At 56.1% G+C, this 56748-nt stretch carries 54 protein-coding genes and 2 pseudogenes (1 of these 56 only partly in view); 23 read left to right on the top strand and 33 right to left on the bottom strand.

What is annotated here, in order from left to right; genetic code table 11:
* Positions 1-261: 261 nt before the first annotated feature.
* From KVG95_RS28280 to KVG95_RS28290, 3 genes are all read right to left on the bottom strand, one after another.
* Positions 262-510 (bottom strand): hypothetical protein, encoded by a 249-nt coding sequence (locus KVG95_RS28280; RefSeq protein ID WP_217858829.1) that lies wholly within the window; start codon positions 508-510, stop codon positions 262-264.
* A gap of 180 nt (positions 511-690) precedes the next feature.
* Entirely contained in the window at positions 691-1530 is an 840-nt protein-coding gene (locus KVG95_RS28285; RefSeq protein WP_217858764.1) for an alpha/beta fold hydrolase, read from the bottom strand.
* 81 nt (positions 1531-1611) lie between these two features.
* Positions 1612-2043, bottom strand: coding sequence for a DNA methylase (locus KVG95_RS28290; RefSeq protein WP_217858765.1), 432 nt, complete (start codon positions 2041-2043; stop codon positions 1612-1614).
* A gap of 150 nt (positions 2044-2193) precedes the next feature.
* On the opposite strand from KVG95_RS28290, the gene KVG95_RS28295 reads away from it, so the two are divergent.
* The gene (locus KVG95_RS28295) at positions 2194-2373 is read left to right on the top strand and encodes a hypothetical protein (RefSeq protein WP_217858767.1); all 180 of its coding nucleotides are present in this window, start codon (positions 2194-2196) and stop codon (positions 2371-2373) included.
* A gap of 504 nt (positions 2374-2877) precedes the next feature.
* Here KVG95_RS28295 and KVG95_RS28300 read toward each other — a convergent pair.
* A complete protein-coding gene (locus KVG95_RS28300; protein WP_217858768.1) occupies positions 2878-3321 on the bottom strand; it encodes a hypothetical protein in 444 nt (147 codons plus the stop codon).
* Between the two features lie 290 nt (positions 3322-3611).
* Here KVG95_RS28300 and KVG95_RS28305 point away from each other — a divergent pair, with 290 nt between their 5' ends.
* Complete coding sequence (locus KVG95_RS28305) at positions 3612-4151, top strand: hypothetical protein (protein ID WP_217858770.1); 540 nt, start codon at positions 3612-3614, stop codon at positions 4149-4151.
* Positions 4152-4652: 501 nt separating this feature from the next.
* Here the strand turns inward: KVG95_RS28305 and KVG95_RS28310 are convergent.
* Positions 4653-4817: a general stress protein gene (locus KVG95_RS28310; RefSeq protein WP_217858772.1), complete on the bottom strand. Its 165-nt coding sequence runs from the start codon at positions 4815-4817 to the stop codon at positions 4653-4655.
* A 224-nt stretch (positions 4818-5041) separates the two neighbouring features.
* Positions 5042-5407, bottom strand: a complete 366-nt coding sequence (locus KVG95_RS28315) for a histone-like nucleoid-structuring protein, MvaT/MvaU family (protein ID WP_217858773.1) — start codon at positions 5405-5407, stop codon at positions 5042-5044.
* 466 nt (positions 5408-5873) lie between these two features.
* Between KVG95_RS28315 and KVG95_RS29970 the strand changes: the two are divergent.
* Positions 5874-6207, top strand: a pseudogene (locus tag KVG95_RS29970) (hypothetical protein).
* A gap of 103 nt (positions 6208-6310) precedes the next feature.
* Here KVG95_RS29970 and umuC read toward each other — a convergent pair.
* Positions 6311-7591 (bottom strand): translesion error-prone DNA polymerase V subunit UmuC, encoded by a 1281-nt coding sequence (umuC, locus tag KVG95_RS28320; protein WP_367616799.1) that lies wholly within the window; start codon positions 7589-7591, stop codon positions 6311-6313.
* Positions 7578-8012 carry a LexA family protein gene (locus KVG95_RS28325; RefSeq protein ID WP_217858776.1) on the bottom strand — a complete coding sequence of 145 codons (435 nt, stop codon included), beginning with the start codon at positions 8010-8012 and terminating at the stop codon, positions 7578-7580. Before KVG95_RS28325 ends, umuC begins: the two co-directional genes overlap by 14 nt.
* 319 nt (positions 8013-8331) lie before the next feature.
* Here KVG95_RS28325 and KVG95_RS28330 point away from each other — a divergent pair, with 319 nt between their 5' ends.
* Positions 8332-8631 carry a hypothetical protein gene (locus KVG95_RS28330; RefSeq protein WP_217858779.1) on the top strand — a complete coding sequence of 100 codons (300 nt, stop codon included), beginning with the start codon at positions 8332-8334 and terminating at the stop codon, positions 8629-8631.
* A gap of 128 nt (positions 8632-8759) precedes the next feature.
* Here KVG95_RS28330 and KVG95_RS30270 read toward each other — a convergent pair.
* From KVG95_RS30270 to KVG95_RS28355, 5 genes and pseudogenes are all read right to left on the bottom strand, one after another.
* A pseudogene (locus tag KVG95_RS30270) lies at positions 8760-8918 on the bottom strand (type II toxin-antitoxin system prevent-host-death family antitoxin); the annotation flags it as partial.
* A gap of 53 nt (positions 8919-8971) precedes the next feature.
* Positions 8972-9409, bottom strand: coding sequence for a hypothetical protein (locus KVG95_RS28340; RefSeq protein WP_217858782.1), 438 nt, complete (start codon positions 9407-9409; stop codon positions 8972-8974).
* Positions 9406-9810 carry a DUF6957 family protein gene (locus tag KVG95_RS28345; protein ID WP_217858783.1) on the bottom strand — a complete coding sequence of 135 codons (405 nt, stop codon included), beginning with the start codon at positions 9808-9810 and terminating at the stop codon, positions 9406-9408. Before KVG95_RS28345 ends, KVG95_RS28340 begins: the two co-directional genes overlap by 4 nt.
* A 110-nt stretch (positions 9811-9920) precedes the next feature.
* Positions 9921-10649, bottom strand: a complete 729-nt coding sequence (locus tag KVG95_RS28350; RefSeq protein WP_217858784.1) for a metallophosphoesterase family protein — start codon at positions 10647-10649, stop codon at positions 9921-9923.
* 48 nt (positions 10650-10697) lie between these two features.
* Positions 10698-11186, bottom strand: coding sequence for a hypothetical protein (locus KVG95_RS28355; RefSeq protein WP_217858792.1), 489 nt, complete (start codon positions 11184-11186; stop codon positions 10698-10700).
* A gap of 296 nt (positions 11187-11482) precedes the next feature.
* On the opposite strand from KVG95_RS28355, the gene KVG95_RS28360 reads away from it, so the two are divergent.
* From KVG95_RS28360 to KVG95_RS28370, 3 genes are all read left to right on the top strand, one after another.
* Positions 11483-11941, top strand: coding sequence for a helix-turn-helix domain-containing protein (locus KVG95_RS28360; RefSeq protein ID WP_217858798.1), 459 nt, complete (start codon positions 11483-11485; stop codon positions 11939-11941).
* Between the two features lie 341 nt (positions 11942-12282).
* A complete protein-coding gene (locus tag KVG95_RS28365) occupies positions 12283-13542 on the top strand; it encodes a phosphoribosyltransferase-like protein (protein WP_217858799.1) in 1260 nt (419 codons plus the stop codon).
* A gap of 163 nt (positions 13543-13705) precedes the next feature.
* Complete coding sequence (locus tag KVG95_RS28370; protein WP_217858800.1) at positions 13706-14872, top strand: reverse transcriptase family protein; 1167 nt, start codon at positions 13706-13708, stop codon at positions 14870-14872.
* Between the two features lie 600 nt (positions 14873-15472).
* Here the strand turns inward: KVG95_RS28370 and KVG95_RS28375 are convergent.
* The 7 genes from KVG95_RS28375 to KVG95_RS28405 all read right to left on the bottom strand — a co-directional run bounded on the left by KVG95_RS28375 (position 15473) and on the right by KVG95_RS28405 (position 24307).
* Complete coding sequence (locus KVG95_RS28375) at positions 15473-16336, bottom strand: hypothetical protein (RefSeq protein WP_217858801.1); 864 nt, start codon at positions 16334-16336, stop codon at positions 15473-15475.
* 15 nt (positions 16337-16351) lie between these two features.
* Complete coding sequence (locus tag KVG95_RS28380; protein ID WP_217858802.1) at positions 16352-17245, bottom strand: LOTUS domain-containing protein; 894 nt, start codon at positions 17243-17245, stop codon at positions 16352-16354.
* Positions 17246-17760: 515 nt separating this feature from the next.
* Positions 17761-20109 (bottom strand): hypothetical protein, encoded by a 2349-nt coding sequence (locus KVG95_RS28385; protein WP_217858803.1) that lies wholly within the window; start codon positions 20107-20109, stop codon positions 17761-17763.
* Positions 20110-20648: 539 nt separating this feature from the next.
* The gene (locus KVG95_RS28390; RefSeq protein WP_217858804.1) at positions 20649-22466 is read right to left on the bottom strand and encodes an ATP-binding protein; all 1818 of its coding nucleotides are present in this window, start codon (positions 22464-22466) and stop codon (positions 20649-20651) included.
* Positions 22466-22900, bottom strand: coding sequence for an ABC-three component system middle component 2 (locus tag KVG95_RS28395; protein WP_217858805.1), 435 nt, complete (start codon positions 22898-22900; stop codon positions 22466-22468). Before KVG95_RS28395 ends, KVG95_RS28390 begins: the two co-directional genes overlap by 1 nt.
* A complete protein-coding gene (locus KVG95_RS28400; protein WP_217858806.1) occupies positions 22901-23971 on the bottom strand; it encodes an ABC-three component system protein in 1071 nt (356 codons plus the stop codon).
* A 54-nt stretch (positions 23972-24025) separates the two neighbouring features.
* Complete coding sequence (locus tag KVG95_RS28405) at positions 24026-24307, bottom strand: hypothetical protein (RefSeq protein ID WP_054613947.1); 282 nt, start codon at positions 24305-24307, stop codon at positions 24026-24028.
* A 611-nt stretch (positions 24308-24918) separates the two neighbouring features.
* Here KVG95_RS28405 and KVG95_RS28410 point away from each other — a divergent pair.
* From KVG95_RS28410 to KVG95_RS28420, 3 genes are read left to right on the top strand one after another with little or no spacing between them, the layout of a single operon-like run.
* Positions 24919-25530, top strand: coding sequence for a response regulator (locus KVG95_RS28410; protein ID WP_367616800.1), 612 nt, complete (start codon positions 24919-24921; stop codon positions 25528-25530).
* 8 nt (positions 25531-25538) lie between these two features.
* The gene (locus tag KVG95_RS28415; RefSeq protein WP_217858808.1) at positions 25539-29183 is read left to right on the top strand and encodes a transporter substrate-binding domain-containing protein; all 3645 of its coding nucleotides are present in this window, start codon (positions 25539-25541) and stop codon (positions 29181-29183) included.
* Between the two features lie 49 nt (positions 29184-29232).
* On the top strand, positions 29233-32178 hold the full coding sequence (locus tag KVG95_RS28420) for an HD domain-containing phosphohydrolase (protein ID WP_217858809.1): 2946 nt from the start codon (positions 29233-29235) through the stop codon (positions 32176-32178).
* Here KVG95_RS28420 and KVG95_RS28425 read toward each other — a convergent pair whose 3' ends face one another.
* The gene (locus KVG95_RS28425) at positions 32179-32661 is read right to left on the bottom strand and encodes a GAF domain-containing protein (RefSeq protein ID WP_007940023.1); all 483 of its coding nucleotides are present in this window, start codon (positions 32659-32661) and stop codon (positions 32179-32181) included.
* Positions 32658-33548, bottom strand: coding sequence for an ATP-binding protein (locus KVG95_RS28430; RefSeq protein ID WP_052963990.1), 891 nt, complete (start codon positions 33546-33548; stop codon positions 32658-32660). The genes KVG95_RS28425 and KVG95_RS28430 overlap by 4 nt, the downstream gene beginning before the upstream one ends.
* Positions 33549-33702: 154 nt before the next feature.
* Between KVG95_RS28430 and KVG95_RS28435 the strand changes: the two genes are divergently transcribed.
* The gene (locus tag KVG95_RS28435) at positions 33703-36024 is read left to right on the top strand and encodes a hybrid sensor histidine kinase/response regulator (protein WP_217858810.1); all 2322 of its coding nucleotides are present in this window, start codon (positions 33703-33705) and stop codon (positions 36022-36024) included.
* Here the strand turns inward: KVG95_RS28435 and KVG95_RS28440 are convergent.
* The 3 genes from KVG95_RS28440 to msrB form a co-directional block, all read right to left on the bottom strand.
* The gene (locus KVG95_RS28440; RefSeq protein WP_038982224.1) at positions 36008-36469 is read right to left on the bottom strand and encodes a MarR family winged helix-turn-helix transcriptional regulator; all 462 of its coding nucleotides are present in this window, start codon (positions 36467-36469) and stop codon (positions 36008-36010) included. The genes KVG95_RS28435 and KVG95_RS28440 overlap by 17 nt on opposite strands.
* Positions 36466-36951: a glutathione peroxidase gene (locus tag KVG95_RS28445; RefSeq protein WP_217858811.1), complete on the bottom strand. Its 486-nt coding sequence runs from the start codon at positions 36949-36951 to the stop codon at positions 36466-36468. Before KVG95_RS28445 ends, KVG95_RS28440 begins: the two co-directional genes overlap by 4 nt.
* 166 nt (positions 36952-37117) lie before the next feature.
* On the bottom strand, positions 37118-37513 hold the full coding sequence (msrB, locus tag KVG95_RS28450; RefSeq protein WP_217858812.1) for a peptide-methionine (R)-S-oxide reductase MsrB: 396 nt from the start codon (positions 37511-37513) through the stop codon (positions 37118-37120).
* A 225-nt stretch (positions 37514-37738) separates the two neighbouring features.
* Between msrB and KVG95_RS28455 the strand changes: the two genes are divergently transcribed.
* Positions 37739-38950 (top strand): pyridoxal phosphate-dependent aminotransferase, encoded by a 1212-nt coding sequence (locus KVG95_RS28455; RefSeq protein ID WP_217858830.1) that lies wholly within the window; start codon positions 37739-37741, stop codon positions 38948-38950.
* 317 nt (positions 38951-39267) lie between these two features.
* Positions 39268-40155 (top strand): protease HtpX, encoded by an 888-nt coding sequence (htpX, locus tag KVG95_RS28460; protein ID WP_008075669.1) that lies wholly within the window; start codon positions 39268-39270, stop codon positions 40153-40155.
* A gap of 191 nt (positions 40156-40346) precedes the next feature.
* On the opposite strand, the gene KVG95_RS28465 is transcribed toward htpX, so the two are convergent.
* Positions 40347-41003 (bottom strand): thiopurine S-methyltransferase, encoded by a 657-nt coding sequence (locus KVG95_RS28465; RefSeq protein ID WP_217858813.1) that lies wholly within the window; start codon positions 41001-41003, stop codon positions 40347-40349.
* Positions 41004-41106: 103 nt separating this feature from the next.
* Here KVG95_RS28465 and KVG95_RS28470 point away from each other — a divergent pair, with 103 nt between their 5' ends.
* Positions 41107-41874, top strand: a complete 768-nt coding sequence (locus KVG95_RS28470; RefSeq protein ID WP_217858814.1) for a DODA-type extradiol aromatic ring-opening family dioxygenase — start codon at positions 41107-41109, stop codon at positions 41872-41874.
* Between the two features lie 215 nt (positions 41875-42089).
* Here the strand turns inward: KVG95_RS28470 and KVG95_RS28475 are convergent, their stop codons facing one another.
* Positions 42090-43763, bottom strand: coding sequence for a DEAD/DEAH box helicase (locus KVG95_RS28475; protein ID WP_052964005.1), 1674 nt, complete (start codon positions 43761-43763; stop codon positions 42090-42092).
* Between the two features lie 422 nt (positions 43764-44185).
* Between KVG95_RS28475 and KVG95_RS28480 the strand changes: the two genes are divergently transcribed.
* On the top strand, positions 44186-44977 hold the full coding sequence (locus KVG95_RS28480; protein ID WP_217858815.1) for a crotonase/enoyl-CoA hydratase family protein: 792 nt from the start codon (positions 44186-44188) through the stop codon (positions 44975-44977).
* A gap of 110 nt (positions 44978-45087) precedes the next feature.
* Here KVG95_RS28480 and KVG95_RS28485 read toward each other — a convergent pair whose 3' ends face one another.
* Positions 45088-45843, bottom strand: a complete 756-nt coding sequence (locus KVG95_RS28485; protein ID WP_050681929.1) for a spermidine synthase — start codon at positions 45841-45843, stop codon at positions 45088-45090.
* 151 nt (positions 45844-45994) lie between these two features.
* Here KVG95_RS28485 and KVG95_RS28490 point away from each other — a divergent pair, with 151 nt between their 5' ends.
* Positions 45995-47341, top strand: a complete 1347-nt coding sequence (locus KVG95_RS28490) for a class II 3-deoxy-7-phosphoheptulonate synthase (RefSeq protein ID WP_008009408.1) — start codon at positions 45995-45997, stop codon at positions 47339-47341.
* Between the two features lie 107 nt (positions 47342-47448).
* Here KVG95_RS28490 and KVG95_RS28495 read toward each other — a convergent pair whose 3' ends face one another.
* Entirely contained in the window at positions 47449-48678 is a 1230-nt protein-coding gene (locus KVG95_RS28495) for a winged helix-turn-helix domain-containing protein (protein ID WP_217858816.1), read from the bottom strand.
* A gap of 64 nt (positions 48679-48742) precedes the next feature.
* Positions 48743-48958: a DUF1127 domain-containing protein gene (locus KVG95_RS28500; protein ID WP_032835366.1), complete on the bottom strand. Its 216-nt coding sequence runs from the start codon at positions 48956-48958 to the stop codon at positions 48743-48745.
* A 96-nt stretch (positions 48959-49054) separates the two neighbouring features.
* Here KVG95_RS28500 and KVG95_RS28505 point away from each other — a divergent pair, with 96 nt between their 5' ends.
* A complete protein-coding gene (locus tag KVG95_RS28505; RefSeq protein WP_217858817.1) occupies positions 49055-49909 on the top strand; it encodes a LysR substrate-binding domain-containing protein in 855 nt (284 codons plus the stop codon).
* On the opposite strand, the gene KVG95_RS28510 is transcribed toward KVG95_RS28505, so the two are convergent.
* Positions 49899-50648, bottom strand: coding sequence for a sulfite exporter TauE/SafE family protein (locus KVG95_RS28510; RefSeq protein WP_217858818.1), 750 nt, complete (start codon positions 50646-50648; stop codon positions 49899-49901). The two genes, KVG95_RS28505 and KVG95_RS28510, sit on opposite strands and share 11 nt — an antisense overlap.
* Before the next feature lie 109 nt (positions 50649-50757).
* Here KVG95_RS28510 and KVG95_RS28515 point away from each other — a divergent pair, with 109 nt between their 5' ends.
* From KVG95_RS28515 to KVG95_RS28530, 4 genes are all read left to right on the top strand, one after another.
* Positions 50758-51714: a LysR family transcriptional regulator gene (locus KVG95_RS28515; RefSeq protein ID WP_123723193.1), complete on the top strand. Its 957-nt coding sequence runs from the start codon at positions 50758-50760 to the stop codon at positions 51712-51714.
* Between the two features lie 69 nt (positions 51715-51783).
* Positions 51784-52245 (top strand): MarR family winged helix-turn-helix transcriptional regulator, encoded by a 462-nt coding sequence (locus KVG95_RS28520; RefSeq protein ID WP_217858831.1) that lies wholly within the window; start codon positions 51784-51786, stop codon positions 52243-52245.
* A gap of 350 nt (positions 52246-52595) precedes the next feature.
* The gene (locus KVG95_RS28525) at positions 52596-53015 is read left to right on the top strand and encodes an organic hydroperoxide resistance protein (protein WP_052964019.1); all 420 of its coding nucleotides are present in this window, start codon (positions 52596-52598) and stop codon (positions 53013-53015) included.
* Positions 53016-53047: 32 nt separating this feature from the next.
* Positions 53048-54064: an alpha/beta hydrolase gene (locus KVG95_RS28530; protein WP_217858819.1), complete on the top strand. Its 1017-nt coding sequence runs from the start codon at positions 53048-53050 to the stop codon at positions 54062-54064.
* Positions 54065-54267: 203 nt separating this feature from the next.
* Here the strand turns inward: KVG95_RS28530 and KVG95_RS28535 are convergent, their stop codons facing one another.
* On the bottom strand, positions 54268-54837 hold the full coding sequence (locus tag KVG95_RS28535) for an elongation factor P (protein ID WP_007943632.1): 570 nt from the start codon (positions 54835-54837) through the stop codon (positions 54268-54270).
* Between the two features lie 48 nt (positions 54838-54885).
* Positions 54886-56028 carry an elongation factor P maturation arginine rhamnosyltransferase EarP gene (earP, locus tag KVG95_RS28540; protein ID WP_217858820.1) on the bottom strand — a complete coding sequence of 381 codons (1143 nt, stop codon included), beginning with the start codon at positions 56026-56028 and terminating at the stop codon, positions 54886-54888.
* Between the two features lie 124 nt (positions 56029-56152).
* Here earP and KVG95_RS28545 point away from each other — a divergent pair, with 124 nt between their 5' ends.
* Positions 56153-56551: a hypothetical protein gene (locus KVG95_RS28545; protein ID WP_007899919.1), complete on the top strand. Its 399-nt coding sequence runs from the start codon at positions 56153-56155 to the stop codon at positions 56549-56551.
* A gap of 14 nt (positions 56552-56565) precedes the next feature.
* Positions 56566-56748: the start of a GreA/GreB family elongation factor gene (locus tag KVG95_RS28550; protein ID WP_217858821.1), read on the top strand. 300 nt of this gene lie beyond the right edge of the window; 183 of the gene's 483 nt are visible here — the first part of the coding sequence; the start codon lies at positions 56566-56568; the stop codon falls past the right edge of the window.

Consider the following 56748-nt stretch of genomic DNA (forward strand, 5'->3'; position numbering starts at 1 on the left):
AGCTGCTGCCGCATAGGTGGCAACCGGTTTAGTTACGCAAGACGGGATGCCCGGACGCATACCTTCTAAAAGCCTTTGTAGTGGATCGAATTGCTACATTGCCTCACAACCGAAACTATCGCTTCTGCCAGCCGGGATCACGCCCGAAAGAGCGACGGTTGTCGACGCTCTAGCTTCGCAGCAAGAGGTTTGACCTTGGCTTAATCGAAGGCAACACAGTCTGAGAAAGCTAGGGCGTAAAGCCCTAGCAGACAGCAGATCTCACTTTTTCTTTTTCGCCGACTTCTCTGCCTTCTCTAATTTCTTCGCCTTTTCTGGCTTGCTATCAGCTTTTTTTGCAGATTTCTTAGGCTCGGCATCTTTTTTCTTGTCTTTCTTTTCGGAAGATTTCGAAAGAGCCGAGGCCGCAGCTGATTTCTTTGCCGGTGATGACTTTTTGTCTTTCAATTCCTTGCTGGCTTTCGAAGCATCACCTTTGCTTTTCTTATCGTCTTTGGCCACGTTAACCACCTCTCGGAGCATGCCGGTATTGGCACATTGGCTGTGGGATTGTCCACAAGCTAACAATTAGGCGAGCGTGTCCGAAAGCCGTTCATTTTTTTGAAATGCTTTGCCCTGCCACGCCTACGTTTTCAACGGCCTTATAGCGCGCTTGCACGACAGGACAAACTCATTAGCAGGCAACAGCGATCAACTCTTTTTGGGTTGCAGGAGGTGTGGCACGAACATGCCGTTGGCGATCATCGGCGCCTTCTCTTCATCACCGTGCTGATGGCAGAGGAATTCGCGTATCAATTTGGCAGTTTGCTTGGCGCTAGTCACCACGAAAAAATGCCCCTCGCCCTGTAGAACATGCAATTCGGCACGGCGAATGTTGCGGCGCAGGATATGCGCGTTGTACAGCCGCACCAGGGTGTCGCGGTCGCCTGTGAGGATCAACGTGCGGTGGCGCAGATGGAAGAGCCGCAGCAGGCTTGTCCAGCCGACCAAGGCTGCGAGCTGGTGGTAATAGGTTCGCGGATTAACGGTGAGCATGCCTTTCACCACACCGAAACGCAGCAGTGACTGTATCGAATTACGCGAGCCTTCTTTCTTGCGCAGTTTGGTGCTTTTGCTTCTGTCAAAAAAATCCACGATGTCGGCGGGTTTCACCAGCACCACCGGGCCGGCCGAAGTCGCCGCGAGGATCAGCCGTCGCACCATTCTCGGGTGCCGCAGGGCGAATTCTTGCGCCAATGCACCGCCCCAACTCACGCCAAACACATCGATCTGGTCGATTCCCAATTGCTTGAGCATCTCGGCGATCAAGTCAGCATGACGCGGCAGACGCATCGGCCAGCGGGGCATTTGCGATTTACCGACTCCTGGTACGTCCAACGTAATAGTCGTGTAGTCCTCAAGTTCATCGCGCAGGGGATCGAAGGTACGGATCAAACCACCGAGGCCATTGAGCAAGAGCAGCGGCGAGCCTTGACCGCAGATTGAAACGTTCAACTGCAAGTCTTTAATGGTCAGTTTGTGCGTTGTCATGGTTTCCCCTTGCTGCACGTAGCTGAGATGGCAGTGGTGGATAAGGCCTCCGATTCATGTAGGTGAACAGTTTCTGGGTGTTTAGAACAGCAAAGCGGCTGCTTCCCGCATAAAAATCTCGATAGTCTTCGGCCCTATCCCTTCAAATTCAGACAGGCGTTTTTCGAATGCCTGACGATCAGCGCTGGCTTCCACGATGTTGCTCACCTTGCCGGCGTATTCATTGTTCAGCTTGCTTGCCAATGCGAGCAATCGCGACGCGGTGGTCTCGTCGTAACGCACGTAATGAGCCTGGCCAAGCATTACGACCAATTGGCGGTGGGTGCAGTGCGCGAGCTTTTGCGGTGTGTCTCGCTGATGCTGCTCGACGACGACCTTGTATGCATTGGCGGCAATTGCACCCTGAATTCTTTTACCCATCAGAAAACTGGCAACCAGCCATTTGAATAGAGCAGCTTCGTTCGCACCTCTAAGGTCGATCTGCAAGTCTTGTGCGCTGATGGTTTTGTTCACCTGGTGATTCCTTCAAGCCATGATCTCAATCATGAATCAGACCCCGCACCACCGCGAATGCTCCAGGGTGACGAAGCATTAATAAAGGAACCCATATCCTTGCTCGGCACCTAATGGTTGAACCTAGAATTCGAGAGTCACGAAATGCATATGACCGAGACAACCCAAGTAATGGAAGCGTTATCGGCCAACGAAGCAAACCTGAAACTGCGGGAAGGCTGGTTATTGATATCTGTGGTTGTCACAACACATCCTAATGGCCAGCTTCACCCTTGCTATATATTGGGAAAATCGAACGCCCTACCCGGCTATCAAAGCCCGATTGCATAACGCGGCACTTAGCATTCAGCACATGGAAACGTGTTGGGAGGGGATTTTGGCTTGGGTTCAATGGCCTGCAATGGCGGTGACGGTGACGGTGACGGTGCTCGCAGCGTGGCTGATCGGATCTCAACGCCCAGCTCGGGCTAAGGCAAGACCTTGAACTCGTTACAGCTCCGCGCTACCCATCCAATTAACTCACCACTAAGCATCAGCGCTTCTAACGAACGGTTCTTCGGGTTTATCTGGTTTGATGGTGCTGTGCAGGTGCTGGATTTCGATGCAAATGTTCGACGATGGTGCTTGCAAATTTGCTTCGGCCGTTGGTAGCCGGGCCTATAGGCCCGAAGGATCGTTCAATGCAGCTGAAGCAAAGCAGATGCGTCTGCGAGTGGCAGCGCTAGGTATAAACCGATGTTACGTGGGAATTCGTGTGAGAGTTGAGAGTTGAGAGTTGAGAGTTGAGAGTTGAGAGTTGAGAGTTGAGAGTTGAGAGTTAGTACAGTCTGAGCGCTAACTACAAACAACCCTTACCGCCTTTTCGGCGCGCTTGATTTCCTGCTTAAAATCGGTGGGTATCCGCTGCTTGATGAGCCGCTGCTCAAGAAATAGTTGATCGCCCCGAGCATCTACTTCGGCAGCACGAGCGGTGATCTGTGTTTCTATCATGGCAGCGTGCGCCTCTATGACAGCGTCGACTTCGGCATCAGTAGTGGCAGCATCGAGGGCATAAATGAGTGCAGCCACTTCAGCGTCCTCGGCTTCAGCGTACGCCTCCACAGACAATCCAGCGGCCATCGCTCTCGCTCGGGTTTCCAGAACTTCCACATGCTGCCGCGCAACGCTGCACAGTGCGTCCCGTTTCTGGTTCTCGATGGCTTCCCACGCGCTTACCCCATAAATGAAGGCACCGATAACCGCCATGCAAATAGTGCCGCCAATTAGCCAACCCTTCATTATCTGCGACCTCTAATGTCCAGGGAGTGAGCTCGATAGGTATCGCTTTGATTTCGCTCGTAAAGAAAGCGTAGCAGAGGGAGGAGAGAGGCAATCGGCATGTGCAGGTTGATCTGCAAGAGAGGTGACTGGCTTATAGCGCGGTGCCAAATCTGCTTGATACGGCAATCAGGATCAAAAAATGGCACTGCTTTTCGCTATTTATCGGCGTTGTGTCAACATAGATCTTTGTGCCGCTGGCCTTTTTAACCTACCAAGTGCCCGGTTCTATGTGCGATATGGATTCACTCATGAAACTGCTCAAGGACGTCTCGATGCGTATTGCCCCTTCCCTATTTACGTTTGCCCTCGTCGCCAGCCAGCTCAATGGCTGTGCCTCGCCCTCGACACCACATAATAGTTATCTGAGCACCGGGCAAAGCGTTGTGTCCGACCGAGCGGATATGGACTTCAAAGATGGCAACGTCTATTTCAAAGCACTGGACAACAAGTCTTCAGCCGCTCAGTTCAGCGAAAGTCTGAACGCCTGTGTTCAGTTTCAGGTCGCCAGTTACCAGAAGAATGGCCAAGGTGTGCAAGTCCTACGCTCACTGGGCTACTCCGAAGCGCAAATCATCAATGACGGCACTCGTCTATGCATGGAAAGCAAAGGCTGGGCACTCTACAAAGTTATTAACAGCCAAGTACAACGCGTTAACCAAAGGGAGGCGAGTTATGCCTCTATGTCCGAACCAGTGCTTAAAAGCGCCCGCGACCTTGTCACCAGCCAACGTGCGTGGTACCTCAAAAATGCGCCCCATGTTCTTGCTGTCGGTGATTTGGTGCAGTAATCATCAGGCCAAATAATGGTATGTACTGACAATCTGAGCGCGAATCTGGAAGAATCGCCTTTGGTTTCCTGGAAGCGCCACTCTGGGTCGACGTAGGTCATAGTGACAATGGACTCATGGAGAAAAGTCCAGGTCGGATTCACTATTAATCGTCGATCATCAGTGTACGGCATCAGAACAGCCAAACTGAATTTCTGCTGCAGGAGCAGAAAGGCCAGCTCCCGGTTGGGGCAGCTATAACTGCTAGGTATGAGAACTGCATAAGAAACACGACATGGCATGTCACCTAACGAGAGAGTGTCAGGATAGCGCCATGAAAGTTCCATGCCCTGGTCGCCACCCGCCGATTCCTCTTCCCTGTTGACGCGCTCATCCGTCAGCCCCTCACCGACGTTATGCTCATTCAACTGATCTCGGTGATCCTGCTCTGGTTCGTTGTCTCCACTGCTTTATGAGGGTACCGACCTGCTGACGTAGGGATGTCAGCAGGTCAGCGGTTTATCACCGTTCTCCGCGCGTCCCGCCATGGCTATGTTGCCCTCCGATTCGAGCTTTCTCGGCCTTGTCAGTTGCAACATTGGCATTAGGCTCGATTTTTCGCCCCGCCTCTTTGACTTTTTGAGGGTCATCGGAAAAGCCGTGATGCGGTTCTTGTCGTTTGGTCATGGCTGATCTCCTTCAAGCAAAGGTGCACGGCGAACGAATGTCTGAAATGCACATGCAGCAAATTGATCCAGACTGAGCCGTCTAACCTTATTACCATTTGCTTGGACTCGGTAACGGTAAGCTGTGAAGAACAGATCTGCTGCGGCACATAGCGTTGCTGGCGGCACAATTTTTTAACCAGTGAAAAAGGCCCTCAAAGGGCCCTTTTGTACTCAAACCAAAAATCACTTAGTCAGCCAGGACTCAACCTTGTCGGCACCATATTTCGCTTTCCACTCTTTCAGGGTTTTGTGGTTGCCACCTTTGGTTTCGACGACTTCGCCGGTCTGCGGATTTTTGTAGACCTTCACCTGGCGAGGCTTGCGAGAGCTGCTCTTCGATTCAGCAGCGGGTGCGCGACGACCTACCTTTGGATCAAGTAGGTTGACGATGTCTTTTAAGCTGAAGCCATACTTCGCCAACAAGGCACGGAGCTTTGTTTCGAATTCGATTTCAGCCTTCAAGCCAGCGTCCCCTTTGAGGGCTTCGAGTGCTTGAAGCTGTTCTGCTAGGTGTTTTTCGAGCTGGCGGAACTCTGCGAGCTTGGACATGGGAATCTCTCTGTGATTGTTATTCTAACGTTACACCAAAAACTCCGATTTGCATGAAGTAGGCGTATTTTGCTTTGCTCAGTAAATCGAAGACATGATTTCACACAGGCAAACGTTGTGGCGAGGGCGTCGACTCTGAGACTGGTTTGCGGAACAGAACTAGAGGCGTAGGTGTCATTCGTAATAGGCACCTTGGTGTCGCATCCTGTTGAGATAGAGAGGTGGTTTTCATGAACAATATTATCTACATCGTCGGTGCAATTGTGATCGCCCTCGTTATTCTTTCGTTTGTCGGTCTTGCATAGCCTTAGCTGCTAAGCACCTCACTGAATCATCTGTTAGGCGCTAACAGGCTTTGATGCCTCTGTGAGACGCCCCAAGCGCTGCCACCAGAACCGTTCTGGTGGCCGGTAGCGGTTCAGTACGAGCCAAACCTCGACGCTTCAAATAACCGGGCATTTCCGAAATCTATCCGACGACACCTGACGGTCACTACTTTGTAGTAAAAGTACAGCTGTGACGTTTGCACCAACCCTTCACTGAATAAAGATGACCAGCAGCGCTTTGTTGACGAGCTGATGGCTGCGCGACGTGAGGTAAAGGCAGCGAAAACTGCTGGCGCTCTTGGGCAGCTGAAGTTGGCCAGGGCGCGCGTCCAAACGGCGAAGGTGGCGCTCGGTGAGCGCGGGCCTGTTTGGTGGGACGATGGGAGTCCAGACCTCAATAGGCATCAGGTCGCAAATTCGCCCTACGCTCACTGGTACACCTCATTGAGTGCCGCAAGCCCTCCCGCAAGCTGACCGCTATACGCCTCAAAATTATGGCCAAGCGATAATTATTGCTGAGACATAATTTCGAATAATTAAGCCAACGCAATCGGACGAAGCCAACAGGGGATATGGACTACCGGCAATACACAGTCCAAAGCTGATCTACCCGAGTCGTGAAGCTCTGACTCATCATCTCCCGACGCATCCCCCAATCTGGGTCGGTAGGCACACTCGCAAGACGCATCGTCCCCCTGCCCCAACGGCCATTAATGGCATCCAATACACCCATCACTTTCTCGGTTGCCACTGGCTGAGAGATCGAAAAGAGATCTTCGGTGTACTCGCCTTTTTGGCAAAAATTGAGCAAAAGCACTTCAGCTTTGCTGTATTTGAATCCAGGTCGGAAGACCCGATCAACAGCGTCCACGGCTGCCTTTGTCATCAATCGCACATCGTCGGTGGGATAAGGCAGTTCAACCAGTACACCATTGGCGTACTTCGCTTCCTCTGGATTGAACATGCCGGTTCGTATACTCACCCGAATTTTCTTGCACAACGATTGCTGGGCCCGGAGTTTCTCCGTAGCTCGTATCATGTAGGTGGCAACGGCTTCTTTGATCGGAGCAATCTCGGTGAGACGCTTTCCGAACATCCGACTACAGCAGATCTCTTGCTTCGGTGGGTCAGGTTCATCGAGCTCAAGGCATGGCGTACCCGCGAGCTCCCGTGCCGTCTTCTCAATCACTACGCTGAATTTCTTGCGCAACGTCCAGGGATCGGTTTTTGAGAGATCCCAAGCTGACTTAATGCCCATACCTTCCAAGTGAAGAGTCATCTTGCGTCCGACACCCCATACGTCCGAGACCGAGCATTTCTTGAGTACCCAGTCGCGCTTGATTTGATTACGAAGGTCGACCACTCCACCGCTTTGCGCCTGCCATTTTTTGGCCGCGTGATTGGCGAGTTTGCTTAACGTTTTCGTACCGGCAATACCGACACCGACCGGGATGCCGGTACTTCGATACACCTGTGCCCGAATTCGCCGACCGAGCGCCTCGAGATCACCTGGCACACCTGCCAAATCCGCGAACGCTTCATCGATGCTGTAGACCTCAACAGCCGGTACTAGCGACTCGATCACGCTCATCACGCGCTCGCTCATGTCGCCATACAGCGCATAGTTCGACGAGAACGCCACGACGCCGTGCTGCTTGAGTTGGTGCTTGATCTGAAAGTACGGCTCGCCCATTTTTACGAACGGCTTGCTATCCGCGCTGCGCGCGATCACGCAGCCGTCATTGTTCGACAGCACCACGATGGGGGTCTTGGCCAAGTCAGGACGGAACACCCGCTCGCAGCTTGCATAGAAGCTGTTGCAGTCGATGAGAGCAAATACGGGCTCAGGCTTTTGGATCATGAGCGCGCACACTGAACGTCACCACACCCCAGATGATCAGTTCATCACCTTCGAGGATGTATCGCGGCGGATAGCCTGCATTCTCAGACATCAGGATGATATTGGGCCCACGCTTGCACAGTCGTTTGCACACCGGTTCGCAATTCACAGCCGCAATGACGATGTGCCCGTGCTCGGCTGTAATGGAGCGATCAACCACAGCCATGTCGCCGTCAAAGATCCCAGCCCCTTCCATACTACTGCCCTCGATGCGCACCAAGTAGATATGCGGCGCTCGGATGTCCAGGAGCTCGTCGATAGAAATGTGCTGCTCAAGGTGATCCGCAGCCGGCGATGGGAATCCCGCAGGGACTTTGAACGAGTAAAACGGGAGCTGGACTCCCCCTTCTGCCAATGGGCCGAGGATGGTGACGCTCATGAAGGATGCCTTAACATAAACTGTATATACATACAGTTAACGTCGAAGCGCGCTTGCGGTCAATCTTGGGTGAGGAAAATTGCGACCGATGGATTTGTCTAGAGCAATATCTGGAGGTTGGCCAGAAGGTGATGAGGGCTGAATCCTGACTGATTTTCGATGTGTCACCGGCAGTAATGCAGTCGCCTCTTCGCGTAAGCGCCTAGCTGTGCTGTGCGCTCAATCAGGAAGGTGGTTTAGCCATAAACGCGCCAGCAACAAACGATTTAGTGTGCGCATGATAGCCTCGGCACAGACATCACTGTTCTGAGAATCCACCTTGAGCACAGCCTGCGCACCTAACGATTTCAACACACTGATCAACGCACCAAAATTTTCGGACGACCCGGTTGGACGGCGTCAAATGAAGCGGTGGCAGCTCATCGCTGAAGACATCTACAAAAGCACATCTAATGAGGCGTTGCTCGAAGCAAGAGGTAAGGCCGAGGGCTACATCTATGGCCTTGTGGACGCAGGGCATTTGTCGACGAGAGACACCGACCGCGACTATCTCATTTTGAGTATCGTCCAAAGGCGGCGTGAGTTTTTGCAGAAACTGCTGAACGAATACGGTTACTGAGCCAAAGCGAGCTGTGAATTCGTCCAACGGCAAACTGGGCATCACAAGATAGAGGCAGTTGAAGCGCTCCGCATGGCTAACTCGGAGCGCAGCAGACTAAAACCGTAAGAGGCTTAGCAAGCGGTTGTTCAGAGGTCTGACGGGACGCGCGGTCTGAGCTTGTCCTGGATGGCGTTCCACTGTTCGATCGAGATCAGCACAGCGCTCCTTCGCTCACCATCGATGAAAATCGGTTTACGAGTCGTGATTACCTTTTCGAGCAACTCATCGAAATTGTTCTTAGCTCGAGTAGCCGCCCAGCGTCCATTGCCATGCTGTCATGTCTCCGCATCCATAGAGATCAAGCATTCAAGCTTGGATCAGATGCGAGGCGTTCACCCGACCGAAGCAATTCAAGAAAACTACGTCGCCCACCCCCGCGTTTGAAGCTACCAATGATGTAATGTCCTTCCCGCGTTTCCAAAAGCCAGAAACGTCCCTCTTTCCACGCCCTCTGAATTTTTTCTGTGCGGATGATCCCGCCATTGAATGTTCGGTACGCATCGTCTTGCTGAAGGTGATCGAAGGACACGCCAAGACACCTATCATCGATGATCACTGCATCGCTGATAAATGCCGTTATGGGTACTGTGTATTTTCGGAGACTCGCTTGTACAAGGCGACTCATTTGGAAGTCACTGAGATACTTACTATGAAATTCGACTTCGATGATTTCTGGCATCCGGCCAAAGCTCCAAAAAAATGACTCAAGTAGTATTTTGCGCCAGTCATTGCTCAATCCGCTTTCATGGAAAAAGCAGCACCTATGCTGGCATTTTTTCTTAGGCCCGATCCCAGCAGGAGGTAGACCGTACTCTTGGTTTCAAACATGCAGCCTTCAGTGAAAGACACACCGAAATTGCTGCGAACCCACATTTGTGGCTGGAAGCGGCCTTTACTGTCTAGGACGACTTCGTGAGCGAAAAGCGTCGCGGGGAGCAGGCCGAGGGCCGTAAGCTTTTCCTTTTCATCGGGCGTCACTGTGAGGTCGATCAAAATCCATTGCTTTACTACACAGAATGCTTTGCCTGGGAAGGCGTTTGCGGCCAATGCGATCAGCTCGTCCTGGGTGCCCTGCCAGCCAGGCACCTCCTTCCCTGCGCCGTAAAGGAGCTGGGAAATCTCTTCTAACGTAACCATGTGAATTTCTCGATCGATTTAGGTTTAGATCGCACAAATGGGGTTCATCCCAGCGCTAGAACGTAGGGAAAAATTCAGATAGCAGAGGTTTATCGCTGTATCTCCACTCATCAAATCTCGAGCAAAAAATCCTGATCGAAACCGGTCTCTTCGGTCGGGTATCCGCGAGGATTCGACACTACTCGGCATCCTCGTTTAACGAAATCCGCAGCGATATGGGTATGCCCGTACACCCAAAGATCGGCCTTCTCCAGAAGCTCAGGCCAATTGTTTGCGTACGCAGCAATGAGGTGCGCTGGAAAATCCCCACTCACGTATTCCAGCGCAGGGGCATGGTGCGTGACGACAACAGTTTTACCGGCGAAGGGCTTTTCCAGTTCCCCAGTAAGCCAGGCGCACGCCGCCTGTGATTTAGCGATCAAGTCATCAGGACGCAAACGTCGGAAATTTTCATCGGTTCTGATCACGGTGAAATCGTTCATCCAGTCCCAAGCGACTCGTTTCGCGGCAACGACATCTCCGGTCGACGAGTAATCCGTCCATGCAGTCGTGACCAAAAACCTAGTTTGGTTGATGATCAATACTTCGTTTTCGAGGACGTGGACGTGAGCAGCAGCCGCCTCTTTCATTTTTCGCAGCGTGTGATCAATGTGGCCGCCGTAGTACTCATGGTTTCCGCAGACGTAGATCACCGGGCACTGGAATGTGTCGTTCGCCCAAACCACGCCGCGCGATTTGATATCAATGTCACCAGCGAGAATGACGACGTCCGCGTGGCTAGGGGTGGGCTCGAATCGAGCGAAGCCGAGGTGCAAATCTGAAAAAATTTGGATCTTCATGGATTAACCATCCAGTGCCATTGTCGTGGCAGGGTTCACTTGTCCCTATCAGAGCGCCACTGTGGTCGGGGTCTGATAGTTGGTGCTATGGAAATGCTTCCCGGCGGCAGTCGTGGCGTCGTAAATCATTCGAATATTGCTGAGCAAGCCTGCGTCGGTCACATCCGGAGAGCTGCTGTAGATTGCTCCGCTATCGACTTTATGAAGAAGTACGCACTCACCGTTTACGTCGTAGCCGACGATCGCACTGATCAACTTTTCCATACGTTCTAAAGAACCCCCATTCATGCAAGGGGGAGTCACAACCTGAACCACCTCAATCTTGTGCTCTGGACTCCGCTGCGAGAGTAGGTGTGTCAGCATCGAAGGGTCTGATGGCATCAATTTTTTGAACCGCACCCTTGCTCCTTCACAAATGCGAAAGCGAACGTGATACCAGAAATCCTCGGGGTCTCGCTCGATCATCCGCCAAGCCGTGCGGCCAGGCCCAGGGAAGCCCGGTAGCCCGACCATACAAGACTCATCTGAAATAAACATGGTGCAGGTTTCCTGGTTTTGCGGTGCGTCGAATCGACCGACGTTGGCAGAGATCTAGCTCAAACATTTTGGCAATACATAGCTATTGTTTGTATGAGGTAGCGGCTCCGGCTGAGAGTCTACGAGTCGTGTCCAGATCCGTTTTCCCCGAATCATTGAGACAGGTCTACGTCTTGCAGCGGGATCGCGCTGCTGAAACAAAAACCCGTTAAGGCCAAGTCCCATCCAAGTAAATATATAGATTTGTATGGGCCTACGCAATCGCGGCATACCGTCCTGCTTTGAGGGGAGTCAGGATGTTGCTTCGCAACGCGTATGCGGCAGTATTACAGTTGCTAAGGGCTCGGCTGGGTCTGACGCAGCACGACATTGCTATGGCAGTAACGCAATCGCACGTAAGCCAGCTTGAAGCGGTCAAAACGTCAGCAACGCTTGAGGTCAGCCAAGAGCTTGCACAAGCGCTCAATCTGCATCCTGTTTCTTTGCTAACGCTCGTTCACGCCGCCAAAGACCAGAAAACCGCCAGAGACGTTCTTCTATTAGCCATGGAGGAATTGAACGCTATCGAGCTGCTCGATGCCTCACTCCCTGCTCAGCCCGAGAAGCTCGCTCATCCGCAATCCGTGGCAGCGGAGAAAAAATGGGAAGCAGTCCAGGCGCTGAGGAAAGAAGGACGTAGCCAAGCAGAGGTGACAGAGATTTTGGGACTACCGAAATCAACAGTCGGGCGGCTTTGGCACAAAAAAAATTCGTAGAGACAAATGTCATGTTTTCTTGGCTGGTTCATCGGGTAGATACCCCAGTTACCGTCCGCTCAACATGCCTCGCTTTTGTCGCAGTCCCAAGCTGCCTAGCCCTTTTTTAAGTGGCACAACCTTCCACGACGCTCTGCCCCATTATTACGTAGCACCTGAAGCGCTCCTGCGCTGCAAAAGCCACCTGATCTCGTTATGCTATGCCTGTGGCGGCTTTGAAATGTTCGCATCCAAGAGCAACCATCTGTTCACTTCGAGACTCTGCGTATCCATTAGCATTGAGGGGGAGGCAGAAGAGCGATCCGACACGTTGCTGCCGAATGAATGTAGGGATAAGTACTATGCTGCCATTGAAGGAACAGGAAAAAACCAAGCTTTGGCTCAGCCAGTTCGATAACACGCCTGCCGACCGACAACTGGCAGAAAAGCTACTCGATTCAATTAACTACTGCCCCCTCAGTGAATTCAAGAACAGCCTGACCAAGTTAGTTAAAGGCGAACTTCCGCTAAAGTCTACTTCAGCCCTCTTCATTGAACGCGAATTACAACCCACTACAGCCAAACTCCCGCCACCTACCTACAAGCAAATCAAGACCTATAATCCCAGATCAAAAAAGAAACACATACGGGCTTATGGTGCGGCGATGCAAGCCGTCCAGTCGCTCACATACACTACACAAGACGTAGGAAGCGAAGGCCTAGTAGCATTCATAGCCAACACGCTATGCCGCTCCAACCCCAAGCGTTTTTTGCTTCAGCCAGCTGCGGATAATGTCAGAAATTCAAAGGTTAGGAATTTCGTTATCCTGACTGATTTCATCGGCAGTGGAGACCGAGCCTCAAAGATGCTCGACGCCATGTGGAACGTGGCCTCCATTAGAAGCTGGCACTCGGGGAAATTTGTTAACTTTTGGGTCATGGCGTACAGCGGTACCGAGCAGGGCATCAAACATGTGTGCGGCCACAGGTTTTCTCCCAAAGTCCACGTCGTGACAGAGTGCCCTACTCTGCACAACAGCTTTGATTCAGACTTGGATGAAATGGTAGAGCTGTGCAAGAAGTATGGAGCACACAGCGCCAACCCATTGGGCTGGAAAAACACCGCAGCCCTCCTGGCCTTCGAGCACGGTGCGCCAAACAACATGCCAGCCATCTTTGTTTCGGAAAAGAACAGAGGCTCCAAAAAATGGGCTCCACTTTTTCCAAAGCGTGTTACGGAAGGACTCTGGCAGTCCACTCAGGTCGACATTACCAACCTGATCGATAACGCACTAAATCAGCTGAACATGCCCGAAATCTTAGAATCACCCCGTTTTCAACGGGCCAGCGACCAGAACAAATCCGCGATCATCATCCTGCTCTCTCACTCACAAGGGAAGCGGCGAGTTGCAGAGCTGCGCCGAGTGCTACCAATTTCATTAGACTCGCTCATCAGCGCCAAAAATCGCGCCATCAAACAGGGCTGGATTACGGAGACAGGGGCCTTGACGCTTGCTGGGTATAAAGCCATTCGCTTCCTGCGTCGGCAAGGAAGGAAATTTTTTGTAGCCCCTTATCCCTTCGCTCCGTATTATCCAACGCAGCTGAGGGCTCCGCAGTAGCGGAATCTAGTATCCCGCGCGTTGCGCGGGGCGTTATTGGGAGCAAACTATGCTTACCGTCGAACGATCTCACGCCTACTGGAGGGCGGCAGCCTTCATGGTGTTCGCTATCGAAGTCTGGCGCCAGAAGGCTTCCATCCGCCAGGGCGGAATCTAAAGGTAGATGAATCGCTGGAGCTCTCAGCCCTATTTGAAAGCAGGCCGTAAATCAGGCGTGCCTGAGGACATTCTGAAAAATGCCGTGAAGACGGCAAATCAGATGAAACATGGCTGCCCGCCTCTCCTCACCCTGAACCACCTCTCCCATCTGACAGGCGTTCCCTACCCTTTTTTACATCGAACGATCAGCCGCACTTACAAGACAGAAGCGTACAACGTCTTCAAGCTTAGGAAGCCGAATGCGGGACACAGCCTGGATCGGTTCCGGTGGATATGCGCACCCAGTGAGGACTTACTCCGTATACAGAGGTGGATCAACGTTCACATCCTCTCCAAGGTCGAGCCTCACGAAGCAAGCTACGCCTATGACAACCGCCATGGGGTACTAGAGGCAGCGGCACTTCATTGCAGGGCTGAGTGGCTGATCAAGCTCGATCTCACTAATTTTTTCGAGTCGATCTTGGAGCCACGGGTCTACGAGCTCTTCAGATCATTCGGATACCAACCGCTGGTGGCATTCGAGCTTTCCAGGCTCTGTACCCGCATCCGAGCCAGCGGCAACCCAGATCGCAGATTTGGCAACAAAACACTTCCCGCCGGGCTCCCATACCATGCTGACGCCCGCATTGGCCATCTACCACAAGGTGCTGCCACCTCGCCTAGAATCGCGAATTTGGTCATGCAGTCGCTGGATGAGAATCTGCAGGCTTACGCGACGGAAAATGAACTGGTGTACTCGCGGTACGCTGACGACCTAGTGTTTTCTTCCAGAAACGCGTTTGACCGTTCAGAGGCAATCCAGCACATCCAGTCGATCAACGAGTGCCTCGTCGAGGAAGGGTTCTGGCTGAACAAGGCTAAAACGAGGATCACCCCCCCAGGTGCCCGCAAGGTTGTGCTGGGGCTGTTGGTAGATGGCGAGAAGCCCCGACTGCCGAAAATCTACAAAAAGTATGTCAGCGATCACCTCTACTACTTGGCCCACCCTGAGATTGACGCGATGACTCATGCCAAACATCGTGGATTTCAATCGCTTCAGGGGCTGATCAACCATGTCAGCGGGAAAATAGCCTACGGATTCAGCATCGAGCCAGATTGGGCCAAGAAGCAAGGCGCCCAGCTCAAAGCGGTTTGTAAGACGATAGAAGTTGACCACGTCGTCTTCCCATAGCCTCGCCCACCTGGTCATTGTTCCCAGCGCCGATACCATCTCCTCAGCCATTGCCTACTCGGGAGATGATCGGCTCTGAACCATCCACCGGGGCAATTTAGTCAAAGCCCCAGATAGGCCGCGAACTGCAGATCTAATGCTCGTGGCAGCCTGTCATTGAACATTCGAGCGAACAAGGCCACGGTCATCGCGTCAGAGAGCGGCTGCCCATCGTGTGAGGCACCGATGAAACAATCTGGTCGTTATCGGATCTGTCCGTCGCCAGACTGCAATGGCTGGGTCGCCATCTACCCCCGTTCGGGTGGCGACATGATCTATCGCGACAGAGGCAAACTCTGGGGATACTCGCATTTCAAGGGTGAGGAGCAAGGATCACGCAGGCACAGGGAGAAATTTATCGAGGCCCCGCCGCGCAAGCCAGGCATTTGAGTCATTTGTCGATCTGAACAGTGCTCGTCGGAGCGGGCACGAATCCTCGCTCGAATGTGGTAGCTCCGGCTCTGGCATTGCAACGGCGAAGCCTTATGCCCAAGGCTGACAGCTCACGGGGGGTTCGGTCTGGACTCTAAATCGGAGTCAGCCGCACCGGTAAGTTCAGCCTCAGGCGGGCGCTATCGCCAGGTCGATCTTGCGGGTGATGTTGGTGTCTGGGTGCGGGCCAACATAGAGAAGGAAAATCCAGAGCAATTGCTCGTGAGTGAGCATCTGAAAATAGATCCTGGCTGCCGCTTGCGGCGATGTGCGATCACCACTCTTCAGATGAATATGGTGCACCTCATCCCGGATGACCTTGCTGTTCACGCTGATTTCAAGCTTGGTCTGGATCCCGCCGGTCTTGGCGAAGTGGAGGTTTCGGGTTTTGAAGAACTCATCTAGCCCTACACCGCATCCGTTGCCTGCCACTAATTCGACGAAGGCTTCCATCGCCGTAGTGACAAACCCGTGGCGGTAATCCGGGAGTTCATCGCAAAGCGCTATGGCATCACCAATCAGGACAAGTCGCGGGCTAGATGCAACTGCCTTTGAGACGTGCTGCGAGAGCGGAGGTTCTGGGGCTACCTCGTCTACCAGCGCGCACATGAGAGCGTCAAACAACGCGTCTAGGAACGGCTCGGTTACTTTAGGGCGGGGACTATGGAGGTAAGGCCAGCCATCGACTTCCATTTCGAAGTCGTACACCCGCGCGCCCATGTCAACCATTGCCTCAAGCTCAGTCTCGATATCACCAGGCATAGGGGCATATGGCAGAACGTAGACCTCAGCGTTCTCGAATCCACCTTCCAGGGGTTCGTAGTACTGCCTCAGCAACGTGACAGCCACCTCAGGCTTCGGCATCAGCTGGAGTCTACCGACTCGATCCAGGTCAGTGATGATCGTGCTCGGAGAGATACCACGACCTTCTAGGGCGCTTTCGATCCTTCTTCGCAACTGCTTCGGCACGCCGATTAGGAAGACTTGTCTCATCACTGCTCACATGCGTCAGAACTTGGATTTGCTCAGCACGCTGTTAAGCAGTACGGGAATGGCAGACTTCAGGATTTCTTCGTCACTCATCAACTCCAACAGGCGAATGGCCTGTTGACGAGGGCTGAGGATGCTGCCTGATGGTGTCGCTGGGCGCTCAACAACAGGCGCACTGGTGGCTGCCGGCTGAATGCTCAGGTTGTCAGGATTGATATTGTGTTCGACTGCCCACGCCTGGATCCTTTCGCTGATCTTGAGCGTGCGCATTTGGCGCCACTGCAGTTCTCGGTCACCTAAAGCTTTGGTGAAGGCCGCGTTCACGTCGCTGCTATACGTCGAATTTACCAGCGCCTGCAGGGGCACGAGCTCGCCAGGTGTAACCGCTGCCAGCTCCAGAAATTCACTCATCCACGCTCGATGTGCATCGACCGGAATTTGAATAATTTCTACGAAGTCTGCTGGTTTGCTGTCAACGAGCAGATGATATTCATGGTCAACGCCCTCCACGAAATGGATGACCCGATTGGTAACCAGGTTGTAAAACCGCTTACGGCTGGTGTCTGGGTTCGTAAACGCTTGCCAGACATCACTGCGCAAGGCTGTGGGTCGGTCAACCTTCGCCCGGCTCTCCCTACTGACAAGTTTCTGACGAGTCGGAGCGACATCACGCTTCAGCGTGACTCGCACGTCGCCGGAGCCCTCAGGCCATTCGAGCTTTACATACTCGCCAAGCGGGCCCTTCAGGAAATCAGCGAATTTACGGCAGCCGTACTTCTTCTCATCAAGACCTGGGTGGCCCTGCGATATGAGTGTGGCATTGAGACGTTGTTTGAGACGAGCACTGAGCTCGCCAGAAGAATTCGAAATCAGCTCGATAATGATTCGAGTGATGAGTTGCAATTCGTCCATAAAAATCCCAGGCTGAAAGCGATACCCCGCCACAGAGTGTGGCGGGTATCTTAGTGTCTATCATATGCTCTGGGTTCCAAACTGTTGGCAACGTCGTCTGAAGGGTAGAACTCCATACCAATCAGCGCTTGGGCGTTGCTACAGCCCTTGAGAAGCGATCCCGTCGCTCCATGAATGGAGCTATCGATCTCGTAGTAGCCCTTCCTGAAAATCATGATGATCAGGAAGCCGTACGAGAATGTTACACGCACCACATGTTGTGAGTCAATGTCACAGCTTGTACTACATGTGCGGCCCAAATGCCCTGTGGGAGCCCCACGACCAGGTGGCGACTGGAAGTCCGTCGGCAGGTACTTGAGAAAACTCTAGCATTTGAATGTCCGGCGCAGCGCTTACCCTGCCAGGACATCCACCCAACGGGCCTGCTCCACAGCAATCTGACGCGCCTGGGGAGTGATCGCACCACCTAGTTGTTTTGCTTCAGGGCTCTCCCCGGCCAACCTCTCAGGCTTTAGTCACTTGCTTTTGACGGCGGGCTGGGAAAAGACCTTTGTCATCCCCACCAGAGAGTCGACCAGCAACTCAAGCATTTGGCGCCCTTGTACCACTGGATCGGACTGCTGATCGACACCTACAAGATCAAACGCTTCGGCAAATCCTGAGGACGGTAAATGTGCGTCGGCTTGCCTCAGCTGATTGATTCCCACCAACACCTTAGTCAGCGCCCTCGCTTCATCCAAGGTCGCTCCTCGCTTCATCAAGCCAGCTTCCAAATGCTTTATAGACCCTGAATTCGTTTTTCCAGATTGGGCCCCCATCGCGGTCAACGCATCCCCATCAAGAGATTCAACCGTCAGCCTCGCTAGATCTTTAGCAAGCTCAAGTACCCCAGTCTTCTCCAAGGCCCGGAACCGGTGTACACGTTTAAAAATGTCATCAGTCGCGTGGTGTGGGGAGAAAAGCGGCTTTCCACTGGCTTTCTCAAACGTGGCATTGACCTCGTCATAAGCAGGGCGCAACTGCGCCTCAGGCGCTTTCGTGTCGGCAGGGGAAGCCTTGGCCTGTGACGCTAACAGCTCCTCTGAAACGCCACCGTCGGGAACCACATTTGCACCGGCCCAGACACGCTGCTGCCATGGTGGAAGCTGCCCAATGTCCTTGGCATACACATTGATAAAGCCTAGGGCGTTCAGACCGAAATGGACGCTATCCCCGCTTGAGATCCCAATGGCGCCGGTGTCCCGGGTGTACCACCGCAAGAAGGAGCCCCGGTAGCTGCCTAAAAGAGCTGTAACGCTCGGGCGGAACCACAGCCAACCACCTGTGGATGCGAGCTCATCCCCGCTGACACGCTCGCCAGAGCCATTAATAGCGAAGTCCACCTTGGTCAGCGGCGCTTCGCCCTTTACCCTTTCGCTCACACGCCCGGGCTCAACAACCTCTGCCATCCAAAGCGAACCACTCAGGGAATGGAGCTTTCTCCCCTCGTGCTGGATTGACCAGGATTTGGACACAACAGAGTCGTCGTCGGGTAAACCGATCTTCGGCACGTCGTCGTCAGCATCGACATCTGTACGCGAGACATGGAAGACACCTGTTGAGGAGCCATACGGCTTGCCGCCTTCATGAATTTCAGAATTGATCCCTTCCCACTCCCTTCCATCCTTTTCCTCCTGGACGAATCCCGAAGCCCAGTCGATATGGGACGCATCCGACACAGTCTGAGTGCGACTTCGGAAGCTGGCGAGCAGTAGGTACATGCCCCGGGCCTTCAAGTAATCACGGAGGTGCTCAGTGCGAGCCTCCAGGAGCACAGGCTTACCCTGCTCATCACGCTTGAGCCTCACGACCTCCAAGAAACCCTCGACTGGTCGCAACCAGACGTCGCCTTCGCGCTGAAGGCCCAGCGAGATCACGAAATCCTGATGCAGGTGCCACTCATTCGGCGCCGCACCATCGAAGTTCTGCTCAATAACCAATCCAGTGCCTACTGCATCAGAGTGATGACTGGCCCAGTCACCCGCCCAATAGTAGGTTTTGACGAAGGTAGGCTCCGTTGGAGCCACTGGTTCGAGAGGAGCTGCAGATTTGGCTGGGCGAGTGCTTAGGGACAAGTTCAGGTCTGTGAATGGCACACGGAAGCTTGCGACCGATTTCCCCTGCTCAGTGGGAGTTGGACTCGGACTTTGTGACGTGTCGTGGGCATTCTCTTTCGGCCATACACGATGCGATTCTTCACCGCCGGCAAAGGTGTTTCCACCAATGTCGCCCCAACCCAGTTTGGATATTTCGTCGCGATGCTGGAGGTCGAACATGACCGAGCCAACGCCAAAGTACTCTTCAAGATAGCCTTCATAGCCGTAGTCCCCCTCTGACGTCAGAGTATGGCCAGCACGCAGCGGAATCCAGACCTTGTCAGAAATCGAAGCCTTCCGAATCTTGGTCATTTCAAACCAAGCTTGCGACTTGCAGATAGCCGTCTTTGGAATCACCGACATCGCAGCTCCAACGCCCCCTTTTAAAACAATGACGGCCACCAAGTGGCTTGCATGGTTGGTCTCAGCAAGATGTTCACGCAACGCTTCGCGCATCCCCGCGTGCGGGATCGTCTGGTCAATCGCTTCGGCAGGGAAAAAGGTACCGGGGCTCTCGAAGCCGTTTTTTTCAAAACGCCACAGGACAAAGCTCGGGCCTTGCGCGACAACGGCCTCCGTGCGACTAAGATCGCTCCAGGCACCGCGCCAGTGCTCTGCAATCGCTTGAGCCTGCTCATTCGCATCCGCAGGCGGTACGTTTACAACTGGCTCGCGGCCACTGGCGTCCGTGCCCATCTCGGCGACCCCCAATTCGTAATCCTTGCCCATCTGCCCCTCGTGTCTGGTGCCTGCTAGTCAAAAAGCAATTTAACCACGAGCTGTGAGGCTTGTTGTAAAGGCATTCTTGATTCCAGACGCCGTGACAGTAGCATCAGGTGACGAACATAAAGGGGCATCTGGCGGGACGCGACATCCCATCGCCCCCGCCACCCGCCGCGCGTGCACGGCATCTCAGTATCCCTATAAGCCCAGCGAAACGGTAGCTCCCTCGCTGCCACTTTCGCGGCGCCGCGTGTGCATTAGAACCGGTGATCGCTCACTGCTTTATCGTTAATCATTGTTGACGACGCCACGACTCGGGGCTCGCCACACTCCAGCCAGGGTTTACAGTTCGATCTCATCGGACTCGATTTGCGTTCAAATTGACGGCCATCAATCGCACCGAGCCAGACCGTACGACCGAACACTTTTGAGCTTTGCCCGATATCGTTGTTCAATCTGCCAGAAGCTGCGTTACTGCTAACAAAAAATAAAATTAGTCGATCACCACCCACTAGACGAGTGACCGACTACATCACAGCATCGAATCAGTTTTTTAGCGGAAAGAAGCCATATCGACCATTTCCCCTGCTCTTAGTAAAGTGCTCGTAATTCAATTGAGGAATGATAGCCGTGTCAGGCTCTTTATTCTCAAATACGATAACTTGAGAATCTTTGAAGTTATCTGCAATATCCTGATAGAACGCGTATATCATATCCTCAGCTACTTCTTTATCTTCCTCCCCTGGCTCCGGATCCCCTTCCTTGTACGTAGTCAGTGGCGAATCGAGCACGACAAAACCAGGATGACGCCCAGAAAGCTTCAGAAAATTCATCAGCCCCAGCGCGAACGCAGCTGAAGCGATCGCTCGATACCCTTTGCCGAAATTGCCTCTCGCACTCCCACCAATGTTGATGTCTCGTGTTGCGAAATTGAATGTTACCGGGCTGTAATTCGGGAAGCTCCACCGTTTCAAAATCGCTTCAATCTCTTTTACCAGCGGCTGGGCTGTTTCCTCAAAGCTTTCAGGCGTATAGGTGTTTTGCTCTTCAAGCAGCAAAATGCCGAGCCGTTTTAGCTCTCCCTTCAGCCTGACCTTATCGGCTACACGCCGTTCCAGTGCAGATTTGTCTTGCCTAAGGCACGAGGCGAGCTCCTTCAGGTCGCTTACGGCCTGTACCGAATCTTGGATCTCGGATGAGATCAACCTCTCCAGTGCGGCGATGGACGTCTTGGCGGCCTCAGCGCTGAAGGCGTTTCGTTCGATCGCTGCGGTCAAGGATCCCTGGGCTTCCGCGAGCTCGTAAATGTTCTTCGAAATTCGATTCAACTCGAAGGAAACACCTTTTTTGATATCCTCAACGTCCGTCGTGCATGACTCGGAGTCAAAATGGTTGCCGCAGGTTGGACATAGCACAGCGTCTGAACCATCAAGCAGAACTGCCGCCTGCTCAATGCCCTGCAGGCGCTGGCGGTCTGATTCGTACTTCTGGCCAAGCATGTCGAATCGGTCGAGAAGCGCCTTATCTTCTGCGAGTTTGCCTTCAACAGACTCCAGCTCAGAGAGCTGGTTGGCTTTTTGGGTAAACAGGTCTTCACTCGAATGGAACGCACCTTCCAGCTCATTTTCAGCCACCCCCAGTCGGAGCGCGACCTGGGCGGTAAACGAGTTGAGCTTCTGGAGCTCAAGGGCCTCAGCGGCGTCATCATCCGGATAGAATTGCCTGATGATGTCTTCGACCGCAGCAACTCGATGTCTCAACGCCCCCTTTGACGCCAGCTCCTTCTTAGCCTGTTTAACCCCGGCGTCGTCTTTTCCGGTGAGCAGCAGCTTCAGGATAGAATTTTCTTTAGTGGCTCCATCATTTTGGCCTGTACCCAATGGAGAGTAATCAGCAACAATTCGCGTTTCATCCATCAAAAAAACTTTTTCGAAATCGCGAAGAGAGAAAGAGGCATTGTTTAACGAAGTAGTGCCTTTCAGCAGAAGTTTTCCATTGAGTCCCAACCTGTCCAAAATTTGGTTGGAAATAGAATTCATTTTCGTAGGGTTGTGTTTTACACCCAGAACTTGAACCTCCCCACTCTCATCATAAAAGGTAGGCTTTGAACTTGCAGAAAGCCCCCTCTCAATAGTAAAAGAGGTCTCATCATCATTTATAAATTTAACCCTGACCGTGGTGTAGCCCAAAGACTCATCTATAGTCTTTGGGGGCGTATTTGAACCCAAGGCAAATTTGATGCACTGAACAATGTAGGATTTGCCCGTATTAGAACCACCCTGAACAACATTAGCACCCTTCGTAAAATACACGGAAGCGTCCCTCCGATCAGGGCCACTCACAACCACACTTTCAATATACATCAGACCACCCTGTCAATTTTATAAATACTGCGACGCTCAGCAGCGAGGTAACCAATATTATTCTCGACCCACAAAACACGCTGCTTGAAATCTGCGTGATATTCAGTGGTCAACTTGGTGGCAAATGCCCTACCGGCGTCAGTGCTTGAATAGCGAACACCATGCTCGTCAACCCGAGAAGTCATCAATCCCTTAGCAATAAATAGCTTAATCGCGCCTGGAAATATTTCTCGCCTACGAACCAGCTCGGCAAGTCGATTCAGTAAGACAGGGTGGAGACTTGGCTCCCCTTCAAAGTCACTGCTATAAATCGACGCATAGTCAAAGAAGATTAGCTCATCCAGGTCAAGCTCCCGGGACAAGCCCGCGAGCAACAAAACGATGCGCGCACCAATCTCCACAGGGCTATTGTACAAGTCCTTTGAATTTATCATCTATTTCTTGATCCATTTAAACTTGAGGTCGTTCACCAACTGGTGGCATAGCCCCTTTCGATCAGAGGTCTGCAAGAAATGACGCAGAGGATGGGCGTCATATTGAATCTTCACGCAGTGAGTGCTGACTTCGAGAAACCGTTGATACCCATCATCGAACTTTTTACGTACTACACTGTGAACACCTTCGTGACACTCGACCTTGAGGCTTTCATAGCACCCTGTTGGAAACGCATCTCGGGAAAACATCTCCAGCGACTCAGCGCTGAAGAAGTTAATCCTCGCTCGCTCCAAGTCATCCTTGTAATCAGTGTCCATAACGCTATCAAGTGTATACTCTGCCCCATCGGCATCGGAGAAAGCGTGCAGGAGAGCTTCAATGTAGACTTTCTCGTTATCTCCAACAACATCAGGTACGGATTTCTGAACCTGTGGTCGCTTTAGATGGTAGCTCCCGAAACGCGTTGAGTGATACGGTGTCAGCGCATGCTTAGCAATCAACTCCTGGGAAGACATCTCATCAACAAAAGAAAAGTCGATGGTGTTGAGATAGTCCAACAGAGCACCCTCAAGAAGAATGGACTCTGTCTTCGTGATCTTATCCTTACAGACCTTATCCCAGCGCTTGATGATCTCGACCTTGATGCGAGACTTGTTGACCAGCATATCAATGCAATCAGAACTACACCCTTTCGGCGAAACAAAGCGATAATCACGCGGCAGGGTGTAGTCTTCCCTCCACGTGTAGTAAACCAGCTTACCCAGTTCCGCGACTACGTTTGCAACGCTCAACTTATCTTTGTAGTGCTTGCATTGATAATTGTCCCACCCCGTTGCAAACTTGGCGATAACATCACGCCCTTTGTCTCCCGCACCAGCACAGCGGGTTACGGTCTCGTAGCCGTTGCCCAGGTAAGAAACGAACTCCAGCGTAAAGACCTCCCAAGTGTCTGCTGACATGATCTGCAGACGATCCAGAGGGTGGACTGGCTCACCTTTTTCTATATCCAGTGCCGTGAGCTCAAATTCCGGGGCTGGAGGGAGCTTGATGGTGTTCTCACCAAAAAACATTAGCTATACCTCTCCGACCAGGTGCGCCACTCACAAAATAATAGTTAAAGGAAGTCATAATCCGAGATCGCGCTCCAACTGAAGAGCCTTGATATGATTTGGCATATCACCAATAATTTTATTTGGGTTCTTCCGCAAGGCACCCGTGAGTTTCTTCAGGAAACGCTGATTCAACTCCATGTTCCCTGACAGTTCACCAATGATAATATCGGGGTAAACGTCAGCTTCTTCCAACCCCATTGTCAACGCCGCGCGGGCTGCGCCAATTGGTTTGTCCATCGCATATTCGATTAGATCAGCTGGGTGAAAAGCGTATTCCTGTTCCTGCTCACTCATGCATGAATCCCTTAGTTATTGAAATGTTGTTCTTCTGATTATGTTCGGCTGGGCGACTCATCGGGGGCGTTGGTCAGATGTTCGTCAAATCTCAGGCACCACGAAGGCTCCCGAGTAAATGCTCCGGATATAATCGCTGTCTGTCTGCGTTCCTGTAGCGTAGCTGATCCATGCCGAGCTCCTACCCCTCCTCACTCGCTAGGCGAGGGTTACTGGGCATCCGGGTGTCCTAGGGTAATGGCACAATACTATCGTCATTGCGCTGCATTGTGAAACCCGCTGCCCCATCTCCGTCGCGATCTTTAGGGATCGTGAGGGACTCGTAAGCCAAGCCAAATCTCCCCTGTATCGACACCTCTAAGAGGCTTGAACTGGCGAGATCGACTATGCATCGATATGGCCCGGTTTAGGGAGTCAAAAGCAAACCGGCAAAATCCTGAGGCTTCCGGGGTATGCCATAGATAGTGATGTGTCAGTAACATCAAGCTTAGAGCACTCCCTATCGAAAGCAGAGCTCAAGCTCGTTAATGCAGGAGCAGGAGCAGGAGCAGGAGCAGGTCAAAGCCTAAGGACTTTGACACCAATGAGACGTTTGTCCACAAAACGTTTTTATTGTCGACGATCACCCTGTCATCCGCCTCGCCGTTCGAATGCTGCTGGAACATGAAGGTTACAAAGTCGTCGGCGAAACTGACAATGGGGTCGATGCAATGCAGATGGTTCGCGAATGCATGCCTGACCTGATCATCCTCGACATCAGCATTCCCAAACTGGATGGGCTGGAAGTTCTTTCCCGTTTCAACGCCATGAGCACCCCCCTCAAAACACTGGTATTAACTGCACAGTGCCCGACACTTTTCGGTATTCGCTGCATGCAGTCCGGCGCATCGGGCTATGTATGCAAACAGGAAGACCTCAGTGAACTGATGAGTGCGATCAAAGCGGTCTTATCAGGTTACAACTACTTCCCCAGTCAAGCCTTGAACCCTGTTCGTCGTGACGACGAGCGCTGGGCCGACCTGGAATTATTTAAATCCGTTAATGATCGAGAGCTGATGGTATTACAGCTTTTCGCTCAGGGCCGTACCAATAAAGAAATTGCCAAGGGTATGTTTCTCAGCAACAAGACGGTCAGTACTTATAAAAAACGACTCATGCAAAAACTCAAGGCCAAATCCCTGGTTGAACTCATCGATATGGCAAAACGTAACGCGTTAGTGTGAGAAACAGGATGCCCAGTCGTTTCAAGGATTATCTAATGCTCATGGCCGCGGGTTTATGCCTGAGCACCTCAGTACTCGCGGCACAGACGACCAGTGAGCACTACACCCTGCTCAGTCGCTCGGCGGCCGGGCACATGGAAGTCCAACTGGATACCTCACAACGGCAATGGGTTAAAGACAAACGTGAGTTGATCCTGGGGACATCGGCCCCGGATTATCCTCCTTTCGACCTGACCCTCAGCGGCCATGACTATGAAGGTTTCACCGCCGATTACGCAGGCATCCTTGGCAAGGCCATAGGGTTGCCGGTCAAGGTTCAGCGCTTTGCCTCCCGAGGGGCCGCGATCGAAGCGCTGGAAAAAGGCCAGGTCGACATGCTCGGCACCGCCAATGGGTTCGAGGCAGACAATGCCGACATTGCCCTATCCACGCCTTATGCGGTGGATCAACCCGTACTGGTCACACGAGAAGGAGAAACCAGATCGCTGACCGATGGCCTTGCCGGCATGCGGCTCAGCATGGTGTATCACTATCTGCCTCTGGACGAAGTCAGGGCGCTGTATCCGAACGCAATCATCACCTCTTACCCGTCCTACCAGAATGCAATCAATGCGGTTGCCTTCGACCAGGCCGACGTTTTTCTTGGCGACACCATTTCAACCCACTACATGATCAACAAGGGGTATCTGAACAACATCCGCATGGCCAACTTCGGTAAACACGAAGCCCATGGTTTCAGCTTTGCCGTGCAGAAGGACAACCCGAATCTGCTCGCGATCATCAACGCGGTACTCAAGACCATCCCCACCAGCGAGCGGGAAAACATCGCCAAACGCTGGAGTGCCGGCAGCGACATTCTTCTCACCGATCACAAACTGCAACTCAGCCACCGCGAAGAACGCTGGCTGGCACAACATCCGGTCGTGCGCGTCGTGGTCAATGAAGCGTTTGCGCCGCTGACGTTTTTCGACAGCGACGGCAACTTTCGAGGTGTTACGGCTGATCTGCTCGAGCTGATCAGGTTGCGCACCGGTTTGCGTTTCGAAATCCGGCGCAGCCGAAGCGATGATGAGATGATTGAGCAGATCGCTAACCATCAGGCCGACCTGATCGCAGCCCTACTCCCCAGCGTCCAACGTGAAACGACGTTGAACTTCAGCCGCCCCTATCTGGAAAACTCCTTTGTGCTGCTGACGCGCAAAGCGGCCGACAGCCCGACAAACCTCACGCAATTACAGGACAAACGCCTGGCCATCGCCCAAGGCAATCCGCTGGTGGAATACCTGCGCAGCGAGTTTCCGCGGATCAATCTGGTTGAAACCCCGGACACGTTCAGCGCCGTGGAGTTGCTCGCCGAGGGCCAGGCAGAAGGTGCGGTGAACTCACTGGTAATTGCCAACTACTTCATCTCATCGCGGATCTTCGAACAGACACTCCAGATCAGCACAACCATCGGTACCCGACAGGCAGCATTTTCCCTGGCAACCGGGCGCGACGCCAAGGAACTGAACGCCATCCTCGACAAGGCACTGCTGAGCATCGCACCGGAAGAGCTGGGCATCATCAACAACCGCTGGCGTGGCTATTCAGCAGCCTCGCAAAATACCTGGCGCAACTATCACCGAGTGTTCTATCAGATCGTTATAGGCGCTGGCGTGTTGCTGCTGATATCCATTGCCTGGAACGCCTATATGAGGCGCCAGATAAAACAGCGGCAAGCGGCCGAGCGCGCCTTGAGCGATCAACTGGAATTCATGCGATCGCTGGTCAATGGCACGCCTCATCCCATCTATGTGCGTGATCGCCAGGGATTGCTGCAAAGCTGCAATGACAGTTACCTGGAAACCTTCTGCGCGAAACGCGAAGACATCATCGGTAAAGGCGTCATACAGGGCAGCCTCGGCAACGCCTTCGAAGCACGGGAATATCAGGCGGACTACCAACGCGTCATGGCCGAGGGGACGCCGCTGATTCTCGACCGTCCGTTGCACATCGATGGCCGCACGCTGACGATCTATCACTGGATTCTTCCCTATCGCGACTCAAGCGGTGACGTGCAAGGCATCATTGGCGGCTGGATCGACATCAGCGAACGGCGGCAACTGTTCGATGAACTGCGGGCCGCGAAAGAGCAAGCCGATGCTGCCAACCGAGCTAAAAGCACCTTTCTGGCGACCATGAGCCATGAGATCCGCACGCCCATGAATGCAATCATCGGCATGCTCGAACTGACGCTCAAACGTATCGATCACAGTCATCCGGATCGACCCGCCATCGACGTCGCGTACCACTCGGCGAAAGACCTGCTGGAGCTGATCGGGGACATTCTCGATATTGCGCGCATCGAATCCGGGCGTTTGAGCCTGAGCCCGGAACGCGTCAACCTGGCTGAAACCGTAGCTTCGGTGGTGCGGATTTTCGACGGGTTGGCCCGGCAAAAAAATCTCGGACTGCAACTGGAGTTCAGCCCTGCCAAACCGGCGACCGATGTCCTGTTGGACCCGATGCGCTTCAAGCAGGTGCTGTCCAACCTGGTCAGCAATGCCATCAAGTTTACGCAACAGGGCCAAGTCAGGATCAGCGTCGAGTTGCAGCCGACCGACGAGCCCGACCGGGTCCAGTTGCAGTTGCGCGTTGAAGACAGTGGCGCAGGGATCAGCGAGGAGGATCAACAGCGGTTGTTCGAACCTTTCGTCCAGGCCGATAACTCCGGCCAGTCAGCCAGAGGCGGTGCGGGGCTGGGTCTGGTGATCAGTCGCAATCTGTGCGAAATGATGGGCGGCAGCCTGCAGTTGAACAGTCAGCCGGGAGTCGGTACACAGGTCTGGGTTTCGCTGAACCTGGCAACCCTGCCGACGGAACGGATGCCGGAACCTGTCGGGCCGAAAATTCACTTGAGCACTGCCCCCCTGGACGTGCTGGTGGTCGATGATCATCCGGCCAATCGCTTGCTCATGTGCCAGCAGCTGGAGTTTCTCGGGCATCGGTTCAACGTCGCAGCAGACGGCGAGGCGGGGTTCGAGGCATGGAAGAATCAGCCATTCGATCTGGTGATTGCCGATTGCAACATGCCGATCATGAATGGATATGAGCTGGTCCGTGCCATTCGCCAACATGAACAGCACCTGCAACGCCCTCCCTGTACCGTTTTGGGTTTCACCGCCAACGCACAGCCGGAGGAAAGACAACGTTGCAAACTGGCCGGGATGGACGATTGCCTGTTCAAACCCCTCAGCCTGACGGCCTTGAGCCAATGGGTCGAAGGCATCACACCGACGGTCCGCGAACCGGCCTTCAGTCTGGAGGGGCTGCACCTGTTGACCGGTGGCAACCCGACACTAAACCAGCGATTGTTGACCGAACTGCTAAACAGCAACCGCCTGGACCGCAAAGCGATGCTGGCCTTATCCGAGTCAAAGGACCGACAGTCACTCCTCGACATCGCCCACAAAATCAAGGGCGCGGCCCGAATCGTCCAGGCCTCCCGACTGATCGACAGCTGCGAGGCGCTCGAACAGGCCTGCAATAACAGGTTCCATCCCGATGAAGTGGCCGATTGCAGCAAGTCTATGGAGCGCGCCATGCTCGAACTGGAGCAATCATTGCAACAACAGATGGCAAGCCATGACAAAAGCAAAATGAAGGAGCATTAACTATGCTTGGGGGCTGAGCAGTGTGTTAATCATCATGGAGAAAGCTGCAATGCCCAGCCCACTGCGCCCGGATCAACGCCGGTTTCCTCTGCATATCCATATCAGCGTGATGTTCACCTTCCTGTTGTTACTGACCGGGGTGGTTCTGGGTATTTTCAACTATCGGCAAACCACCCAGATTATTCTTTCCAGCAGCGAAAAACTCTTCAACCGTATCGAGCAGGATGTCCGCCTGGACCTGCACCGCACCTATCAGCCGATTCGTCATCTGCTTAGCCTGCTGGCGGACAATCCGGCGACCCAGGCGCTCGACCTTGAGCAGCGCCTGGCGTTGCTCAAGCCCTTCAGCCAATCACTCAAGGACAACCCCGATCTGGCCTCGCTGTATCTGGGTTATGGCAATGGCGACTTCTTCATGGTTCGTCCTTTGCGCACCGGCGCCCTGAAAACACAGGTCAAGGCACCGGACACGGCGGCGTATCAGGTATGGAGCATCGAGCACCCAAGCAGCGGTCAGATCCGCTCCCAATCATTGTTTTTCGATCAGAACCTGGCCCTCATCAGCCGTCAGGACAACCCCGACGAAACCTACGATCCCCGTTCCCGCGCCTGGTTCTCCGCCGCCCGCGGTAACCGCGATCAGATCACCACCGAGCCCTACCTTTTTTTCTCCACCCACAACGTCGGTACCACACTGGCCCGGAGCAGTGGCGAGCATGCAGTGATGGGGGCCGACCTCACGCTGGCCGAACTGTCGGCAACCCTGGCCGAACATTTGGTGACCCCCAGTACCGAAATTGTGCTGTTCGATGCCGAGGGGAATGCCATCGCCTACCCCGACAGCAGCAAACTGATTGTCGACGAGCAGACGGCCCGGCTGATCAAAGCCGCTGACCTGAGCCCCAATCTCGCAGCTCTGCTGACAAGTTCTCCCGAGGTCAAACGGTTGAACGTCGCGGGTCGTCAATGGATCGTGGCGCGCAGCAGCATCCAGGAGGGTGGCCCGCAGGGACTGCAATTGGCGCTACTGGTGCCGGAGGACGAATTGCTCGTCGATGCCTACCGCATGCGCTGGCAAGGCGCGTTGATTACCCTGGCGACGCTGCTGTTGTGCCTGCCGATGGGTTGGCTGACCTCGAGAATCCTGGTCAAACCCTTGCACGCCCTGGTGCAGGAAGCCGATGCGATTCGTAGTTTCGATTTCAATTTTCCCGCCTCCCGTCGCTCGCCGGTGCTTGAAGTCGACCAACTGAGCGTGTCGATGGCGCGCATGAAAGACACCCTGGCGAGTTTTTTCCAGATCACCGACAGCCTGAGCGCCGAGACCCGTTTCGCCCCGCTGCTGCAACGGGTGTTGTTTGAAACCGTGAAGATCGGCCAGGCCCAGGCCGGTCTGCTCTACCTGCGGGAAAGTGATGACGATCGCGTGGAGCCTCATGCGCTGGTCATCAATGGCAGCTCACAGGCATTGCCGTCATTCGCCATTCAAGGACACACGCCTCAGGATCCGCAGAGCCCTCAATGGATGCAGAAATTGTCGAGCGCCAACAATGTCGTCACCAGCCTGGGTTTCGAAGAGGCAGGGGATTTGCAGAAGGTTTTACTCGCACTGGAGTGCCCACGGGTTCATCTGATCGGTATCCGGCTGCACAATCGTCATAACGAAACCGTCGGGCTGCTGGTCCTGCTGCTGGCCGACAGCGGCACGCAAGACGACCTGGAAAAAATTCGCCCGGACCGCATCGCGTTTCTCCAGGCGGTTTCCGGTGCCGCCGCCGTGAGTATCGAAAGTCAGCGCCTGCAAGCCAAACAGAAACAGCTGCTGGACTCTTTTATTCAACTGCTGGCTGGCGCGATCGATGCCAAGAGTCCCTATACCGGCGGGCATTGCCAGCGGGTACCGGCATTGACGCTGATGCTGGCGCAAGCTGCCGCGGCCAGTCAGGACCCGGCCTTCAGCAGCTATCAGCCCACCGACGATGAATGGGAAGCCCTGCACATCGCTGCCTGGCTGCATGATTGCGGCAAGGTCACCACGCCTGAATACGTGGTCGACAAAGCCACCAAGCTTGAGACCCTGTACGACCGCATCCACGAAATCCGCACCCGTTTCGAAGTGCTCAAGCGTGATGCCTGGATCAACTATTGGCAGGCCATCGCCCTGGGGGGTGACGAGGAGCATCTCGCGCAATTGCGCAATGCGAACCTGGCGGCACTGGATGATGATTTCGCGTTCATCGCCCGCTGCAACCTCGGCAGCGAGGCCATGGCAGATGCCGATCTGCAACGCCTGGCCACCATCGCTCAACGCACCTGGACCCGAACCCTGGATGATCGACTGGGCGTTTCATGGGAAGAGAACCGGCGCCAGGCCCGGACGCCGACGCCGACCCTGCCGGTCAACGAGCCGCTATTGGCGGATAAACCCGAACACCTGCTCGAACGGGCCGACAGCGAACTGATCCCGGACGACAATCCCTGGGGGTTCAAGCTTGACGTGCCGCGCTATAAGTACAACCGGGGCGAGCTCTACAACCTGAGCATCACCCGAGGCACCCTGACCCGCGAAGAGCGTTACATCATCAATCACCACATGGTGCAGACGATTCTGATGCTCAATCACCTGCCCTTCCCCGGCCACCTCAATAACATCGCGGAGATCGCCGGCGGCCACCACGAAAAAATGGACGGCACCGGTTATCCCAAACGGCTGAAGCGCGAAGACATGAGCCTGCCGGCGCGGATGATGGCGATTGCCGATATTTTCGAAGCGTTGACCGCCGCCGATCGCCCTTACAAGAAAGCCAAGTCCTTGAGCGAAGCACTGGGCATCATGGCCACCATGTGCCGTGACGCCCACATTGACGCCGAGTTGTTCGGGCTGTTCATCAATGACGAAGTCTACTTGCAGTACGCCAACCGTTTTCTCGACCCACGACAGATTGATGCGGTCGACCCGTCAAGCCTACTGATCAAGGCCGGTTTGACGGCCTGATCAGCAGTCGGTCAGACGCAGGAAAATCGCCGCCAGTTGTTCGATACCAGCCTGATCGTCAGCGGTAAAACGCGCGAGTTTCGGGCTGTCGAGGTCCAGCACACCGATCAGTCGACCGTCCTTGACCAGCGGCACCACCAACTCGCTGTTCGAGGCACTGTCGCACGCGATGTGCCCGGGGAACGCATGTACATCTTCGACCCGCTGAGTCTGCAAGGTGGCCGCCGCCGCCCCGCACACACCGCGACCGAATGGAATCCGTACACAGGCGATCTGCCCCTGAAACGGGCCAAGTACCAGTTCTTCGTTGCGATTAAGGTAGAAACCGGCCCAGTTCAGGTCATCGAGCTGGTTGAACAGAAACGCCGAAAATTGTGCGGCGTTGGCGATAAAATCACGCTCGTCTGCCAGCAATGATTCCAGCTGTGCCCATAGCATGCCGTAGCCCTCCAGGCCCTGGCCGCTCTTTTGTAAATCGATCATGCCTTGTGCTCCAACAGCTTCAGCCCGACCCAATAGCGGGCAAATTGATACGCGCAACGTCCGTTGCGATTGCCCCGGCCCGTGGCCCAGCGCACAGCGAGGATGTCCAGCTCTTCATCACGCTGCCACTCAAGGCCGGCCTTGTCGGCCAATTGACCGATCCAGTGCTCGACGACGTTGAGGAAATGCTCCTGAGTAAACGGATAGAACGACAGCCACAGGCCAAAACGGTCCGACAGCGCGATCTTGTCTTCCACCGCCTCACTGGGATGGAGTTCGCCATCGACCCTTTTCCAGTTCTCGTTATCGCTTTCCTTCTCCGGCACCAGATGGCGACGGTTGGAGGTGGCGTACAGCAGAACGTTGTCTGGCGCCTGCTCGAGCGAACCATCGAGCACGCTCTTGAGCACGCGGTAATCGCCCTCGCCCGACTCGAACGACAGGTCATCGCAGAACAGCACAAAACGTTGAGGCAACTTGGCGATCTGCTCGACCACGCGCGGCAAGTCCGCCAGGTGATCGCGTTCGATCTCGATCAGCCGCAGGCCGCTCTTGGCGTGTTCCGACAGCAAGGCGCGCACCAGCGACGATTTACCGGTGCCACGCGAGCCCCAGAGCAAAGCGTGGTTGGCTGGCATGCCGTCGAGGAACTGTTGGGTGTTGCGGCCCAGTTGCTCCAGTTGCCGGTCAACGCCGATCAAGTCGGACAAACGCGTGTCCAGGCTGACTTGCAGCGGCAACAGAAAACCGCTGCGCCCCTCGCGCTGCCAGCGTGCGGCCAGGCAGTGCGTCCAGTCGATGGCTTGTCGAGGGGCGGGAAGCAGCGGCTCGATACGGGCCAGAACGGCATCGGCGCGTTCAAGAAAAGCATTCAATCGGGAATCCACGTCTTCTCCTCGGGCACGTTCACGGTAATGATGGCGGTACAACGACGAAACACAGCATCTACACCCCCTACAGGTGTTTTGCGAGAACATCGGTATCCATTGATGATCGACTATGCTTGAGCAGCGAAGGGAAACGGAAGTGGTTCAACATCCCATGGATATCAAGTTCAGCCACCGGCTGTCGTACAAACAAGCCAGGATTACGGTGCTGGCCGGTTTCATTCTGGGCACGCTGCTCAGCCTGCTGCAAATAGGCATCGATTATGCCAGCGAAGACGCCTCCATCAACCGCGAAATACTGTCCTTGCTGGAAATCAGCCATAACCCCGCCTCCCGCATCGCCTACAACATCGATGCCGAACTCGCTCAGGAACTGGCCCTGGGCCTGCTGCGCTCCCCGGCGATCATCGGCGCGCAACTGACCGACAACAACAATACCGTGCTGGCCAGCGTCAAGCGTCCGGGTCTGGAAAACAATGACCGGATGATCAGCGACTTCCTGTTCGGTGCCAACCGGCAGTTTGAAGACCGCCTTTACCTCGATCAATTGCCGGACGAGTCCCTCGGGACCTTGCGCCTGGAAGTCGATACCTACACCTTCGGCAGTCGTTTCCTGCGCCGGGCCGAAGTGACCCTGCTCAACGGCTTCGCGCGCAGCCTGATTCTCACGGGCATTCTGCTGGCGCTGTTTTACGTGATGCTGACCAAACCGCTGGTGCGGGTTATCCGCGAACTCAGTGGCCGTGATCCGCGCAGCGCGGAACCGACGTTGCTGGAGTGTCCGACGGGGCATGAAAACGATGAAATCGGGGTCTTGGTCAAGGTCGCCAATCAGCAGTTCGAAAATATCGCCACCGAAATCCAGCAACGGCGCAACGCCGAAAACCGTCTGACCGACTACCTCTCGCAACTGGAAAACATCGTCTCGGCCCGCACCGCGGAACTCAAGGCGATCAATACCCGCCTCAGCCAATCCAACGAGGAGCTGGAAGTCGCCCGCAGCACTGCCCTGGACATGGCCGAAGCGCGCTCGGTGTTTCTGGCCAACATGAGTCATGAAATCCGTACGCCCCTCAACGGTCTGCTGGGGATGATCGCGCTCTCGCTGGACGGCCCGCTCAATGCCGAGCAGCAGCAACAGCTGTCCATCGCCCATGACTCGGGCAAAGTACTGGTGGAACTGCTCAACGATATTCTCGACCTGTCGAAGTTCGATGCCGGCCAGCTCGAACTCGAACACATTCCATTCGACCTTGGCTCGCTGATCGAAGACACCGCCAATCTGCTGTCCCAGAACGCCGCGCCGAGTGTCGAGTTGGCATGCCTGATCGATCCGCAATTTCCCGCACTGGTGCTCGGTGATCCGACCCGGGTCCGGCAGATCGTCAGCAACTTGTTGTCCAACGCCCTCAAATTCACCCGTTTCGGGCGGGTCGATGTGCGTCTTTCTATGTTCGAAGACGGTGTGCGAATCGAAGTCTGCGACACTGGCATCGGCATCGCCCAGGATGCGCAGGTCAAAATCTTCCAGCCGTTCACCCAGGCCGGTGCCGGCATTACCCGGCAATTCGGCGGGACCGGGTTGGGCCTGGCGCTGACTTATAGCCTCTGCGAAGCCATGCAGGGCCGTCTGACGATCAGCTCGGAAGCGGGCTTCGGCAGCCAGTTCTGCGCCGATCTGCCCCTGCCCTGCCATACCCGGGCCATTTCTCCGGCAGCCTTGCGGGGCAACATCGTCGCGATCACCGCCGCCAGCAGCGGTCTGGCGGAACTGTTGAGCAATCTGCTGCCCGGCTGGGGGCTCGACTATCAGCAGCGTTCCATCGATGACCGGTTAATCGGCCTGGAGCCGGATGTACTGATCACCGACTGCCCCGAATGCCTGTTTGGCCTGCGCCCAACCTTCACCGCGCCGATTCTGCTGGTGACCGCTTACGGCAGTTTTCTGCCCGGAGAGCAAGCCAGCGCCTTGGCGCCTTTGCAGCAGCAGGCGCGGCCTTTGGCGCGCAATGCGCTTTATCAGGCATTGCGGCGGATCTTGCAGCCGGAACTCACCACGATCAACGGTGCCCGGATCGAAGCCATCTCACCCCAGCGACGCGGACGCATCCTGTTGGTGGAAGACAACCCGGTCAATCAGTTGGTGGCCAAGGGAATGCTCGGAAAACTCGGTTGCGAGGTGAGCATCGCGGCCCACGGCGGCGAAGCGCTGGATCAGCTTGAGCAGAGTGAATTCGATCTGGTACTGATGGACTGCAACATGCCAGTGATGGACGGCTATGAAGCCAGCCGGCAGATCCGTCGCAGCGGGCGTTGGCCACAGCTGCCCATCGTCGCCCTGACCGCCAACGCCATGTCCGAAGAACGCGAACGCTGCCGTGCGGCGGGCATGAGTGACTACCTGGCCAAACCTTTCCGCCGGGAAGAACTGGCCGCCCTGCTCGACTTGTGGATACCCACTACGACAGTGCTTTGATTTGCCCCAACAGGTGATCAAGACCATCGCGCAGATCATTCAGGCGATCAAGATCGACGCCGCTATCGCACAACAGCCGGGCCTTGAGCGGCCCGACCTGATCGCGCAAAGCCTTGCCGGCGGGCGACAGGCTCAAGTGCACCTCACGCTCATCGCGCGCCGAACGCTGACGCTGCACCAGCTGCAGTTGCTCAAGCCGTTTGAGCAGCGGCGTCAAGGTCCCGGAATCCAGCGCCAGGCGCTCACCCAAGGCCTTGACCGTCGGCTGCTCCGGCGCCGCCTCCTGCCATTCCCACAGCACCAGCATCGCCAGGTATTGCGGGTAAGTCAGGCCCAACTGATCGAGCATCGGCTTGTAGGCACGGATCACCGCCCGAGAAGCGGCGTACAGCTTGAAACAGAGCTGACTGTCGAGCTTTAGCGAATCAACTGACAACGTGTTCATTTGAGCAGGGCTTCGATCTCGCGGCTCAGGTCCTGCGGTTTGGTCGCCGGAGCAAAGCGCTTGACCATCTGGCCGTCCTTGCCGATCAGGAACTTGGTGAAGTTCCACTTGATGCCTTGGGAACCCAGCAAGCCCGGTGCGCGCCTTTTCAGCTGACCGAACAATGGATGGGCGTCGGAACCATTCACTTCGATCTTCTTGAATAGCGGGAAACTCACTCCGTAATTCAACTCGCAGAACTCGGAAATCGCCCCTTCGTTTCCCGGCTCTTGCTTGCCGAACTGATTGCAGGGAAAGCCGAGCACCACCAGGCCTTGATCCTTGTAGGTCTGCCACAACTCTTCGAGGCCTTTGTACTGCGGGGTGAACCCGCATTTGCTGGCGGTGTTGACCACCAGCACCGCTTTGCCGGCGAAATCGGCCAAGGTCTTTTGCTCGCCCTTGATGGTGGTGCAAGGAATGCTCAGCAGGTTGTCGCTCATGGCACGAACTCCGAGTGGAAGGACAAAGACTAAACATAGCGAGCAATTGAATTGTGTGCAATTTAATAAATCAATAGGTACCCGCACGCGCCCCTCATCGTAGGAACTGCCGAAGGCTGCTCCTACGCAAGCAAGGTACATCCGCGACCCTGCGCAACGATGCAGTTTATTGGCGGGGAACGAGGTCCAGGCACACCGAGTTGATGCAATAACGCAGGCCGGTTGGCGGCGGACCGTCCGGGAACACATGCCCCAGGTGAGCATCGCATGTGGCGCAGACCACTTCGGTGCGGATCATGCCGTGGCTGACATCACGGATCTCGACCATCGCGCTGTCGCCGATCGGCGCGTAGAAGCTCGGCCAGCCGCAGCCGGAATCGAATTTGGTCTTTGAGTCGAACAGCGGCGCGTTGCAGCAAATGCAGTGGTAAACACCGTCGACCTTGCTGTCGTTGTACTTACCGGAGAATGGCCGCTCGGTGCCCTTGAGGCGGCAAACGTTATACTGCTCCGGATCGAGCATGGCCCGCCATTCTTCCAGGGTTTTTTCCAACTTTTCCATGATCACACCTCAGCAGCTGAAAAAGCCCGATCTGTACCTTTTCCACGGATCGGGCGGCACGTATGATTGCGCCTCGTCAAACGCCAGTCTGGCAGCCAGACCACGCGCATTCAAACGGATTATGAGTGCCGCCACTCAAGGCGTCAGGCCTGTGTGAATACGCAGGATTCCCAGTACGGTCGTTCATACGCCGCCTGGATCGTTCATTTTCGGGAACACATCGCCATGCAGGTCAGCAAATCGAACAAGCTCGCCAACGTCTGCTACGACATTCGCGGCCCAGTGCTCAAGCACGCCAAACGCCTGGAAGAGGAAGGCCATCGCATCCTCAAGCTGAACATCGGCAACCCGGCACCTTTTGGTTTCGAAGCGCCGGATGAAATCCTTCAGGACGTGATCCGCAACCTGCCGACCGCCCAAGGCTACAGCGACTCCAAGGGCCTGTTCAGCGCCCGCAAGGCCGTGATGCAGTACTACCAGCAAAAGCAGGTAGAAGGCGTCGGCATCGAAGACATCTACCTGGGCAACGGCGTTTCCGAGCTGATCGTGATGTCGATGCAGGCCCTGCTCAACAACGGCGACGAAGTACTGGTGCCGGCTCCCGACTACCCGCTGTGGACTGCCGCAGTAAGCCTGGCGGGTGGCAACCCGGTGCATTACCTGTGCGACGAGCAGGCCAACTGGTGGCCGGACCTGGCCGACATCAAGGCCAAGATCACCCCGAACACCAAGGCGCTGGTGATCATCAACCCGAATAACCCGACCGGCGCGGTGTATTCGAAGGAAGTGCTGCTGGGCATGCTGGAACTGGCCCGCCAGCACAATCTGGTGGTGTTCTCCGACGAGATCTACGACAAAATCCTGTACGACGATGCCGTGCACATCTGCACCGCCTCGCTGGCGCCAGACTTGCTGTGCCTGACCTTCAACGGCCTGTCCAAGTCCTATCGCGTGGCTGGCTTCCGTTCCGGCTGGATCGCCATTTCCGGTCCGAAACACCACGCACAGAGCTACATCGAAGGCATCGACATACTGGCCAACATGCGCCTGTGTGCCAACGTGCCGAGCCAGCACGCTATCCAGACCGCGCTGGGCGGCTATCAGAGCATCAACGATCTGGTGCTGCCGCAAGGGCGTCTGCTGGAACAGCGCAATCGTACCTGGGAACGGCTCAACGACATTCCGGGCGTGAGCTGCGTCAAGCCGATGGGCGCGCTGTATGCATTCCCGCGGATCGACCCGAAAGTCTGCCCGATCCACAACGACGAGAAATTCGTCCTCGACCTGCTGCTCTCGGAGAAGCTGCTGGTGGTACAAGGCACGGCCTTCAACTGGCCATGGCCGGACCACTTCCGCGTGGTCACCCTGCCACGGCTCGACGACCTGGATCAGGCGATTGGCCGGATCGGTAACTTCCTCAAATCCTATCGCCAGTAAGTGGCCTGTCACCGTGCGACGCTGGCTAAAGTCGCACGGTGATTAATTCAGCAACATATCTTTGCACCCCACCCTACATCGCTGTTTCAAGCGCTGACCGATGACACGTTTCATGCCCGCGCCTAACAACGGCGGGGGCCTGCGAGGCTAATTGGCTGACAACCGTTTCCCATGCCGACGTCGGAAATGCCCTTCAAGCCGCTAGACTGTTGCTGTAGGACACAGTTTGAAATAGTCACTCGGTTGAATAGCCCGGTGCATCACCTTATATACCCCGCAGTACGCTACATCTTTAGCACGAGGAGATTTCTACAACCATGATGCGCATTTTGCTGTTTTTGGCCACTAACCTGGCGGTCGTGCTGATTGCCAGCATCACCCTGAGCCTTTTCGGCTTCAACGGGTTCATGGCGGCCAACGGGGTTGATCTCAACCTCAATCAGCTGCTGATTTTCTGTGCGGTCTTTGGTTTCGCCGGTTCCCTGTTCTCGCTGTTCATCTCCAAGTGGATGGCGAAAATGAGCACCAGCACCCAGATCATCAGCCAGCCGCGCACCCGGCACGAGCAATGGCTGCTGCAAACTGTCGAGCAATTGTCCCGCGAAGCCGGGATCAAGATGCCCGAAGTCGGGATTTTCCCGGCCTATGAAGCCAACGCCTTCGCCACCGGCTGGAACAAGAACGACGCACTGGTCGCGGTCAGCCAGGGCTTGCTCGAGCGTTTCTCGCCGGATGAAGTGAAAGCCGTTCTGGCCCACGAAATCGGCCACGTGGCCAATGGCGACATGGTCACCCTGGCGCTGATCCAGGGCGTGGTGAACACCTTCGTGATGTTCTTCGCCCGGATCATCGGTAACTTTGTCGACAAGGTGATCTTCAAGAACGAAGAAGGCCAAGGTATCGCCTACTACGTAGCGACCATCTTCGCCGAACTGGTTCTGGGTATTCTGGCCAGCGCCATCGTCATGTGGTTCTCGCGCAAACGCGAATTCCGTGCCGATGATGCCGGTGCACGCCTGGCGGGTACCAGCGCAATGATCGGTGCCCTGCAGCGTCTGCGTGCAGAACAAGGGCTGCCGGTGCACATGCCGGACACCCTGAATGCCTTCGGCATCAACGGCGGTCTCAAACAAGGGTTCGCCCGCATGTTCATGAGCCACCCGCCGCTGGAAGAGCGTATTGACGCATTGCGTCGTCGGGGCTGACAAGCTCTGCACTAAAAGAAAAGGCCCGCAGTGAATGCGGGCCTTTTTTTCGTCTGCTTGATTAGTGCGGTGCTCTTCGGGGCCTCTTCGCGGGCAAGCCTCGCACCTACAGTGGACCGCGTCCATTCAGATCACGCGGGCAACTGTGGGAGCGGGCTTGCTCGCGAAGAGGCCTGCAAACTCAACACACCTTAATGGCTGGAAACCCGATAAACCCGCTCTTCAAGCCGCGTGACACCGGCCTCAAGAAACTTCCAGCTCTCACCCAGAACGTCCTGGTCTTCCAGAATCTTCAGCGCCCACACATCGCCGAACAACCGTTGCACTTCGTCATCAAGCACAGCAAACGGCGGCCCGTCCATTTGCGCCTGGTCGTAATCCAGCGTAATCAAAAGCCCTAAAGCATCCTTCGGCAGAATCCGAATCAGATGAGCCGCGTATTGCTCACGCATCGCCGGCGGCAGGGCAATCAACGCCGCGCGGTCGTACAGCCCGCTGCAGTCAGCGACATCGCCTGCCGTCAGCTCAAAGAAATCACCGCACCACAACTCGATCGACCCTGCCCGATAGACCTTGAACGGCCCCTGCTCACTGACGTCCGGGTCAAATTGATGCTCACCGAAGAAGTCCTCCACGGCCTTTTCCGACAGCTCAATCCCCAAGACCTCATGACCTTGGTGCGCCAGCCACAACAGATCCAGACTTTTCCCACACAGCGGCACCAGCACGCGAGCGCCCTCTTCCAGGCCCAACGCTGGCCAGAACCGTTGCAGATAAGGATTCACTTCCGGCAGATGAAAGCCGATCTGATTCGACGCCCATCGTTTGTGCCAAAACTCCGGCTGCATAATTAACCCCGAAAAATTCGATCAAAAGACCCTAAAACTTATATTAGATTTAGATCAATGATCTGACTGAAGATGGTGCCATCTTACTCTCAGGAGCTCATTCATGTTCCCCAGCCTGTATATCTCTCATGGCTCCCCGATGCTAGCCCTGGAACCTGGCGCCAGCGGGCCGGCTCTCGCGCGCCTGGCCGCAGCATTACCGAAACCCAAGGCCATCGTGATGGTTTCCGCGCACTGGGAAAGCAGCGAACTGCTGGTCAGCGGCAACCCTCAGCCTGAAACCTGGCACGACTTCGGCGGCTTTCCGCAGGCCTTGTTCGAGGTGCAATACCCGGCCCCAGGCAATCCGCAACTGACGGCGGAGGTGGTCGAGCTGCTGAAGGCCGATGGCCTGCCGGCGCGCATTGACAGCCAGCGACCGTTCGACCACGGTGTTTGGGTGCCCTTGTCGTTGATGTATCCGCAAGCTGATATCCCGGTGGTGCAGGTTTCGCTGCCCACCCGTGGCGGCCCTGCCCTGCAAACCCGCGTCGGCCATGCCTTGGCCAGCCTGCGCGAGCATGGTGTGCTGTTGATTGGATCCGGCAGCATCACCCACAACCTGCGCGAACTGGACTGGCACGCCGGCCCGGAAAGCGTCGAACCCTGGGCCAAGGTGTTCCGCGACTGGGTGATCGAGAAACTCGAAGCGAACGACGAAGCCGCATTGCACGACTATCGCCAGCAAGCTCCAAATGCTGCGCGTAACCATCCGAGTGACGAGCATCTGCTGCCGCTGTACTTTGCCCGCGCGGCCGGGGGTGAGTTCAGCATTGCGCACCAGGGGTTCACCATGGGGGCGCTGGGGATGGACATTTATCGCTTTGGCTGACAGGTAGACCGAATTGCCCCCTTCGCGAGCAAGCCCGCTCCCACACTGGATCTGCGTCGTACATGAATTCTGAATTCACTGAAGATCAAGTGTGGGAGCGGGCTTGCTCGCGAAGGAGGCGACTCCGCTCAAAAGCCGGGCAGAAACAGCAGACAAAAAAAATCCCCGAACCAGTCGGGGATTTTTTATGTGCGATCAATCAGCCCGAGAGCGGATCAATCTTCGCGATAGCGACGCAGCTTCAACTGCTTACCGGCAACGCGAGTGTCCTTCAGTTTGGTCAGCAGCTTCTCCAGACCATCTTCCGGCAGCTCGACGAGGCTGAAGCTGTCACGCACCTGGATGCGGCCGATGGCTTCACGCGCCAAACCGCCTTCATTCAGGATGGCGCCCAGCAGGTTCTTGGCAGCGATACCATCACGCGCACCCAGCGCGGTACGGCAACGAGCACGACCTTCAGCCAATGGAACCGGAGCACGACGCTCACGATCACCACGGTCCGGACGATCACCGGAACGCTCTGGACGATCACCACGCGGTGCGCTGTTCGGCACCAGTGGACGTTCTTTCTCGATTGCGGCCAGGGTCAGCGCCTGAGCGTTGGTTGCCTTGCGCAGCAGAGCAGCGGCCAGTGCCCGCGGGGTGCAACCGATGTCGGCGGTCAGGCGATCCAGCAGATCACCGTGAGTCGATTCGGCATCAGCGACCAGCGGCGACAGGCTGTTGGTCAGTTTCTTGATGCGGGCATCGAGAACGGCCTGGGCATCCGGCAGACGAACTTCGGCAACCTTCTGACCGGTTACACGCTCGATCACTTGCAGCATGCGGCGCTCGCGAGGAGTCACCAGCAGCAGTGCACGACCTTCGCGACCGGCACGGCCAGTACGGCCGATACGGTGAACGTAGGACTCAGGATCATACGGCATGTCAACGTTGAACACGTGAGTGATGCGCGGAACGTCCAGACCACGAGCGGCAACGTCGGTCGCCACAACGATGTCCAGACGGCCATCCTTGAGGGATTCGATCACGCGCTCACGCTGGTTCTGAGCAATGTCACCGTTCAGCGCAGCGGCTTTGTAGCCTTTGGCTTCCAGGGCACTGGCCAGGTCCAGGGTCGCTTGCTTGGTGCGCACGAACATGATCAGGGCGTCGAAATCTTCCACTTCCAGCAGGCTCAATACAGCCGAGGTCTTCTGGTCAGCGTGAACCAACAGGTGAGCCTGTTCGATCGCGGTAACGGTCTGAGTCTTGGTCTGGATCTTCACGTGTTGCGGATCGCGCAGATGGCGTTCGGCAATGGCACGGATCGACTGCGGCAGGGTGGCCGAGAACAATACGGTCTGACGGGTAGCAGGCAGGGCCTTGAAGATAACTTCGAGGTCGTCCATGAAACCCAGTTTGAGCATTTCATCGGCTTCGTCGAGAACCAGGTGGTTCACGGTAGCCAGAACTTTTTCGTCACGACGCAGGTGGTCGCACAGACGGCCCGGTGTGGCGACAACGATCTGTGCGCCATTACGGATTGCTTTCAGTTGTGGGCCCATAGGCGCGCCGCCGTAAACGGCCACAACGGTAACGCCCGGCATTTGCTTGGCGTAGGTTTCGAAAGCGGTTGCTACTTGCAGCGCCAACTCACGGGTTGGCGCCAGGATCAGGGCTTGCGGCTCGCGCTTGGCAGGATCGATGCGGTGCAGGATCGGCAGGGCGAACGCGGCGGTTTTACCCGTACCGGTTTGCGCCTGACCAATCATGTCGTGACCGGCCATGATGATCGGGATCGATTGCTGCTGAATAGCCGAAGGTTCTTCGTAGCCGGTCGCAATGACAGCTGCAAGAATATTCGGATTAAGATTAAAAGCGGCGAAGCCGCCGGTTTCCTGGGTCATGGGTCTGCCTCTAAGTGCATCCGCAAAGACCCATGCTCCAAAGCTGCGCATGCCGTGTAAGACTCAAGAGTCGCCCTGGCTGCTTTGTCGGCGGGGATTTGCGAAAACGAATGAATGAAAAAGATTCGTCAAGGAAGAGTCCGCTGTGCGGACGTGCAGCCGAAGCTGGCTTCGGGGAATTGCGCTACCTAAACGCGGCCCGGTTAAAGGCCGGCGCGCACTATACCGGAATTCGCCCGAAAAGGGAGCTTTTTTTATCGGAAAAAACCGGCGCATACCGTTGTGTCACGGGCTTTGCGGATAATTGTGCGACGGTCTATTTTGCAAAGGCCCGGCCCTGCTGACGATGGCGCTAAAACGGTTCACTCTTGTGACGCAGACCTGCGGTCTGACACCCCCTTCCCCACCCGAGGAAATGTCCTATGAATCAGCCCAGCCCCAGTCATGTAACCCGTGAACGGCGCGGTCATGTCCTGATGATCGGCCTGGATCGGGTGGCCAAACGCAATGCCTTCGACCTCGACCTGCTCAACGAACTCAGCCTGGCCTATGGCGAGTTCGAGGCCGACAGTGAAGCGCGGGTCGCGGTGGTGTTCGGCCATGGCGAGCATTTCACTGCAGGGCTCGATCTGGTCAGCGCCGGCGCGGCCCTGGCCGAAGGCTGGCAGGCACCGCCCGGTGGCTGCGACCCGTGGGGCGTGCTCGCAGGCCCTCGGGTCAACAAACCGGTGATTGTCGCGGCTCAAGGCTACTGCCTGACCGTTGGCATCGAGTTGATGCTGGCTGCCGACATCAACCTGTGCGCCAGCAATACCCGTTTTGCCCAGAAGGAAGTGCAGCGCGGGATCTTCCCGTTCGGCGGCGCCACCTTGCGCCTGCATCAGGTCGCCGGCTGGGGCAATGCCATGCGCTGGTTGCTTACTGGCGATGAGTTCGACGCTCATGAAGCCTTGCATCTGGGGTTGGTGCAGGAGGTCATGGCCAGCGAGGACTTGTTGCCTCGGGCCATTGAATTGGCGGAGCGGATTGCCCGGCAGGCGCCGCTGGGGGTTCAGGCGACATTGATGTCGGCCCGGCAGGCGCGCTATGAGGGTGAAATGGCGGCAGCTCAGGCCTTGCCGGCGCTGGTGAAGACATTGCTGAACAGCGAGGATGCCAAGGAGGGTGTTCGGTCGATGATCGAGAAGCGGCCGGCCATCTTTAAAGGGGTTTGAGGGATGTATCGGCTGTGAGGCCCTCTTCGCGAGCAAGCCCGCTCCCACATTAGAACGCGATCCAATGTGGGAGCGGGCTTGCTCGCGAAGGGGCCAGAACAGACAACGACTTATGTCGCCGGCCGAATCGCCTTGATCAACGACTGCAACGAGTACCCCAACTGCGGCGCCAAGCCTTCAGCCCGCGCGATCAGCCCATCCAAATCCAGTTCCTGATCCAGCTCAGATGGCACGATCAGAATCACGTTGCCCTCCTTCACTGGCAATTCCCAGTAATGCCGGTGATAGAGACCGCGCAACAACGCCGCCCCCAACGGTCGACCATCGTCGGTGGCCCACTGGTTGATCACCAGCCAGCCACCCGGATTCAACCGTTTCTGACAGTTTTCCAGAAAACCCCAGGCCAGATGCCCGACACCCGGCCCGACATCGGTATAGAGGTCGACGAAAATCAGATCGGCCGGTTCAGCCGTTTCGAGTAGCTCCAAGGCATCGCCGACGCGAATGTACAGCCGCGGATCGTCATCCAGCCCGAGGTATTCGATGGCCAGGCGCGGTACATCCGGGCGCAGCTCGATGGCTTCGACATCTTCCAGCGGCAGGAACTTGAGGCAAGCCTGGGTCAGAGTGCCGGCGCCGAGCCCGAGGAACAGCGCGCTTTCCGGCTGTTCGTGGCACAGCGCGCCAATCAGCATCGCCCGGGTGTAATCGTACTCGAGCCAGCTCGGGTCGGCGGTGAACACGCAGCTCTGTTCGATGGCATCACCGAACTCCAGAAAACGGTAATCAGCCACTTCCAGCACGCGAATCACGCCGAACTCATCCTGTACCTCGGCGAGCAGATGCTCGACGCGCTCCTCAGTCATTTCGTCTCCTGATCGTCACCGTGACCCGGCAACGCAATAAGACCGCGTGGGTGGCGCGGCAAAGGCGCGATTGTCCGCGAAGCGACGGGAACAGGTCACGCACTAATTGCTGATACCATAACCGTCCGAGCGTAAAACACTAGAGACTGCAATGAGCCAACCCTGGAGCCCTGACAGCTGGCGCGCCCTGCCGATCCAGCAACAACCTCAATACCCCGACGCGGCGCATTTGCTGCACGTCGAGCAAACCTTGGCGAGCTATCCGCCGCTGGTGTTTGCCGGTGAAGCCCGGGAGTTACGTCGTCAGTTTGCCGAAGTCACCCAGGGTCGGGCGTTTCTGTTGCAGGGCGGCGACTGCGCCGAAAGCTTCGCCGAATTCTCCGCCGCGAAAATTCGTGACACCTTTAAAGTGTTGCTGCAAATGGCGATCGTCATGACCTTCGCCGCCGGTTGCCCGGTGGTCAAAGTCGGACGCATGGCCGGCCAGTTCGCCAAACCCCGTTCGGCCAACGATGAAACCATCAACGGCGTGACGTTGCCAGCCTACCGTGGTGATATCGTCAACGGCATCGGTTTCGACGAAAAAAGCCGCGTGCCGGACCCGGAACGTCTGCTGCAGTCGTATCACCAGTCCACGGCAACCCTGAACCTGTTGCGCGCCTTCGCCCAGGGCGGCTTCGCCGACCTGCATCAGGTGCACAAGTGGAACCTGGACTTCATCGCCAACTCGGCGCTGGCCGAAAAATACAGCCACTTGGCCGACCGCATTGATGAAACCCTGGCCTTCATGCGCGCTTGCGGCATGGACAGCTCGCCGCAACTGCGCGAAACCAGTTTCTTCACCGCCCACGAAGCGTTGCTGCTGAACTACGAAGAAGCCTTCGTGCGTCGCGACAGCCTGACCAACGATTATTACGACTGCTCGGCCCACATGCTGTGGATCGGCGACCGAACCCGTCAGCTCGACGGTGCTCATGTCGAATTCCTGCGCGGGGTGCATAACCCGATCGGCGTGAAGGTCGGCCCGAGCATGAACCCCGAAGACCTGATTCGCCTGATCGATGTGCTCAACCCGGACAACGACCCGGGTCGCCTGAACCTGATTGCGCGGATGGGCGCGAACAAGGTCGGCGATCACCTGCCACAGCTGATCCGCGCGGTACAACGCGAGGGCAAGCAGGTACTTTGGAGCTCCGACCCGATGCACGGCAACACCATCAAGGCCAGCAGCGGCTACAAGACCCGCGACTTCGCACAGATTCTTGGCGAAGTGAAGCAGTTCTTCCAGGTTCACGAGGCAGAAGGCAGTTATGCCGGCGGCATCCACATCGAAATGACCGGGCAAAATGTCACCGAATGCATCGGCGGCGCGCGGCCGATTACCGAGGATGGCTTGTCGGACCGTTACCACACCCATTGCGACCCACGGATGAATGCCGATCAGTCGCTGGAATTGGCGTTTTTGATTGCCGAAACCTTGAAGCAGGTTCGGCGGTGAGTCAGTAATTCTTTGATTGCCTGATACACCGCTTTCGCGAGCAAGCCCGCTCCCACAGTTGACCGCAGTCCAAATGTGGGAGCGGGCTTGCTCGCGAAGACGTCAGCTCAATCACCCTCAATCTGTGCCAATGCCACCCGCAACCGCGCCGCACTCGCCCGCGGGCAATTCAATTGAATCTGCGCCAGCCCCAACCAGTCCGCCATCTGCCGTAAATTAACCGCCAATTCCGACATCCCCACCTCATCCAGCCCCGGCTCTTCCTCATGCACGGCATGCACCGCCAACCGACCCAACGCTCGCTCGGCACGCAAATCGACCCGCGCGGCAATCCGCTCATTGTGCAAAAACGGCAGTACGTAATAGCCGTAGATGCGCTTGTGCTGCGGCGTATAAATCTCCAACCGATAACGGAAATCGAACAATCGCTCGGTACGGCTGCGCTCCCAGATCAGCGAATCGAAGGGTGAAAGCAGTGCACTGGCCTCGACCTTGCGCGGTACTTTCGGCTCTGCCAGGCAATAGGCCGGTTGCCGCCAGCCTTCAACCTCACACACCAGCAGATCACCCGCCTCGACCAGCTCCGCCAAACGCGGCCGGCTATCGGCAGGGCTCAGGCGAAAATAATCCCGCAGGTCCTTTTCCGTACCGACACCCAAAGCCGTGGCGGCGTGCAGTAATAGGCCGCGCTGAGCCTCGGCCTCGCTAAGCAAAGGCTGTTGAAGTATCACCGAAGGAATTACCCGCTCCGGCAAATCATAAAGCCGTTCGAACCCGCGCCGACCGGCCACGGTCACTTCACCGGCAGCGAACAACCATTCCAGCGCATGCTTTTCCGCGCTCCAGTCCCACCACGGCCCTGCTCGCTCCTGCCGGGTCGACAAGCTGCCCGCACCCAGCGCACCGAGTTCCTGAACCGACGCCAAAACGCGGCGAATCGTGTCTTGCTGCTCACGACCGAAACGCGCCAGTTGTTGATAGATGTCTTCGCCGCGGGTCGCACGCTGCATGCGCCAGCGCATCAAGGGGTACATCGACAAGGGCAACAACGACGCTTCGTGGCCCCAGTACTCGAACAACGTGCGTCGCCGGCCCTGACTCCAGGCAGCCTGATCGAGCAAGTCGGATGAGTAATTGCCAAGACGGGAAAACAAGGGAAGGTAGTGCGAACGCACCAACGCATTGACTGAATCGATCTGCAGAATGCCCAGGCGTTCGATCAGCCGATTGAGCTGAACCGGTTTGATCGCTGCTGGCGGCTGGCGCCCGTTGAACCCTTGGGCAGCCAGCGCCAGACGCCGAGCCTGTTTGAGGGAAAAAGACAGTGTGGCGGGCATGAGCATCTCCTTGTCTGCTCGCAACCTACCTCACCCGCAAGTGGTTTGTGTAGCGATGGCATCATCATTTATGCATCGGATCATCCCAGAACGGTCTTACCGTCTCATGCTCCACATCCGCACGGCTCACGCCGATATCCTTCAGTGCTTCGTCGCTCAAGCTCGCCAGCATTTCACGTTCACGGTGAAGTTCGTACCAGCGACTAAACTTGTGCAGCAGATCGGATACCGCGTGGATTGAGAATTTTTGTTCCGTTACATGCTCGTTGTGACCTTTCATCGTATTGCCCTCCTTTAGGGATGGCTCAAGTCTCGCGCCAGCGATAAGATCAATCCAACGAATGTTTCTGATGGCATACATCTCGGAGATTGATGAATGTCCGCCTACCCCAGTATCGACACCGATGTACTGCGCACCTTCGTCGCGATTGCCGATCTGGGCGGTTTTACCCGTGCCGGTGAAATGGTCAACCGCACCCAGTCGGCGGTGAGCATGCAGATGAAACGCCTGGAAGAGGACGTGTTGCAGCGCCAGTTGTTCGAACGCGACGGGCGCCAGGTCAAGCTGACCGCCGAAGGCCAGGTATTGCTGGGCTATGCGCGGCGCATCCTCAAACTCCACAGCGAAGTCTTCAATACCCTGCGCGAGCCGCATATGGTCGGCACGGTGCGCATCGGCACGCCCGATGATTACGTCATGCGCTTTCTGCCGGGCATCCTGTCGCGCTTCGCGCAGTTCTACCCGCTGATCCAGATCGAGGTTCACTGCGAATCGACCCGGCAACTGTTGCAGCGCCAGGACCTGGACCTGTCCATCGTCACCCGCGAGCCGGGTAACGAGATTGGCCAGCTGCTGCGCAAGGAGCGTTTTGTCTGGGCCGAAGCCCAATGCTTCAACGCCCATGAACAAACGCCGCTGCCATTGGCGATGTTCAACAGTGATTGTTTCTGCCGCCTCTGGGCGTGCAATGCCCTGGACGCCATGGGCCGCGACTACCGGATTGCCTACAACAGCTCCAGCCTGTCGGCGTTGATGGCCGTGGTCAGCGCGGGCCTGGCGATCACCGCGCAGCTGGAAAGCCTGATCACCCCGGACATGCGCATCCTCGGCGCCAACGAAGACCTGCCGCTGTTGCCGGAAGCCAGCATCATGTTGATCCGCAACCTGAACAACCCTTCACCGATCACCGAATGCCTGGCCGAGCACATCGTCGAAGGCTTCAAACTTTAAACGCGAGCATCACCGCACAGACCACCAGAAAACCACAGAACAGCCCGCGCAGGAGCCGCTCCGGCAATGCGTGGGCAATTCTCACGCCCCAACTGATGCTCATCAATCCACCAATCGCCAACGGCACACCGATCGCCCAATGCACCTGATGGTGCACCGCATAAGTCGCCAGGGTGACGCCCGTACTCGGCAACGCCAGCGCCAGCGCCAATCCCTGGGCAACCACTTGAGTGGTACCAAACAGGCTGGTCAACACCGGCGTTGCCACCACCGCCCCGCCCACTCCAAACAGTCCGCCCATTGCCCCGGAAGCTGCGCCGAGCACGCCCAGCCACGGCCAGGAATAGCGCATCTGCGAAGAGGCCGGTGCGTTGGTGGTGAACATTCGCATCAGGTTGTAGGCCGACAGCGCGATCAGAAAAGCGACGAAGCTCAGCCGCATGGTTTGCGCATCGATACCCACCGCCCAGATCGAACCGATCCAGGCAAAGCAGAACCCCATCGAGGCCAGTGGCAGCGCATGCCGCAATTCGATGCGATTGCGCTGGTGATAGCGCCACAACGCCAGCATCACGTTCGGCACCACCATCACCAGCGCCGTGCCTTGGGCGATCTGCTGATAAAGACCGAACCACACGCCCAGCAGCGGGATCGCGACCAATCCGCCCCCAATGCCGAACAGGCCGCCGAGGGTTCCCAGGGCTGCTCCAAAAACCAGATACAACATGAACTCAATCACAGGCGATTTTCCTTTTGTGAGGCTGTCCATCCTACTCAGTCGGCTCTGGCGGGGAAACGCACAGCAACGCACAATGGCTGTGCCAATTTCGCATAAGCGCCGACAAACCATGAACCCCAATCAATTGACCGAACAACTTGGTCTGTTTCTCGATGTGCTGGAAAGCGGCAGCTTTTCCGCCGCGTCCCGCCGCCATCCATTGACGCCTTCGGCCGTGGCGCGACGCATCGACAGCCTCGAAAGCGCCGTCGGCAGCCAGTTGTTCATTCGCAGCACCCATGCCGTGCGCGCGACCCCGGCCGGTCTGGCTTTTGCCGAGCGTGCGCGGCGGATCGTCGCTGAACTGCGCCTGGCCCGGGCGGAAGCGGTGTCTCTTAGCAGTGCGCCGGAAGGCTTGATTCGAGTGGATGCGCCGGCAGCCTTCGGACGCCGACACCTGGCGCCGGTGATTGCCGATTTCCTGACGCTTTACCCCGGCCTCGATGTGCAATTGCACCTGATCGACAGCTTCGTCGACATGCAGGGCTCGAACCTGGGCAAGGTCGATCTGGTACTGCGAGCCGGGCAAATGGCCGACACCCGGCTGGTGGCCACGCCGCTGGCGAGCATGGTGCGCATCGCCTGCGCCAGCCCCGATTACCTGCAACGCCGTGGGGTGCCGACCGACCCTGCGCAGCTGGTCGACCATGATGGCCTCGACTGGGAAGGCTTGGCTCCGCCCTTCGCCTGGCGCTTCGAGCGAGATGGGCAGATGCATTTGCACCGGCCAGCGCGAATCCGCATGAGCGCCAACAATGCCGAGGCGCTGGTCTGCGGCGCACTGGCCGGATTGGGCATCGCGCATTTGCCGACCTGGCTGGCCAGCGAATATTTATTACGCGGCGAACTGCTGCCGCTGTTTTGCGAAAATGGTCTGCCAAAACCGGAAAGCACCGGTATTTATGCGTTGCGCCTGGAACAGCAACCCAGTTCGCGAAGTCGCTTGTTGCTGGAATACCTGAAGACTCGTTTCAGCCCCATCCCGCCGTGGGATCTGGCGCTGCAAACCAACCTGGACCGCCACTAGTCCAGAATTATCTGGCGCATTAAAGATTCGCCCGCTAGATTCATGACGATCACTGATCAAGGCTTTGAAATGAACACCGAGCGCAACACCCCGGATAACTGCGACGACTTGCTGCTGGACAATCAGGTCTGCTTCGCCCTGCATTCCACCTCGCTGCTGATGACCAAGGTCTACAAGCCGCTGCTGCAAGCGCTGGGCCTGACCTATCCGCAGTACCTGGCGATGATGGTGTTGTGGGAAAAAGATGGGCTGACGGTCGGCGAAATCAGCACCCGACTGCTGACCGATCCCGGTTCCCTCACCCCGCTGCTCAAGCGTCTGGAAGCCGAAGGCCTGCTGAGCCGCACCCGCAGCCGTGAAGACGAACGGGTGGTGATTGTTGAACTGACCGAGCAAGGCCGAGCGCTGCGAGACAAGGCACGGGGCGTTCCCCAGTGCGTCCTCGGCGCCAGCGGACAAACGATGGAACAGCTGAAGAAGCTGCAAGCGGATCTTCAAGCACTGCGTAGTCATCTGCAAGACAGCCTCTGACCTCAAAACACCCCAGATCCCCTGTGGGAGCGGGCTTGCTCGCGAAAGCGGTTTATCATTCAGTATTAGTGCTGGCTGACAGTCCGCTTTCGCGAGCAAGCCCGCTCCCACATTTATTTTGTGGTGTCCTTTCCCTCTCGTTCGCCTCCCTTCCTCGAAAAAAATTCCCCGCAAAAATCCCGCCTCGACAGCTCTAACTCAATACTTTTAGTCGAGCACGTTCACTTCGGGTCAAATTTTCTTCAAAATTTATCTTGCGCACTAAATATTAGCGAGCTACATTCATGTCGCACTTACTTAGCGCGCAAACATTTAGCGCAAAACACCCAAACTCGAATGAGGCTCACACCATGCAAACTCTCTACACCGCAATCGCAACCTCCACCGGCGGCCGTGACGGTCGTGCGATTTCCAGCGACAACATCCTCGACGTCAAACTCGCCACGCCGAAAGAACTCGGTGGTGCTGGCGGCGCCGCAACCAACCCTGAACAACTGTTCGCAGCCGGCTACTCCGCCTGCTTCATCGGCGCGCTGAAATTCGTCGCCAGCCAGACCAAACGCAAAATCCCGGACGACGCGTCGATCACCGCGCATGTCGGCATCGGCCAAATCCCTGGCGGTTTCGGTCTGGACATCGACCTGCACATCAGCCTGCCGGGTCTTGAGCAAGCCGATGCACAAAGCCTGGTCGAAGCCGCCCACCAAGTCTGCCCGTACTCCAACGCCACCCGTGGCAATGTCGATGTGCGCCTGCACGTTACCGTCTAACCGCTGACTCCAAGGTCGAACAGGAAATGAACATGAACACCTTCAGCAAAGTCTTGACCGGTACTCTTCTCGCCCTGTCCATCAACAGTGCATTCGCAGGCAATGGGGTTGAACACAACACCCAGGCGTTCCTCGATGTACTGAATGCCGGTACTGGCAAACCGCTGGAACAGCTCACCCCTGCCGAAGCCCGTGCGGTGTTGGTGGGTGCGCAGGCCGGGGTGAAACTGACGCTGCCCAAAGCCGATGTCAGCGAGAAGACCATCCAGGTCGACGGCCAACCGATCAGTCTGACCATCGTTCGGCCGGCCGGAGTCAAAGACGAGCTGCCGGTGTTCATGTTCTTTCACGGCGGTGGTTGGGTGCTGGGGGACTTCCCGACCCACGAACGGCTGGTTCGCGACTTGGTAACGGGTTCAGGCGCGGCGGCGGTATTCGTCAATTACACCCCGTCGCCAGAAGCGCATTACCCGGTGGCGATCAACCAGGCCTACGCCGCGACGAAGTGGGTGGCCGAGCACGGTAAAGAGATCAACGTCGACGGCAAACGTCTGGCCGTGGCCGGCAACAGCGTCGGTGGCAACATGGCAGCCGTGGTTGCGCTGATGGCCAAAGACAAAGGCACGCCGGCGATCAAATTCCAGGTGTTGTTGTGGCCGGTGACTGACGCCAGCTTCGAGACGGCGTCCTACAACCAGTTCGCCGAAGGGCACTTCCTCACCAAAAACATGATGAAGTGGTTCTGGGACAACTACACCACCGACGCCAAACAACGGAACGAGATCTACGCCTCACCACTGCGAGCGACCACCGCGCAACTCAAGGGTCTGCCACCCGCGCTGGTGCAAACGGCCAGCGCCGATGTCCTGCGCGATGAAGGTGAAGCCTACGCCCGCAAACTCGACGAGGCGGGGGTACCGGTCACGGCGGTTCGCTACAACGGCATGATCCACGACTATGGTTTGCTCAACGTAGTGAGCCAGGTACCCGCGGTGCATTCGGCGATGCTGCAAGCGTCCGAAGAACTCAAGCAACATCTGAAGAAATAACGCAGGACAAATGTGGGAGCGGCGGTGCGACGATTCGACTTGCTCGCGAAAGCGGTAGATCAGTCAACATCTGTGTTGAATGTAAAGCCGCATTCGCGAGCAAGCCCGCTCCCACAGGGTTTTATGCAACTGGCTTGAATCTTTCTGACACCCACAAAAAAGCCCGACTCAATGGTCGGGCTTTTTCATTCCTGAAGCTGTGCTTATTTAGCACGGCCTTTGTAGGAACCGCCTTCGCGGGTATCGATCTCGATCATGTCGCCGATTTCGATGAAGTCAGCAACCGACAGCTCGGTACCGTTCTTCAGTTTGGCAGGCTTCATCACCTTGCCGGAAGTGTCACCGCGAGCGGAACCTTCGGTGTAGTCAACCTGACGCACGATAGTGGTCGGCAGTTCTACGGAAACCAGACGCTCTTCGAAGAAGATCGCTTCGCAAACATCGGTCATGCCTTCTTCAACGAAAGGCAGAACGGCTTCGATGTCTTCAGCGTTCAGCTCGTACATGGTGTAGTCGGTGGTGTCCATGAACGTGTAGGTGTCGCCGCTGATGAAGGACAGGGTCGCTTCTTTGCGGTCGAGGATTACGTCGTCCAGCTTGTCGTCGGCGCTGTAAACGATCTCGGTCTTGTAACCGGTCAGCAGGTTTTTCAGCTTGGTCTTCATGATCGCGCTGTTACGACCCGACTTGGTGAATTCAGCTTTCTGAACCAGCCAAGGATCGTTTTCGAGACGGATCACGGTACCGGGTTTCAGTTCTTTACCAGTTTTCATTGCGAATATCCGAATTTGGATGGGATTTACAAAAATCTAGGCCGCGTATCATATCCAATTTACATAAAACTGTACCAGCGCTGCGGCAAGATCTGCCTGCAAGGCTTGTTCCAGACACCATGTCTCGGCATGTTTTTCCAGTTCAGGCCAGTGTTTGCGGGTCGATTTCCAGTGATCCGTCATTGTCTCACCTGCATTCCATGCCCGCCATAGACCACTGATCGCCTCGCGGGCAGGCTCGGACAGGCCTTGGGTGTACAGGACCAGGAAAGCATCGAGCTTGTCCAGATGGATATCTTCGTCTTGCCGATAGATGTGCCAGAGCAGCGGACGACCTGCCCATTGAGCGCGGACAAAGGAGTCTTCGCCGCGCACGGCGTTGAAATCGCAGCTCCACAGCAGCAGGTCATATTGATCCTGTCGGACGAACGGCAGCACTTGCACGGTCAAGGCGTCGCGCACATGCACCGCCCCGGCCTTCAGCCCGTCCACCCCGAGCCAGCGTTCGACGTCGCCGAGAATCCGGCCTTCGGGTACCAGCAGATGAGTCGGCGTCGAGTCGGCCGACATCGCGTCGAGCCAACTCGCCAGCCCGGTATTTTCGTAGGCAAACAACGAGATCAGCTGTGCATTCGGCGCGCGATCAATCCCCAAGCCTTGCAGGAACTCTCGCTGAGCTTGCGGACTTTGCTGAAACTGCCGACGCCGCTCGAGCAATCCGCTTTCACGCAGCAAGCCACCGGTGCCCTTGCGAAAGCCCGGAAAGAAAAAGAACTTCTGCACGTTCTTGTACTTCACCGACGGCAAGCCGTGGCAGCCGACGACCCAGTCTTCGGCACTCAGGTAATCGAGGTTCATCCACAGCGGCGGCTTTTCCCGTTCGGCCATGGCCTCCATATAAGCACTCGGCAACTGGCAGGCGAACGCGGCGATGACGACATCAGCGGCTTCGGTGGGCTGCCAGTCGGCCGACCACTGTCGCACCTCGACGCCCTGCTGCCACTGCTGCGAAGCGTTGATATCGATTTGCGGACACAAACGCTCGAAGGCCCGCAGATCGTCGACCCACAAGCGCACCGTCACGGCATGTTCGGCCACCAGTTGTCGGGCCAGGCGCCAGGTCACACCGATGTCGCCGAAGTTGTCGACCACAGTGCAAAAAATATCCCAGCGGGTTTTCATTTCAGGCATTCCAGGCTCCCGTTGGCAAAGGCGCCGATTGTCCGCATAAATTACCCCGCGCAGAAGAGCCGACGGCGATTAATCTTCATGCGACAATCGCCACTTACCCGCGACCACCCGCCAGGAGGCAGTAATGCCCTACCGTCCCAACCCGCGCCGTCCCTTGCCGATCCAGTTTAATGCGCTGCAACTGACCGGCAGTATTGCCCTCGGTTTGTGGTTGGGATTCATCGCGATCGCACTGACTTGCTGGCTCGCCTGGCGCTTGTTGTTCAACGAGCAATTGGCGCCCTTGGCTCAGGCGGTGGAACAATTGGCCAAGCCACCGGTGATTGAGCAACCCGCCCCACAGAACCCGATGTTCGAGCAGTACGAGGACCATCTGCGCAGGAATGAACAGCAGCAAATGGTGGAACAGGCCAGAAGCAGCAAACACAATCTGTCCAATCCAAAATGCCAGTTCTGGCTGCAGCAAAATCAAACTGCGCCGAGCGAAAAAAGCCGCGCCAATGTCCTGCAATTCTGCGATTGATCATGAAGCTCTCTATGCACAAGCCGACCGTCCACCAACTGATTATCGACAAGCTGCGGATCGATCTCGACATCGCCGAGCGGGCCGCGCAAACCGCTTACGAAACCGCGACCCACGAAGAAAACATAGCCGAAAACAAGTACGACACTCTGGGGCTGGAGGCGTCTTACCTGGCGGCCGGACAGGCCAAACGAGTG

It is taken from the genome of Pseudomonas farris (assembly GCF_019145235.1).
Taxonomy (GTDB): domain Bacteria; phylum Pseudomonadota; class Gammaproteobacteria; order Pseudomonadales; family Pseudomonadaceae; genus Aquipseudomonas; species Aquipseudomonas farris.

Coding starts and splice junctions, on each gene's coding strand:
- KVG95_RS28535 (WP_007943632.1), bottom strand. CDS start 54,837: ATGAAAACTGGTAAAGAACTGAAACCCGGTACCGTGATCCGTCTCGAA.
- KVG95_RS28545 (WP_007899919.1), top strand. CDS start 56,153: ATGCCCTACCGTCCCAACCCGCGCCGTCCCTTGCCGATCCAGTTTAAT.
- KVG95_RS28480 (WP_217858815.1), top strand. CDS start 44,186: ATGAATCAGCCCAGCCCCAGTCATGTAACCCGTGAACGGCGCGGTCAT.
- KVG95_RS28300 (WP_217858768.1), bottom strand. CDS start 3,321: ATGAAGGGTTGGCTAATTGGCGGCACTATTTGCATGGCGGTTATCGGT.
- KVG95_RS28405 (WP_054613947.1), bottom strand. CDS start 24,307: ATGAGTGAGCAGGAACAGGAATACGCTTTTCACCCAGCTGATCTAATC.
- KVG95_RS28305 (WP_217858770.1), top strand. CDS start 3,612: ATGAAACTGCTCAAGGACGTCTCGATGCGTATTGCCCCTTCCCTATTT.
- KVG95_RS28315 (WP_217858773.1), bottom strand. CDS start 5,407: ATGTCCAAGCTCGCAGAGTTCCGCCAGCTCGAAAAACACCTAGCAGAA.
- KVG95_RS28400 (WP_217858806.1), bottom strand. CDS start 23,971: ATGTTTTTTGGTGAGAACACCATCAAGCTCCCTCCAGCCCCGGAATTT.
- KVG95_RS28490 (WP_008009408.1), top strand. CDS start 45,995: ATGAGCCAACCCTGGAGCCCTGACAGCTGGCGCGCCCTGCCGATCCAG.
- KVG95_RS28495 (WP_217858816.1), bottom strand. CDS start 48,678: ATGCCCGCCACACTGTCTTTTTCCCTCAAACAGGCTCGGCGTCTGGCG.
- KVG95_RS28515 (WP_123723193.1), top strand. CDS start 50,758: ATGAACCCCAATCAATTGACCGAACAACTTGGTCTGTTTCTCGATGTG.
- KVG95_RS28365 (WP_217858799.1), top strand. CDS start 12,283: ATGCTGCCATTGAAGGAACAGGAAAAAACCAAGCTTTGGCTCAGCCAG.
- KVG95_RS28375 (WP_217858801.1), bottom strand. CDS start 16,336: ATGAGACAAGTCTTCCTAATCGGCGTGCCGAAGCAGTTGCGAAGAAGG.
- KVG95_RS28385 (WP_217858803.1), bottom strand. CDS start 20,109: ATGGGCAAGGATTACGAATTGGGGGTCGCCGAGATGGGCACGGACGCC.
- earP (WP_217858820.1), bottom strand. CDS start 56,028: ATGCCTGAAATGAAAACCCGCTGGGATATTTTTTGCACTGTGGTCGAC.
- KVG95_RS28285 (WP_217858764.1), bottom strand. CDS start 1,530: ATGACAACGCACAAACTGACCATTAAAGACTTGCAGTTGAACGTTTCA.
- KVG95_RS28445 (WP_217858811.1), bottom strand. CDS start 36,951: ATGAGCGACAACCTGCTGAGCATTCCTTGCACCACCATCAAGGGCGAG.
- KVG95_RS28345 (WP_217858783.1), bottom strand. CDS start 9,810: ATGGTTACGTTAGAAGAGATTTCCCAGCTCCTTTACGGCGCAGGGAAG.
- KVG95_RS28350 (WP_217858784.1), bottom strand. CDS start 10,649: ATGAAGATCCAAATTTTTTCAGATTTGCACCTCGGCTTCGCTCGATTC.
- KVG95_RS28380 (WP_217858802.1), bottom strand. CDS start 17,245: ATGGACGAATTGCAACTCATCACTCGAATCATTATCGAGCTGATTTCG.
- KVG95_RS28415 (WP_217858808.1), top strand. CDS start 25,539: ATGCCCAGTCGTTTCAAGGATTATCTAATGCTCATGGCCGCGGGTTTA.
- KVG95_RS28425 (WP_007940023.1), bottom strand. CDS start 32,661: ATGATCGATTTACAAAAGAGCGGCCAGGGCCTGGAGGGCTACGGCATG.
- KVG95_RS28355 (WP_217858792.1), bottom strand. CDS start 11,186: ATGTTTATTTCAGATGAGTCTTGTATGGTCGGGCTACCGGGCTTCCCT.
- KVG95_RS28435 (WP_217858810.1), top strand. CDS start 33,703: ATGGATATCAAGTTCAGCCACCGGCTGTCGTACAAACAAGCCAGGATT.
- KVG95_RS28440 (WP_038982224.1), bottom strand. CDS start 36,469: ATGAACACGTTGTCAGTTGATTCGCTAAAGCTCGACAGTCAGCTCTGT.
- KVG95_RS28505 (WP_217858817.1), top strand. CDS start 49,055: ATGTCCGCCTACCCCAGTATCGACACCGATGTACTGCGCACCTTCGTC.
- KVG95_RS28390 (WP_217858804.1), bottom strand. CDS start 22,466: ATGTATATTGAAAGTGTGGTTGTGAGTGGCCCTGATCGGAGGGACGCT.
- KVG95_RS28360 (WP_217858798.1), top strand. CDS start 11,483: ATGTTGCTTCGCAACGCGTATGCGGCAGTATTACAGTTGCTAAGGGCT.
- KVG95_RS28370 (WP_217858800.1), top strand. CDS start 13,706: ATGAATCGCTGGAGCTCTCAGCCCTATTTGAAAGCAGGCCGTAAATCA.
- KVG95_RS28530 (WP_217858819.1), top strand. CDS start 53,048: ATGAACACCTTCAGCAAAGTCTTGACCGGTACTCTTCTCGCCCTGTCC.
- KVG95_RS28470 (WP_217858814.1), top strand. CDS start 41,107: ATGTTCCCCAGCCTGTATATCTCTCATGGCTCCCCGATGCTAGCCCTG.
- KVG95_RS28520 (WP_217858831.1), top strand. CDS start 51,784: ATGAACACCGAGCGCAACACCCCGGATAACTGCGACGACTTGCTGCTG.
- KVG95_RS28525 (WP_052964019.1), top strand. CDS start 52,596: ATGCAAACTCTCTACACCGCAATCGCAACCTCCACCGGCGGCCGTGAC.
- KVG95_RS28420 (WP_217858809.1), top strand. CDS start 29,233: ATGCCCAGCCCACTGCGCCCGGATCAACGCCGGTTTCCTCTGCATATC.
- KVG95_RS28295 (WP_217858767.1), top strand. CDS start 2,194: ATGACCGAGACAACCCAAGTAATGGAAGCGTTATCGGCCAACGAAGCA.
- KVG95_RS28455 (WP_217858830.1), top strand. CDS start 37,739: ATGCAGGTCAGCAAATCGAACAAGCTCGCCAACGTCTGCTACGACATT.
- KVG95_RS28465 (WP_217858813.1), bottom strand. CDS start 41,003: ATGCAGCCGGAGTTTTGGCACAAACGATGGGCGTCGAATCAGATCGGC.
- KVG95_RS28310 (WP_217858772.1), bottom strand. CDS start 4,817: ATGACCAAACGACAAGAACCGCATCACGGCTTTTCCGATGACCCTCAA.
- msrB (WP_217858812.1), bottom strand. CDS start 37,513: ATGGAAAAGTTGGAAAAAACCCTGGAAGAATGGCGGGCCATGCTCGAT.
- KVG95_RS28485 (WP_050681929.1), bottom strand. CDS start 45,843: ATGACTGAGGAGCGCGTCGAGCATCTGCTCGCCGAGGTACAGGATGAG.
- KVG95_RS28395 (WP_217858805.1), bottom strand. CDS start 22,900: ATGATAAATTCAAAGGACTTGTACAATAGCCCTGTGGAGATTGGTGCG.
- htpX (WP_008075669.1), top strand. CDS start 39,268: ATGATGCGCATTTTGCTGTTTTTGGCCACTAACCTGGCGGTCGTGCTG.
- KVG95_RS28325 (WP_217858776.1), bottom strand. CDS start 8,012: ATGAGCGTCACCATCCTCGGCCCATTGGCAGAAGGGGGAGTCCAGCTC.
- KVG95_RS28475 (WP_052964005.1), bottom strand. CDS start 43,763: ATGACCCAGGAAACCGGCGGCTTCGCCGCTTTTAATCTTAATCCGAAT.
- KVG95_RS28500 (WP_032835366.1), bottom strand. CDS start 48,958: ATGAAAGGTCACAACGAGCATGTAACGGAACAAAAATTCTCAATCCAC.